Consider the following 55,035-nt stretch of genomic DNA (forward strand, 5'->3'; position numbering starts at 1 on the left):
CAGGCTCCTCACAGTGAGCCTGAATCACAGCGGCCTGCTCAAATCAATGGGTCCTGACCCTAAGAGGTCCGCACAATCGCCTGAGCGGCAAAGATCGGTCGTTAGCGGTCATCGAACCCCGATCGGCGGGGACTTTCCGACGCGGGGGCGTGATCGGGCGGGCTGCGGCACCCGAATGTGCGCGCGTTAACCAGTTTTTATCCATGTTCGGCGCAGAGCGGACCGCAGCAAGTATTTGCCTGTGGGGGACTCTTGATGACCGACGCCCAAGTGCCGAGCAACCGCCCGACGAGTGCCGATGTCGCCATTATCGGCGCCGGGCCCGCGGGGCTGACGGCCGCCTATCTGCTGACCAAGGAAGGTTACAGGGTGACGGTGATCGAAAAGGATCCCGTTTACGTCGGCGGCATCAGCCGCACCGTTGAGCATGAGGGCTTTCGCTTCGACATAGGCGGTCACCGCTTCTTTTCGAAGGCGCAGGAAGTCGTCGACCTGTGGAACGAGATTCTGCCCGACGATTTCATCCAGCGTCCGCGGATGAGCCGCATCTATTATGAGGGCAAATTCTACAGCTATCCGCTGCGCGCGTTCGAGGCGCTGTGGAACCTCGGAATTTTCCGGTCGGCCTTGTGCATGGCGAGCTATGCCAAGGCGAAGCTGCTGCCGAACAAGAAGGTGCGCAGCTTCGAGGACTGGACGGTCAACCAGTTCGGCCACAAGCTCTATTCGATCTTCTTCAAGACCTATACCGAGAAGGTGTGGGGGATGCCGTGCGACGAAATGTCGGCGGACTGGGCGGCGCAGCGGATCAAGGGGCTTTCGCTCGGCGGCGCGGTGATCGACGGGCTGAAGCGCAGCCTCGGGCTCAATAAAAAGCCGAATGACGGCATGGCGACCAAGACCCTGCTCGAGACCTTCCGCTATCCGCGCCTCGGGCCCGGCATGATGTGGGAGGCGGCGGCGGGCAAGGTGCGCGCGGGCGGCAACCATGTGCTGATGGGCCATAGCTTCAAGCAGTTGACGCAGGATCAGGTGTCGGGCCGCTGGCGGCTGACCGCGGCCGGCCCCGACGGCGACGTCGTGATCGACGCGGTGCATGTGATCAGCTCGGCGCCGATGCGCGAGCTTGCGGCGCGCATCCATCCGCTGCCGGCGTGTGCGCTGACCGCGGCGCCGAAGCTCAAATATCGCGACTTCCTGACGGTGGCGCTCAAGATCCGGTCGGAAGACCTGTTCCCCGACAACTGGATCTATATCCACGACAGCAAGGTGAAGGTCGGTCGCGTCCAGAATTTCCGCAGCTGGTCGCCCGAAATGCTGCCAGATCCCGACCTTGCATGCGTCGGTCTCGAATATTTCTGCTTCGAGGGCGACGGGCTGTGGTCGTCGAGCGACGCGGATCTGGTCAGGCTCGCGACCGACGAAATGGCGATCCTCGGCCTGTGCGATCCGAAGGATGTCGTTGGCGGCGCCGTGGTCCGGCAGGAAAAGGCCTATCCGGTCTATGACGACGATTATGCCGCGCATGTCGCGGCGATGCGCGACGAGCTGGAGGCGCGTTATCCGACGCTGCACATGGTCGGCCGCAACGGCATGCACCGCTACAACAACCAGGATCATGCGATGATGACCGCGATGCTGTCGGTGCGCAACATCGTCGCCGGCGCGCGTGTTTACGACATCTGGGGTGTCAACGAGGACGCGGAATATCACGAGAGCGGCAGCGAGGGCGAACAGGCCGCGCTGGCGTCGGTTCGCGAGGTTCCGTCGCGCATCGACAAGGCCGCCTGAGCAGCGCGCGGGGCGTCATGGCGATGATGCGCACCCTCCGGACCCTGATGGCGACGGTTCGCCGCGGCGAGATCCGCTGGCTGAACTATCTGCTCGCGAGCGGTTTCGCGCTCGGCAGCGACGCGGGACTGTTCCTGTTGCTGCTCGACGCCGGGCTGCCGCCGATGGCGGCGTCGGCGATCGGCTATTGCGCGGGTATCCTCGTTCACTGGCTGATTTCGAGCCGCCTCGTCTTCGCCGACGGCGCCGCCGAGCGCGGCACGGGCGAGCGCCACCGTCAGAAGCTGCTCTTCGTCGGGTCGGCGCTGGTCGGGCTGGCGATCACTACCGCGATCGTCGGGGTCGGCACCGCGATGGGGCTCGACCCGCGGCTTGCGAAGCTTGCGGCGATCCTTGTCAGCTTTCAGACGACCTATCTGCTCCGCCGTCATATCGTTTTCCGGGCCGCCGCAGCATGACCGCCGCGGCGCCGCCGCTCGCCGAGGGCGCCGCCGGGACCGGCGCCGTACCCGAACCGGGCTCGAGCGGCTTTTCGCCCTGGTTCACGCCGCTCCGCATCGCGCTGATCGTGTGGACCGCGATGAGCATCGTCGCGGTGATCGCGCAGTGGCATGCGATCCAGATCCTCGAACTCAGCGACACCGACGACGCGATGCGCATGGCGCAGGTGCGCGATCTGCTCGCCGGGCAGGGTTGGTGGGATCTCACCCAATATCGTGTCAATCCGGCGGGCGGCGGGGTGCTGATGCACTGGTCGCGGATCGTCGATGCGCCGATCGCGCTCGGCGTCTGGTTGCTGAAGCCGCTGCTCGGGCAGGCGCTGGCGGAGCAGGTGGTGATGACGGTCTGGCCGCCGCTGCTCGGCGCTGCACTCAGCGTCGCCTGCGCGCTCGGCTACCGGAATTTGCCCGACAAGCGCATCGCCTATGTCGCGCCGCTCTATCTTGTCACCGCGGGTTTCATCGTCGTGCAGCTGCGCCCGCTGCGCGTCGACCATCATGGCTGGCAGATTTTCCTCGCGATGCTGATCCTGTGGCAGGCGCTGCGTCCGGCGAGCCGGCAGGCAGGGCTGATCGCCGGGGCGTGCGGCGCGGCGCTGCTCGCGATCTCGATCGAGGGTCTGCCCGTCGTCGCGCTGTTCGCGGGGCTTTGCGCGCTGCGCTGGGCGCTGCACGCGCGCGCCGACGATCGCGTGCGCCTGACCGGCTATATGGCAGGCCTCGCGGGCGGGGCGCTATTCTTCCAGTTTCTGACGCGCGGGCCGATGGGATTGGCCGGACGCTGGTGCGATTCGCTGTCGGCGCCGTATCTCGGCGCCTTCGCCGTCGCAGCCGTTGCGGTGCTGGCGATTGCGGCGGTCGATCCGGCGCGGCGCTGGGTGCGCTTCGCGGCCCTCGGCGGCGCGGGGGTGCTCGCGGCGGCGGCGCTGGTGGCGATCGAACCGCTGTGCGCGGCCGGACCCTTTGCGACGCTCGACCCGATCGTCGTCCATTACTGGTATCGCAACGTCCTCGAAGGCCAGCCGGTCTGGGCCTCGCCGGCGCATTCGGTCTTTTTCGTCGTCGTGCCGTGGCTCATCGGGCTCATCGGATCGCTGCTTGCCTGGCGCGCCGGCAAGACGGCCGAGGACCGCCGCGCGTGGACGACCGTGATCGTCGCGCTGGCCGGCGCGTCGGCGCTGTCGCTGCTCGTGCTGCGCAGCGCCGGGACCGCGCATCTGTTCGCGATCCCGGGTTCGGCGTGGCTTGGCCTTCGCGGCTGGCTGCGCGCGCGGCAGATCGCGGCCCTGCTGCCGCGCGTGATCGCGTCGGCGCTCGCGGCGCTGACGCTGCCGATGCTCGGCAGCCTTGCGGTCGCCGGGCTTGCGGGGCTTGTTTTCCCGGCGGTCAAGGCCGATCCGCGCGCGGTCGACGCGTCGGTGGCGAAGCGGACGTGCGTCGATCCGCCGACGATCGCGGCGCTCAACCATATGCCGAAGGCGACGCTGCTCACCCCGATCGACCTCGGCGCGCCGCTGATCTTCTGGACGCACCATGCGATGGTCGCGACCCCGCATCACCGCAACAAGGAGGCGATGGCCGACACGCTGCGCGTCTTCACCGGCGATCCCGCGAAGGCCGAGGCGCTGGTCCGCAAGCAGCAGGCGAGCCTGATCGTCTATTGCGCCGGGGCGAATGATTTCACGCGCTACCGGCGCGAGGCGAAGCAGGGGCTGGCGGCGCAGCTTTATGCGGGGAAGGCGCCTGCATGGCTCGAACCCGTCGCGATGCCCGCGGGCAGCAGCCTGGCGGTCTGGCGGGTGAAGCCGGCGTCCTGACGGGTCAGGCGGGGCGGAACCCCAGCGCCGCGCCGTTCATGCAATAGCGCTTGCCGGTCGGCTTCGGCCCGTCGTTGAAGACATGGCCGAGATGGCCGCCGCAGCGGCGGCAATGCACCTCGGTCCGCGGATAGCCGAGCTCATAGTCGGTCGAGGTCGCGATGGCGCCCTTCAGCGGGGCATAGAAGCTCGGCCAGCCGGTGCCGCTGTCATATTTGGTCTGGCTCGCATAGAGCGGCAGCGCGCAGCCCGCGCAGACGAAGGTGCCGCGGCGATGCTCCTTGTTGAGCGCGCTGGTGAAGGGACGCTCGGTCGCCGCCTCGCGCAGGACGCGAAACTGCATCGGGGTCAGCCGTTTCGCCCATTCGGCGTCGGTCAGCCGCCAGCCGGGTTCGGCGAGCGGGCGCTTGCCGGGCTTGGCGAACAGCATCGGCGCGGCGATCAGCGCGCCGCCGAGTGCGAGGCCGGACAGGATATAGCGGCGTTCGATCATATCGGGCTTCCTCATGACCGGGATACGCGGCGAGGCTGCGCCCGGTTACGCCCGGCTGTCAATATTGCTCGAGCTCGACCTGCAGGTGGCGATAGCCGTGGACGAAGCAGGCGTTGACGCGCTCGGGCTCGCCGATGACGTTCACGCGCAGGCGGCGCTTCTGCATTTCGGAGATCAAGGTCGTGAGCTGCAACTCGGCGACGCGGGCGCCGACGCAGCGGTGGATGCCATAGCCGAAGGCGAGGTGGCGGCGCGCATTCTCGCGGTCGACGATGATCCGGTCGCCGTCGGGGAATATCTCTTCGTCGCGGTTCGCCGAAGCGTACCAGAGCGCGAGCTTGTCGCGCTTCTTGATCTGGTGGCCGAACAGCTCGGTATCCTCGGTCGCGGTGCGGCGCATGTGCGCGAGCGGGGTCTGCCAGCGGATGATCTCGTGCATCGCGTTGACCGCGAGGTCGGGGTCGTGATTCGCCTCGAGCTTCGCGCGTTCCTCCGGGAAACAGTGGAGGCCATAGGCATAGGCCGACATCGAATTGCGCGTCGTGTCGTTGCCGCCGACGATGAGCAGGATGAGATTCCCCATGAACTCATTCTCGCTCATATGCTTCATCGCGTCGGACTGCAGCATGATCGAGATGAGGTCGTGCTTCCCGGGGTTCTGCGCTTTGCGGTCCCACAATTGCTTGAATGCGCCGCCCATCTCGAACGCCACGGCGAGGCGCGCGTGGCGTTCCTCGACGGTGCTGAAGCTTTCGATGTCGCCGAGCGCGTCGGACCAGCGCGTGAGGTTGTGGCGATCCTCCCACGGGAAGTCGAACAGGATCGCGAGCATGTCGGTGGTAAGCTCGATCGAGACTTTCTCGACCCAGTCGAAGGGCTTGCCGATCGGAAGCGTGTCGATCAGCGCCGCAGTGCGCGCCTGGGTGTCGGCGCGCATGCGCTCGATCTCCGACGGGCCGAAGGCGGGGGCGACGGTGCGGCGCTGCGCGGTGTGCTGCGGCGGGTCCATCGCGATGAACATCGGCATCGGCACATCGCCTTCCTGCAGATGATCGATGCCGTCGCCGGCGACGGTGATCCCGCCATATTCCCACGACGAGGAGAATATCTTGGGCAGCGCCTCGATATGCTGGATCGGCTTGTAGGTCGTCACCGACCAATAGGGACCGAACTTCGAATCCTCGCAATAATAGATCGGCGATTCGGCGCGCAGCTGGCGCATCGGTTCCTGCCAGACATCGTTGCGCCACAGCTCGGCGCGGCTGAGGTCGAGCGGATTGACGGTTTCGGATGCGGGGCGGATCTGGGTGGCCATGGGGGGTCGCTCCTCTCTGGGCCGTCTCCGCGGCCGATTCAGTTGCAGAATGCCACTATTTACAACTTTGTCAATGGAGCCGAGGGGGTCAGTTTGGGGTGGTTTCCAGACATTCGTCATCCCGGACTTGATCCGGGATCCACGACTTCAACGCCGCGCTGGATCCCGGATCAAGTCCGGGATGACGAAGTGGGAATGGCTAAATTGCGGTGGGGAGCGGTCGCCCCAAGCTCGTCATGATGAACTTGTTTCAGCATCCATGGCCGGGCCTTGCATCCTACGCCGCGCCGAAGGAAACGGCAGACCATGGACCCTGAAACAAGTTCAGGGTGACGATGAAAGATAGGTCGGCCTTCGTTCGAAAGCGGCCAGCCTAGGTCCGCTTCTTCTTCCAGAATTTCCAGCCGCTGCCGCTGCTGAGCACGCCGGCGCGGAACAGGCGGACAGAGAGATAGACGGTGAGCGCGACCCAGATCGCCTGCCAGCCGAGCGCGAGCAGGTGGACGCCGACCGCATCGTCGGTAGCGGCGCGCGCTGCCATCGCGAAGGGCGACGAGAAGGGGAAGATCTGCGCGAAGCGGGCGAGGCCGGTGCCGGGGGCGCTCGCCGCCGCGGCCGAGAGACTGAACATGCCGACCTGGAAGATGGTGATCGGCAGGCTGAGCATCTGGATCTCGCGCACCGTCGCCGCCTGCGCGCCGACGCCGAGAAACGCCGCGCCCAAAAGCAGGAAGGCCATGATGAAATAGGCGAGCGAGATGCCGAGGAAGAAGAGCCAGCCCGTCGCGGGCGCGGCCATCAGCGCGGGCTTGGCGGCGCCCGCGGCCGCGCCGGCCGCCGCGATGGCGGCGGGGTCGGCCTGAAGCGCGTAGAGAAATCCGCCGCCCATCGCGAGCGCGAACCAGAAAGCGATGAAGAGTATCGCGACGCCGAGCATCCCGAGCAGCTTGCCGAGGAAGACGCTTTCGAGCGGCACTGCGGCGGCGAGAATCTCGATGACCTTGTTGCCCTTTTCCTCGGCGAGCGAGCTCACCGTCTGGCCCGCGAGCAGCAAGGTGAGGAGGAAGATGGTGAACACCGCGCCAAATGCGAGGCTTTGCTGTGCCGCAATGCTGTTGCCGCCGTTCGACAGGCTTTCGAAGCGCGGCGCCACGGGTGGCAGCGGCCCGGCGGCGCGCGCGCGTTGCACCTCGGTGGCGAGGAGGACGAGATAGCGTCCCGGGCTGCTGCCCGGTTCGCGCTCGACGATGCGCGGCGCGGCGAGCGGTCCGCTCATCACCGCATAGGTGTCGCTGCCCTTTTCGCGCGCGATGGCGACCGGATCGGCGGCCGGGGACACGACGCGGAGCACAAGAACCGCTGGTTCGCGCGGCATCGCGGCGCGCAGCCGGGCATCGGCAGTGCGCAGCGCTTCGATATCGGCAGCATCGGCGATCGCGACGATCCGCCCCGCCCCGCGCGCGCTGTCGGCGAGCTGCGCGGCGCCGGTGCCGCCGGCGAGCCCCATTGCCAGCATGAACAGCGGCGCGAGCAGGAAGAGCAGAAAGGTCGGGGTGGCGACGATGGCGAGGAAATCGCGGCGCGCGACGACGCGCATATTCCTGAGGAAGGCGTTCATGCCGCGGCCTCCTCGATCGCGTCGTTTTCGGGCGAGGCGTCGAAACCCGCGTCGACCTGCCGCACGATATGGACGAAGGCGTCGTGGAGCCCGGGGCGCGCGATCGACAGGCCCGCGACGCCGTGCCCGCTCGCGGTGATTCGCGCCAACAGCGGTTCGACCTCGCCATCCTCGATGGCGAAATGCCACGCGTCGCCCTTGCGCAACGCCGCCGAGGGAAGCAGCGCCGCGACGGCGTCGCTACCGTCGCGCGGCGTATAGCGCACCTGCATCGGCAGCAGCGCGCGCGCTTCGTCGACGGTCCCCTCGAAGCGGCGCTGCGAGCGCGCGATGATCGCGAGCCGGTCGCAGAGCCGTTCGGCGTGCGCCATGACATGCGTAGAGAAGAGGATCGTCGCGCCGCGGTCGCGTTCGCGCCGGACGAGCATTTCGAGCCGTTCCTGGTTGACCGGGTCGAGCCCCGAGAAGGGCTCGTCGAGGACGATCAGGTCGGGGGCGTGGACGATCGAGCCGATCAGCTGGACCATTTGCGCCATGCCCTTCGACATCTTGCGGATCTTTTCGTCGATCACGCGTTCGAGGCCGAGTTCGGTCATGAAGGTCGCGGCGCGGCGGCGTCCCTCCGACCAGTCGAGCCCGCGCAGCGCGCCCATGAAGGCGATCGCCTCGCGCGCTTTCATGCCCGGATAAAGCCCGCGTTCCTCAGGGAGATAGCCGATACGATGGCGCACCGATTGCGGCTTGTGGCCGCCCAGCAACCGGCTCGTGCCCTCGTCGGGGTCGATGATGCCGAGGGTCATGCGCAGGCTGGTCGTCTTGCCCGCGCCATTGGGTCCGAGCACGCCATAGATGCTGCCCGCCGGAACCTGAAGCGACACATGGTCGACCGCCTTGAAGCTGTCGAAATATTTGGTGAGGCCATCGGCCTCGACGCTGTAGTCGGTCAAACGCTGGTCCCCGATCTTCGGTCACGCCGTCTATGGCACGGACAGGCGGTTGCCGTATAGAGCGCCAATGGTTGCCGAAGCCTTGCCTGCCCGTTCCGAAACGCTCGAACAGCGGCTCGAAGCGGTCGCGCGCGCGCGCGGCTTTGCCGCCTTCGGGATCGCGCGCGCCGACGCGGCGCCCGAAACCGCGGCGCGGCTCGACCGCTGGCTGGCCGAGGGATGCCACGGCGACATGATCTGGATGGAAAGCCGCAGCAGCCAGCGCGGGTCGCCGCAAGGGCTGTGGCCCGAGGTGCGGTCGGTGATCGCGCTCGGCATGAGCTATGCGCCCGAGGTCGATCCGCTGGCGCTGGCGGAGGTTCCGACACGCGGCCGCATCTCGGTTTACGCGCAGGGCGCCGACTATCATGACGTCGTCAAGAAAGCGCTGAAAGCCGTCGCGCGCTGGCTCGTCGCCGAGGCGAAGGAGGCAGAGGTCAAGGTGTTCGTCGACACCGCGCCGGTCATGGAAAAGCCCCTGTCGGCGGCGGCCGGGCTCGGCTGGCAGGGCAAGCATACCAATCTGGTCAGCCGCGAGCATGGCAGCTGGCTGTTCCTTGGGGCGATCTATACGACGCTCGACCTTGCACCCTCGGTTGCGGGGCGCGATCGTTGCGGCAGCTGCGCCGCGTGCCAGCAGGCGTGCCCGACCGATGCCTTTCCCGCGCCCTACCGCCTCGATGCGCGGCGCTGCATCTCCTACCTCACGATCGAGCATGACGGGCCGATCCCGGTCAAGCTGCGGCGCGGCATCGGCAATCGCGTCTATGGCTGCGACGATTGCCTTGCGGTGTGCCCGTGGAACAAGTTCGCCGACACGGCGGCGCGGCACAAGGCCTTCCTGCCGCGCGGCGAACTGGTCGCCCCGGCGATCGCCGACCTTCTCGCGCTCGACGATGCGGGGTTCCGGCAGGTGTTCGCGGGGTCGCCGATCAAGCGTATCGGGCGCGGGCGGATGGTGCGCAACGCCGCGATTGCGGCGGGAAACAGCGGCGATGCGCGATTCCGGGCGCGGCTGGAAGAACTGACGCAGGACGAATCGCCGATGGTGGCCGATGCGGCGGCGTGGGCGCTTGCCGAACTGGCGTCCTGACGTCAGCGTCTGAGCGCGTTCACGCAGCTGTCGACATTGGCATCGCGCCCCTCGGGCGTGCGGGCGTCGACGTGCGTCGCGACCGGCTCGGCACCCTGTTTCGGGGCGTAATAATAGATGTCGAGGATACAGGCGGTGCCCGCGAACTGCAGCTTGCGGCCGGCACCCTCGGCGACGTCGAGGCGCGGCTTGCCGAATTGCGACAGCGCTGCTCCCGCACGCTGGCCGACGAGGCTGTTGTGCTGGACGATACGCGGGGTGACGGGTGGCGGCGCGGCGACCGGCCGCGCCGGGCGCGGTACGGCGGTGGTTCCGCAGCCCGCCAGGCCGGCTGCAAGCAGGATCGTCGGCAGCAGCCGGATCAGTTTCATCGCGGTTTCCCGTCGCTCAGGTGCAAAAGATGGACGGCCATAGCGGCGCTCAGGATCGGGGCCAACAGATTGGCGACGGGCACCAGGAAGCTTGCGGCGGACAGCAGGCCGAGCGACCAGCGTGTCGGCCGGTCGAAGCGCGGCCGGTCGGGGTGGCGCGCAAGCACCATCGCCTCGAGATCGCGGCCGAGCAGCAGTGCATTGACGGCGAGGGCGAGGATCGGGGTGCCGATACCCGTGACGAGCAGGACGATATAGAGCGGCAGCGCGAGGAGGTTTCCCCCGATGAGGCGGCCGAGCGAGGCGAGCGCGAGCGCGATATTCTGTCGCCAGCCGACATCGACCGCACGGCTTGCGGCGGCGGGATAGTGGCGCCCCTCGACATCGGCGACGATCGCGTCGGCGAACAGCCCGACGACGACGATCGCGACAGCGCGGAAGAGCAGCCAGCTTCCCGCGACGAGCGCGAGGGCGATCAGCACGCCCGCCATGTCGAGGCTCGCACCGTCCAGCCAGCGCCAGTGCGCGAGTGCCCAGCGCACGCCGAAGAAGATCGCGGCACCCGCGGCGGCGAAGATCAGCAGGGTGAGCGCAAGACTTTGCGCGAGGATGCGGATCACGCGCGGGCTCGGCAAGTCCCTGAGGGCAAGCAGGAAAGCGTGGACGGTGCGGGTCATCATAGGGGGATGGGGCGCGGCGGGCCGCTTCGTCAAGCGATGCGCTTGCCTAGACGCGCTGTCGCCCCTAAAGCGCGCGGCAGTTTTCCCCGACCAACACAGGATTTTTCATGGCCTCCACCGCCCGTTTCGACGTCGTCGCCATTGGCAACGCCATCGTCGATGTTCTTGCCCGCGCCGACGATGCGCTGATCGAGGCCGAGGGCCTGACCAAGGGGTCGATGCGGCTGATCGACGGCGACGAGGCCGAACGTCTCTATGCGGCGATGGGGCCCGCGGTCGAGGTTTCGGGCGGCTCGGCCGCGAACACGCTCGCGGGCATGGCGGCGCTCGGCGAGCGCTGCGCCTTCATCGGGCAGGTTGCCGACGACCAGCTCGGCCATGTGTTCACGCACGATTTGCGCGCGCTGGGCGTCGCGTATGAGACGCCGGCGCTCAAGGAAGGCGCGCCGACCGCGCGCTGCCTGATCCTCGTCACCCCAGACGGGCAGCGCACGATGAACACCTTCCTCGGTGCGAGCCACCTGCTCGAACAGCGGATGATCGACGAGGCGTGGATCGCCGACGCCGAGATCCTCTATCTCGAAGGCTATCTGTGGGATCCCGAACTGTCGCGCGCGGCGATGCGCCGCGCGATCGACGTGTCGCGCGCGGCGGGGCGCAAGGTCGCCTTCACGCTGTCCGACGCCTTCATCATCGACCGCCACGGCGCCGATTTCCGCAAGCTGATCGGCGCGGGGCTGTTCGACATATTGTTCGCGAACGAGGTCGAGATCTGCGCGCTCGCCGAAACCGACGATTTCGAGGCGGCGGTCGCCAAGATTGCGCCACAGGTGCCGCTGCTGGTCGTCACGCGCGGTGCGCGCGGCGCGATCGCGCTCCGCGATGGGACACGAACCGAAGTCGGCGCCGAGCCGATCGAGGCCGTCGTCGACACGACGGGGGCGGGCGACCTGTTCGCGGCGGGATTCCTCTCCGGCCTCGCCGAAGGGCGGCCGATCAAGGATTGCCTGACGATGGGCGCGGTGTGCGCGCGCGAGATCATCGCGCAAGTCGGCCCGCGCGCGCAGACCGACCTGAAGGCGAAGGTCGCCGCGCGCCTCGGCTAGGGTCAGGATCCCGGGAACTTTTGCGTTCGCCGAAGCGTCCTTAGCGCCATAGTGCAAAAAGGAGGCTTCGATATGGCCGACGAAATCCACACGACGCGCGATCCCGACGGGACGACGCACACCACCACGGTCATCGACCGCGAACCACGCCGCGGCGGTGGGATCGGGGTTGGCCTGATTGTCCTAGTCGCGATCGTGATCGCGGCCTTTTTCGCCTTTCAGTTCCTTGCGAACGACAAGACCGAAACGGGTGCGATCACCGAGGCAGCGCAGAAGGTCGGCGACGCCGCACAGGACGTTGGTGACGCGGCGCAGAAGGCGGTCGATTAGGTCAGGCGGCCGGCGCCGCGGTCTCGGGGTGTTTGCGGAACAGCGCGCGGTCGGCGGGGCCGAAGCCGCGGGTCCAGATCAGCCAGGCGTAGATGCCGAGGATGAAGGGGACGCCGATCAGCAGCTCGGCCCATTCGGGAAGCTTCGTCGCGCCCCAGCCGAGAACCGTCGCGCCCGCCGTCGCCCAGACGAGCGCCCAGCGCAGGCTGTTCACCGGCGCGCCGAGGATGTTCGCGAGCAGCCGCGCCTTGACCAGCGATGCAAAGCCGAGCGCAAGCATCAGCGCGAGTGCGACCGCGGCGGCATAGTAGATCGGGTCGAGCCCCATCGAGCGCGCGACGAGGATCAGCGCGACGCTGAGCACCGCCTGCAGCGCGAGTGTCGCAAGGCTGATCAGCAGGTTGCGGTGGCGCGCGACATAGACGAGCGCGGCCTCGCTGACGACCGCGGTGGCGGCAACGACCTCGGCGGCTAGGAGGAAGGCGAGCGCGCCCGCGCCGCCGACGAACTGCGGTCCGACGAGGCCCATGACCGCCTCGCCCGGGATGCCGAGCGCGAGCGCGATGCCCGCCTGCGCGGCGATGATCCAGAAGCCGACCTGGCTGACCTGTGCCGCCACGGCGGCAAGCCGCTTTTCGGCGAGGTTGCGCGTGATCACGGGGCCGAGGATCGGCTCGAAGCTGGTCTTGAGCTTCTGCGGCAGCGAGGCGACCTGCTGCGCCATATAATAGATGCCGTAGATCGTCGGCGAGGTGAACTGGCCGAGGATGAAGAGGTCGAGGCGGCGCGTGCCCCACTCGATGGCATCGGCGGCCGCGAGCGGGGCGTTGCGCCGCGCAACTTTGAAGAGGTGCGCGGGATGCGGCTGCCAGCCGCTCGGACCGCCATAATGGCGGATCATCGGAACGAGCGCGGTCAGGAAGGCGCCGACCATCGCGCTGCCATAGGAGAGCATCAGCCCGTCGCGCGGCGAGACGAACCAGAAACCGGCGGCGGCGATGCTGATCACCCACGGTTCGACGACGGCGCGCGCGCGCACCGTCGCGCCGACGTCGAAGCGATAGGCGCAGGCGGCGAGCGCGACGTCGGTGCCCGCGATCGCGAAGACCAGCAGCGCCATCCAGCGATCGGTGCCGTCGATCGCCCCGGCGGGGAACATCAGACCCGGAAAGAGGAGCAGGATCGCCGAACCCGCCGCCGACGCGAGGAAGGCGACGAACATCCCGTCCCAGACGACGGTGCGCTGGTCGGCGCCCGGCGCGCTCAACTGTTCGGCGAGGCCCCGCTTGAGGCCGAGCGTCGCGAGCTGCGCGACGAGTTCGATCACGAGGACGGCGAAGGCGAAGCGCCCGACCGCCTCGGGCCCGTACCAGCGCCCGGCGAAATAGAGGAAGGGCAGGCGCGCGACGAGGCGCAGAACGAAGCCGAAGAAATTGGTGCGTCCGCCCTTGGCAAGCGCCGCGGTATCCGCCTCGGCCTGTGGCGCCGTAGCGGACGAATCGGGGGTGCGCGCGGTCGCGCTGTCCGTCTGGCTCAAGCCTGGCGCCCCTTCTGCATGTCCCCGCGCAGTCTAGCGCGGGGGTGCGGGGCAGGCAATCGGTGCAAAAGACTCATCGGCCCTCTGGTCGGAGCGGCCGGCTGAGCAGGGCCTGAATCGCCTCGCCCGCGCGAATCTCGCCCGCGACGAGCCGCGCGACGGCGTCGGTGATCGGCATGTCGATGCCGTCGGCGCGCGCCGCGGCCGCGACGACGGGCGCGCTGAACGCGCCTTCGGCCACCGTGCGGCGGTCGGCCATCAGCCTAGCGGCATCCTCGCCGCGCCCGAGCCCCTGGCCGAGCGCGAAGTTGCGCGAATTGGACGAGGTGCAGGTGAGGACGAGATCGCCGAGCCCCGCGAGCCCGGCGAGCGTTTCCGCCTGCGCGCCGCGCGACAGGCCGAACCGCGTCATTTCGGCAAAACCCCGGCTGATCAGCGCAGCGCGCGCGTTGAGGCCGAGCCCGGCGCCGTCGACAATGCCGCACGCGATCGCGAGGATATTCTTGACCGCCCCGCCGATCTCGGCGCCGATCATGTCGGTCGACACATAGGGACGGAAATGCGGACGCGCGAGCGACCCGGCGATGGCCTCGGCGGTCGCTGTGTCGGCCGCGGCGAGCGTGATTGCGGTTGGCAGGCCGGCGGCGACTTCGTGCGCAAAGGTCGGGCCCGAGAGCACCGCGAGCGGCCTCGCGGGGCAAAGCTGTTTGGCGATGTCGATCGGGAAGGCGAAGCTTCCCGCCTCCATGCCCTTGCTGCAGAAGATCAGCGGCGCAACGCCCGCGGGCAGATCGGTCAGAACCGCGCGCAGAAAGGGCACGGGGACGACGACGAGCAGCGCATCGCAGGCGGCTAGATCGGCGAGCGTGCCCGTCGCGGTCAGCGAGGGAGAGAGCGTGGCGCCCGGCAAGAAGAGCGGGTTGCGATGCTCGGCGTTGATCGCGGCGACAACCTCGTCCTCGCGCGCCCAGAGGCGCACCGGCGCGCCGTCGGCAGCGAGCATCTGCGCGAGCGCGGTGCCCCATGCGCCGCCGCCGATCACGCCGAAGTTCGAATATGATGTCATGCCTTCACGCGTCATGCTTTCACTCCGGCTCCGCGCACGGCTTCGGCTTCCGGGTCGAGCGGCCAGCGCGGGCGCGCGGCGGTATCGAGCGGATCGGTGAGCCCCGCGGCGAAGCGTTCGGCGCCCGCCCAGGCGATCATCGCGCCATTGTCGGCGCAGAGCCAGAGCGGCGGCGCGACGAAAGGCTTGTCGAAGCGGCTTGCGAGATCGGTGAGCGCGGTGCGGATCGCGCCGTTCGCCGCAACGCCGCCCGCTACGACGAAGGCGGTCGCTTCGGGGCAGGCCGCGAGCGCGATGCGGCTGCGGTCGACGAGGCAGTCGACGACCGCCTGCTGGAAGGAGGCGGCGAGGTCGGCGACGGCATGCGTGCCCGACGCCGCGGCGCGCGCGACCGCGCTCTTGAGCCCGGCGAAGGAGAAATGGGGCTCGGCGCTGCCGACGAGCGGGCGCGGCAGCGGCACGGCTTTCGGATCGCCGCGCTGGGCCGCGCGCTCTACCGCGGGGCCGCCGGGATAGCCGAGCCCGAGCAGCTTCGCTGTCTTGTCGAACGCTTCGCCCGCGGCGTCGTCGATCGTGGTGGCAAGGCGGCGATAGGCGCCGACGCCTTCGACGAGCAGCAACTGGCAATGGCCGCCCGATGCGAGCAGCAGCAGATAGGGAAATTCGAGCGCGGCGTCGGTGAGCCGCGGGCTCAGCGCATGGCCTTCGAGATGGTTGACCGCGACGAGCGGCTTGTTCGCGGCGTGCGCGAGCGCCTTGCCGGTGACGAGCCCCACCATCACGCCGCCGATCAGGCCCGGGCCCGCGGTCGCGGCGATCGCGTCGACGTCGGCGAGCGTGACGCCCGCGTCGGCGAGGACGCCCTCGACGAGCGGCGCAAGCCGGTCGACATGCGCGCGCGCGGCGATTTCGGGGACGACCCCGCCATAGGGCTGATGCTCGGCCTCCTGCCCCGCGACGCGGTGCGCGAGGACGCGCCGGTTGCTGTCGACGAGCGCTGCCGCGGTTTCGTCGCAGCTCGATTCGAGGCCGAGGATGAGAGTCATATGATCGCGCGCCCTTTACCCGCCCCTTTGCGGGCAGGGCAAGGGAGAGAGAGATGCGAGCCTTTCCCCGCCGAAAACCGGATTGGAAAAACCGGTTCCCACTTTTTCGGGAAATGCTCTAGCGCGTGAATATGGCTTCGATTCCGCTTCCGACAACTGCCCGCCCGCTGCGTATCGGCACGCGGGCCTCGCCGCTGGCGCTCGCACAGGCGCATATGGCCGCCGCCGCACTGGCCAAGGCCCATGCCTTGGCGCCCGAAGCGCTTGAAATTGTGGCGATGACCGCGACCGGCGACAAGATCCAGGATCGCCCGCTCGCCGAGGTTGGCGGCAAGGCGCTGTGGACGCGCGAACTCGACGCCGCGCTCGATGCGGGCGCGATCGACATTGCCGTCCACTCGCTGAAGGATGTCGAGACGATCCGCGACGCGCGTTTTGCGCTAGGCGCGATGCTCGAGCGTGCCGATCCGCGCGACCGGCTGGTGGTGCGTGGCGGCGTCACGGCGACGACGATTGCGGACCTGCCGCACGGCGCGCGGCTGGGGACGAGCAGCCCGCGGCGCGCGGCGCAGGTCAGGCGGCTGCGTCCCGACCTGGTGACAACGCTGCTGCGCGGGAATGTCCAGACGCGGCTTGCAAGGCTCGAAGGCGGCGAGGTCGATGCGACCTTGCTCGCGGCGGCGGGGCTCGACCGGCTGGGAATGCACGACATCGGGCAGGCGCAGGCGATCGACCTGCTGCTGCCTGCCGCCTCGCAGGGCGCGATCGGTATCGAATGCCGTGCGGATGACGCCGCGACCTTCGCCCTGCTCAAGGCGATCGATCATACGCCGACGCATCGCGCGGTGGCGGCCGAGCGCGCGTTGCTCGCTACGCTCGGCGGCGATTGCCGTTCGCCGGTCGCGGCTTACGCACACTGGCTGGACGATGGCGCGCTTCGCCTCGACGCCGAAATCTTCTCGGACGACGGCGCCGAGCATGTGGCGGGCCATGCGCTGGTCACCGGTCGCGGCGATGCCGAGGCGCTGGCGCATCGCCTACTGGACGAAGCTCCGGGCAGCGTGCGGCGCCTGTTCGCCGTATGAGTGGCGGCCTGCCGCTGCTCGTGACGCGCCCCGAGCCGGGATGCGCCGCGACGGTGGCGCGGGCGCGGGCGCTGGGGCTCGACGCGCGGCCGCTGCCGCTGTTTGCGGCGCGCGCGCTCGAATGGGTAGCGCCCGATACGCGCGACCATGACGCGCTGCTGATGACGAGCGCGAGGGCGGCGCGGCTGGGCGGGCCCGGGCTGGCCACGCTCGCGGCGCTTCCGGTTTATGCGGTGGGCGAGGCGACCGCTGCTGCGGCGCGCGATGCGGGGTTCGGCGTCGCCGCCGTCGGCGAGCGCGACGCCCAGGCGCTGCTCGACGGCATGGCGTCATCGGGAAAGCGGCGAATCCTGTGGCTTTGCGGGCGCGACCGTTCGACGTTCGCGACCGAACTGACGGTGACGGCGCTGCCCGTCTATGCGGTCGATCCGGTCGATCCGGCCGCCGGTTGGCGCGATTCGGTCGCGGCGCCGGCGGTGGTCCTTGCCCACTCGGCGCGGATCGCGGCGCGGGCCGCCGACCTCGCCGGAGCGGCAGTTAAGCATTTGACCTTGCTGGCGATCAGCGCCGCGGCCGCCGATGCGGCGGGTGATGGCTGGGCGGAAAAGGCGGTTTCGCCGCGCCCCGATGATGCCCCGATGTTGGCAGAGGCGGTCCGTTTGTGCCACAAGGGTCGCCAATAGGGTCGTTCGAAAGAGACACATGACAATCGAAAGCATCGACAGGCCGGCGTCCTCGGACGGCGTGGCCCCGGTGAAAAGACTTTCGCTCCGCGCGCTGTTCATCGGCGCGGTGCTTCTCCTGATCCTGGGCGTGGTCGGCGGCGGCTGGGCGATGAGTCGCTGGCTGGCGAGCGAGAAGCCCCCGGTGACCGTCGTCAGCGACGAACCGGCGGTGGGCGGAGCGCTCGCCGCGATCGGCCAGGCCGAGGTGGCGGCTGGCGGGCAGGTGGCCGCGGCGCCCGCAGTCGACGGCGCAGGCGGTCTCGCGGCGCGCGTTGCCGAGCTCGAACAGCGGCTGTCGCGCATCAACCTGCAGGCCGAATCGGCGTCGGGCAACGCCTCGCGCGCCGAGGGGCTGCTCGTCGCTTTCGCGGTGCGGCGCGCGCTCGATCGCGGGTTGTCGCTCGGCTATCTCGAGGCGCAGCTTCGCCTGCGTTTCGGCGACGACCAGCCCAATGCGGTCAAGACGATCATCGAAACCTCGCGCGAGCCGGTGACGCTGGAGCAGCTGCGCGCCGAACTCGACGCGATCGCGCCCGAACTTGTCGGGCGCAGCGGCGACAAGGGCAGCCTGTGGACCGGCCTACGCCGCGAGCTCGGCGAATTGTTCGTCGTGCGCCCGGCGGGCACGCAGTCGCCCCGCGCGACCGAGCGGCTCGAACGCGCGCGCCGCTATCTGGCCGGCGGCATGGTCGACCAGGCGATTACCGAGGTCGAGGCGATGCCCGGCGCGGCGGAGGCGGGCGACTGGCTGATCGACGCGCGCCGCTATCACGAGGCGCGCCGTGCGCTTGACCTGATCGAGACCGCCGCGATATTGGAGCCGCGCGACGGGGCCGCCGTCGCGATGGCCCGCGATCCGGCCCAAACGACCCCCTGAGCGCGCCCGCGGGCACGCCCCAAGAGAAAGCCCGACCCATGGCCCTCGCCGATCCGCAGCGTATCGAAGCGCTCGACCCGTTCGATCCCCTCCAGCTCGCCGACCAGCTGAGCGAAGAGGAGCGGATGATCCAGAGCGCGGCGCGCGCCTATGCCGAGGGCGAACTGCTCCCGCGCGTGACCTCGGCGTTTCTCGAGGAACGCTTCGACCGCGAGATCATGTCGGAAATGGGCCGGCTCGGCCTGCTCGGCGCGACGATCGATCCCGAATATGGCGGGGCGGGGCTCAATTACGTTTCCTACGGGCTGATCGCGCGCGAGGTCGAGCGCATCGATTCGGGCTATCGCTCGGCCTGTTCGGTGCAGAGCAGCCTCGTGATCCATCCGATCAACGCCTATGGCAGCGAGGAGCAGAAGCGGAAGTTTCTGCCCGGGCTGACCGCGGGCGAACTCGTCGGCTGTTTCGGCCTGACCGAGCCCGACGCGGGCAGCGACCCCGGCAGCATGCGCACGCGCGCCGAGAAGATCGCGGGCGGCTATCGCCTGAAGGGCGCGAAGATGTGGATCACCAATTCGCCGATCGCCGACGTCTTCGTCGTCTGGGCGAAATCGGACGCGCACGACGGCGCGATCCGCGGCTTCATCCTCGAAAAGGGGATGAAGGGCCTGTCGGCGCCGAAGATCGAGGGCAAGGTCAGCTTGCGCGCCTCGATCACCGGCGAGATCGTTATGGACGGGGTGGAAGTCGGCGAGGATGCGCTGCTGCCGCACGTCTCGGGCCTGAAAGGCCCGTTCGGCTGCCTCAACCGCGCGCGCTACGGCATCGGCTGGGGCGCGATGGGCGCGGCCGAATTCTGCTACGAAGCGGCGCGCAACTACACGCTCGAACGCAAGCAGTTCGGGCGCCCGCTCGCGGCGAACCAGATCGTGCAGCTGAAGCTCGCCAACATGCTCACGGAAATTTCGATGGGGCTGCAGACCGCGCTCCGCGTCGGCCGGCTGATCGACGAGGGGCGGCTGGTGCCCGACGCGATCAGCCTCCTGAAGCGCAACAATTGCGGCAAGGCGCTCGATATCGCGCGCGTCGCGCGCGATATGCACGGCGGTAACGGGATTTCGGCCGACTATCATGTCATCCGTCACGCGGTGAACCTCGAAACGGTGAACACCTATGAGGGCACGCACGACGTCCATGCGCTGATCCTCGGCCGCGCGATCACCGGCATTCCCGCCTTTTCCTGATGCGGCCGCTCGAGGGCCTGCGCGTCGTCGAGCTGGCGCGCGTGCTTGCGGGGCCGTGGTGCGGGCAGCTGCTCGCGGATCTCGGCGCCGAGGTGGTCAAGGTCGAGCGGCCGGGCGCCGGCGACGACACGCGCGAATGGGGGCCGCCCTTCGTCACCGGCGCGGACGGCGCGAATCTGGGCGCGGCCTATTATCACAGCACCAATCGCGGCAAGCGGAGCGTCGCGATCGACATCGCGAGCGCCGCCGGGCAGGCCGAAGTGCGTGCGTTGCTCGCCGACGCCGATGTCGTGATCGAGAATTACAAGGTGGGCGGGCTCGCCAAATATGGGCTCGATCCGGCGCGATTGCTCGCCGATTTCCCGCGGCTGATCGTCTGCTCGATCACCGGGTTCGGCCAGGCAGGGCCTTATGCGCACCGCGCGGGCTATGATTTCATCGTCCAGGCGATGAGCGGCTTCATGTCGCTGACCGGCGAGCCCGACGGCGCGCCGCAAAAGGCGGGAATCGCCTATGCCGACATTTTCACCGGCATGTATTCGGCGGTCGCGATCCTCGCGGCGCTGCGACGTCGTGACGTCAGCGGTGCGGGCGCGCATATCGACATGGCGCTGCTCGATTCGCAGGTCGCGGTGCTCGCCAACCAGGCCGCGAACTATCTGGCGAGCGGGGTGTCGCCGAAGCGGATGGGCAATGGCCACGCGAATGTCGTGCCCTATCAGGCGTTTGCGACCGCCGACGGCCAGCTCGTCGTCGCGGTCGGCAACGACAGCCAGTATCGCAAGCTTTGCGCGATCCTGGGCGAACCGCAGTGGGCCGACGATGCGCGCTTCGCGAACAATGCCGCGCGGCTCGCGAACCGGGCGGCGCTGATCCCGCTGCTTGCGGCGAAGATCGCCACCTGGGACGCGCAACCGCTGTCGCTGGCGCTCGAGGCCGAAGGCGTGCCGGCGGGGCCGATCAACGACCTCGCCGGGGTGTTCGCCGATCCGCAGGTTATCGCGCGCGGCATGCGCTTCCGGCCCGAGGGCGCGTCGATCGACGGCGTCGCGAGCCCGATCGTGATCGATGGCGAGCGGATGGTTGCCGCGACCGGGGCGCCGCCACTCGCTCCATAGAAAAAGGGGCGCCGCAGCCGACGCCCCTTTCCCCCCTTATTACCTTGCGATCAGAATTTGACCGTGCCGGTGACGAAGACCTGGCGCGGGTTGCCGTAGAAGGCGGTCAGTGTGCCTTCGGTGCCCAGCGCCGAGGTCGGCAAGCCGTTCGCGCCGAGGATCGGCACGCCGGTAACCGGGTTCACGCCGATGAAGGTATAGCCCGAGGTCTTGTAGTGCTTGTCGGTCAGGTTCTTGCCGAACACGCCGAGACTCCAGCGGCCTTCGGGCGCGGTGTAGACGAGGCTGGCGTCCCACAGCGCGAAGCCCTTCTGGTCGATATAGGGGTTCGGAATTTCGAACTGGTTGGTCTTGCTGCGGTACGACAGCGTCGTACCGAAGCTGATGTCGCCGTCGCCGACCGGGGCCGAATAGGCGAGCGTGCCGCTGGCGGTCCATTTGGGCGTGTTCTGGACGCGGCGGAAATCGGCGACGTCGGTCGGCACGCCGGCGATATTGGTGACGAAGCGCTTGTACTGCGCATCGATATAGCCGAGCGCGGTCGACAGCGTCAGCCGGTCGCCCGCCGCCGCCAGATCCTCGCCGAGCCGCGCGCGGCCCTCGAACTCGAGGCCCTTGAAGGTCGCCTTGCCGGCGTTCGACACGATGCCGCAGAAGCTGGGCAGGCCGCCGACGGTGCAAGCGACCGAGCCGGGGATCTGGACGTCGGTATAGTCGGCATAGAAGCCCGCAATCGCGACGTTCAGCCCGCCGTCGAACAGGCTGCCCTTGTAGCCGAGCTCGTAGCTTTCGACCTTTTCGGGGCGGAAGCTCAGGAAGGCGGCGATTTCAGCGTCGCTGCGTGTGCCGTTGCCGTCGAGGTCGGGCGCGTTGGCCCCGACGCCGCGCGGATCGAAGCCGCCACCCTTGAAGCCCTGCGAATAGCTTGCGTAGAGCGTGTGATCGGGCGTGGGCTTGAAGGTCAGCGAGGCGCGCGGGGTGAATTTGTTGAACTTGCGGCTGCCCTCGAAATCGGTGCCCGGTGCGCCGAAGGGAACGCCCGCGCCGCCGAACACCGGCGATCCGCCGCCCAGATAATTCTGGCGCAGGATCGAAGCCTCGCGCTTGTCCCACGTATAGCGGCCGCCGAGCGACAGGCTGAACTGGTCGGTGAAATCATAGGTGAAATCGCCGAACACGGCCGCGGTCTTGGTATCGACATCGGCCTCGGTGAAGGCGGTCAGCCCGGCAAATGTGTTGAAGATGCGGACGTCGAAAAGCGTGTCGGCGGTCGCGTCGAGATAATAGAAGCCAAGCAGGCCTTTCAGCTTGTCGCCTTCGTACAGGAGCTGGAATTCCTGGCTGACCTGTTCGTTGAAATAGAAGCCGGGAACGTCGACATCGACCGCGGGCAAAGCGTCGAAATCGATCGGGGTCGCCGACTTGTCCTTGCGCCAGGCGCTGATCGAGCGGAGCGTGACCGTGTCGCTGAGCTCGGCGGTGACATTCATCGCGAGGCCGTAAGCCTCGATGCTCTGCTTGGGATCGACGAGACCGCCGCGGCTGTCATAGACGTCGTCGAGCACCGGCGCGTTTGTCGCGAGGCTGGGAATCAGGCGGTGGCCGCCGCGCGGATCGCTCTTGTCCTTGCTATAGTCGCCCGAGATGCGGATCAGCACCGGCTCGCCATAGCCGCCGAACTCGACGGTTCCGCGACCCGCCCAGACATCCTTGTTGTAATTTTCGAGGCCGGTGGTGAGATTGTCGCCGAAGCCGCCGCGCGAGAGTCGCGCGACCGAGCCGCCGATGCGAAGCAGATCACCGATCGGGGTGCTGGCGGTAACGATCAGGTCGGCCTGCTTGTAGGTTCCGAGCGTGCCCTTGATCTTGAGCGAGAAATCCTGCGGCAATGGGGCGGTGACATATTTGACCGCGCCGCCGATGGTGTTGCGGCCATAGAGCGTGCCCTGCGGCCCACGCAAAATTTCGATGCGCTCGACGTCATAGATGTCGAGCACTGCCGCCTGCGGGCGGTTCAGATAGACGTCGTCGAGGTAGAGGCCGACGCCCTGTTCGAAACCCGATACGGGGTCCTGCTGGCCGACGCCGCGGATGAAGGCGGTCAGCGTCGAGTTCGAGCCGCGCGAGACTTCGAGCGTCGTGTTCGGCGTGGTCTGCCCGATTTCGGTGATGTCGATCGCGCCGGCCTTTTCGAGCGCTTCGCCCGAATAGGCGGTGATCGCGACCGGAACGTCGATCAGCCGTTCGTCGCGGCGGCGGGCGGTGACGATGATCTCCTCATCGCCGGCATCGGCACTTGCGCCTTCTTCCTGGGCGAAGGCGGCAGGCGTGAAGGCGAGGATCGAAAGCGCGCTCGTTGCATAGATGGCACGGCGCAGCTGGCGGGCGAAAGGACGCATGAAAACTCTCCCATGTGGCGGACGACCCCTCGCCGTCCCTCCTCTTTTCTTGGGCCCGGTCTTGCCAAGCCGCGCGCCACCCAATAATGAAACATGAACCAAGTTTCAACTTGGAATGTGAAACCGCTATGTTTTGCCTGCCGGTGATGCGAAAAGGTCACGCTGGCGGTAACCCGAGGAGGGGCAGGCGGACAGGGGACGGGAAGGCAAGGCAATGGATCAGCCGCGCTCATCGGCGCCGCTACGGGCGGAAGAAACGGGGAATCCCGACAAGACACCGCGCACCGAGCGCGGGCGGCGGACCTTGCGCAAGCTGCTCGACGCCGCGGCGACCGAGTTTGGCGAGCGCGGGTTTCACGATGCGTCGATCAGCGGCATCACGCGCCGCGCCGGCACCGCGCTCGGCAGTTTCTACACCTATTTCGATTCGAAGGACGAAATCTTCCAGGCGCTCGTCCGCTATATGAGCGAGCAGTTGCGCGACCATGTCACCCCGCGCGTGCAGGCGGCCCCCGACGAGATCAGCGCCGAGCGGATCGGCCTTGAATCCTTCCTCGGCTTCGTGCGCGAGCACAAGGAAATCTATCGCATCATCGACGAGGCCGAGTTCGTCGATTACGCAAGCTATCGCCGCCACTATGAAACGACGGTCGAACGTATGCGGCAGCGGTTGGAAGCCGGCGCGGCGCGCGGCGAGATCCGCGCGGATGCGAGCGAGGTCCATGCCTGGGCGATCGCGGGGATGAACGTGTTCCTGGGGATGCGCTACGGATTGTGGGATGCCGACGCCGACATCGCCGATGTGGCGCGGATCGCCAACGACATGCTCGCGAACGGACTGAAAAAGCGGGATTAACCGCGCGCGATCAGGAAGATCGCGTGCTCGGCGCGCCAGCTCGCGGCGGCGTCGCTCGTCGGCTTGTCGCCCGACAGATACCAGGCGCCCTCGACCCGGATGCCTTTTTCGCGCAGCAGCTCGCGAAAGTCGCGGACGGTCACATGGTGGATGTTCGGCGTCTCGTACCAGGCGACGGGCAGCAGCCGCGTCACCGGCATCCGGCCCGTCCATAGCAGCGACAATCGCACGCGCCAGTGCGCGAAATTGGGGAAGCTGACGAACGCGCGCGGCGCGATGCGGAGCAGTTCGCCGACGACGCGGTCGGGGCGTTCGGTCGTCTGCAGCGTCTGCGACAGGATGGCATAGTCGAACGCATCGTCGGGATAATCGGCGAGGTCGCGGTTTGCGTCGCCCTGCACCACCGACAGCCCCTGCGCCATCGCTGCCTCGATCGCCGCAGCGTCGATTTCGAGCCCGCGCGCGTCGATCTGCTTTTCGGCGCGCAGTTCGGCCATCAACGCGCCGTCGCCGCAGCCGATGTCGAGCGCGCGCACCCCCGCCGGAATCGCATCGGCGATGATGCGCAGATCGGGGCGAAGCGCGCTCACCAGCCGGCTCCGAGCGCGCCCGCCATGATCCGGTCGAGCGCAGGGACATCGAGCAGGAAGCTGTCGTGGCCGAAGGGCGCCGACAGCTCGACGAAACTCGCCGCCGCACCCACCGAATGGAGCGCCTGGACGATGCGCCGCGATTCGGCGGTCGGATAGAGCCAGTCGGTGTCGAAGCTCACCAGCGTGAAGCGTACATCCTTGGCGTTCGCGAAGGCGCCTGCAAGGCGCCCGTCATGCGGTTCGGCGAGGTCGAAATAGTCCATCGCGCGGGTGATATAGAGATAGGCGTTGGCGTCGAAGCGGTCGGTGAAGGCCAGCCCCTGGTGCCGCAAATAGGATTCGATCTGGAAATCGGCGTCGAAGCCGAAACTCTTGATGTCGCGCGCCTGCAGGCGGCGGCCGAACTTCTCGGTCAGCCCTTCCTCGGACAGATAGGTGATGTGTGCGGCCATGCGCGCGACCGCGAGGCCTTTTGTGGGCGCCCGTGCGCTGCCGTAATATTGGCCATCCTGCCAGTCGGGATCGGCCATGATCGCCTGCCGTCCGACCTCGTGGAACGCGATATTCTGCGCCGAATGGCGCGCTGCACTGGCGATCACGATCGCCGAGCGCAGCCGTTCGGGATAAGAGGCAGCCCACGCCAGCGTCTGCATACCGCCCATCGATCCGCCGATGACGGCATGAAGCCGCTCGATCCCCAGATGATCGAGCAGCATCGCCTGCGCGCGCACCATGTCGGTGATGGTGATGACGGGGAAGGCCATGCCCAGCGGCGCACCGGTCGCGGCGTCGGGGGTCGCGGGGCCACTCGACCCCATGCAGCTGCCGAGGACGTTGGCGCAGATGACGTGGAAGCGATCGGTGTCGATGGGCTTGCCGGGTCCGACCATCCGCGCCCACCAGCCGGGCTTGCCCGTCGCGGGATGGTCGCTCGCGACATATTGGTCGCCGGTGAGCGCGTGGCAGATCAGCACCGCATTCGACCTGTCGGCGTCGAGCGCGCCATAGCTTTGCCAGGCGATCGTCACCGACGGCAGCGACTGGCCGCTGTCGAGCGGCAGGGCTGCGGGAATCGTCACGCTCTGGTGCTGGATCTGGTGAAGCAGGCTTGCCATCGTGCGCGCGGGGCTAAGCGGGCGCGGACAGGCTGTCAACGTGCTGGACTTGGGGCGCACAGCCGCTAAACGGCGCGGCATGACCGACGCGACCCCGACCCTCACTCCGAAGCCGTGGATCAGCGGCATCGCACCCTATGTGCCCGGCAAGTCGGCCGGTGCCGACGGTCGCCCGCTGATCAAGCTCAGCGCGAACGAAAATCCGCTCGGCACCGGGGACAAGGCGCGCGCGGCGTTCGCGGCGTCGCAGGCGGCGGCCGACGCGCTGTCGCGTTACCCCGACCCGGGCGCGAACGAGCTGCGCGCGACGATTGCGGCGAAGTTCGGGCTCGACCCGGCGCGGGTCATCTGCGGGAACGGCTCCGACGAGCTGCTGCACCTGGCGGCGGGCACTTATGCGGGGCCGGGCGACGAGATTCTCTATGTGCGCTATGGCTTCGCGGTCTATGAAATCGCCGCGCGCCGCGTCGGCGCTACGCCGGTCGAGGCCGACGATCGCGACTATGCGACCGACGTCGATGCGCTGCTTGCGGCGGTGACCGACAAGACCCGCGTCGTCTATCTCGCCAACCCGAACAATCCCACGGGCACGCTCGCGACGCGCGAGGAGGTGCAGCGGCTCTATGCGGGGCTGCCCAAGGACGTGCTGTTCGTGATCGACCAGGCCTATAGCGAATATCTTTCGGCGGCCGAGGACGATGGCGGGCTGGAGCTTGCGAAGACGCAGCCGAATGTCTTCGTCACGCGCACCTTCTCGAAGATCCACGGCCTTGCCGCCGAACGGATCGGCTGGGGCTATGCCGCCGCCGAGGTGATTTCGGCGCTGCACCGTATCCGCCTGCCGTTCAACGTCACGCGCGCGGGGCAGGCGGCGGCGATTGCCGCGCTCGGCGACGAGGATTTCGTCGCAAACAGCCGCGACCATAATGCCAGGTGGCGCGCGTGGCTGGCGCAGGAGCTCGAAAGCCTCGGCAACCATGGCGTCCGCGTCGTGCCGTCGGCGACCAACTTCCTGCTCGTGCTGTTCGAGGGCGAGGTCAGCGCCGAGACGGTCTACAACCGGCTGATGGACGCGGGCTATATCGTCCGCTGGCTGCCGGGGCAGGGGATTCCGCAGGCGCTGCGCATGACGATCGGTACCGAGGCGGAAACGCGCGGGCTGGCGGCGGCGATCCGCGCGGCGCTCGCCGGCTGATGGCGATCGAGCGGGTCACGGTCGTCGGGCTGGGGCTGATCGGCTCGTCGATCGCGCGCGCCGCGAAGGCGCGGCTGCCGCAGGTGACGGTGACCGGCCATGACGCCAGCGCCGATGTGCGCGAAGAGGCGCGGGCGCTCGGGCTGTGCGATACGATCGCCGACGATCCCGCCGCGTCCGTCCTGGGCTCCGACCTCGTCATTCTCGCGGTGCCGGTGGGGCGGATGGCCGATGCGGCCGCCGCGATCGTCTCGGGACTGAAGCCCGATGCGATCATTTCCGACGTCGGATCGTCGAAGGCGGGGGTCGCCGATGCGCTGGCGAAGGCGCTCCCCGACCATGTCGTCATTCCCGCGCATCCGGTCGCGGGGACCGAGAACAGCGGACCCGCCGCTGGCTTCGCGACCCTGTTCGAGGGACGCTGGTGCATCGTGACGCCGGGCGCGAGCGCGCCCGCCGACGCCGTGGCGGCACTGTCGGGCTTCTGGGAAGCGCTCGGCGCCAAGGTCGACACGATGGATGCGGCGCATCACGATATGGTGCTCGCGGTGACCAGCCACCTGCCGCACCTCATCGCCTATACGATCGTCGGCACCGCGAGCGAGCTGGAGGAAGTGACCGAGAGCGAGGTCATCAAATATTCGGCGGGCGGCTTCCGCGATTTCACGCGCATCGCGGCGAGCGACCCGGTGATGTGGCGCGACGTGTTCCTGGCGAACAAGGATGCCGTGCTCGAAACGCTGCAGCGCTTCAACGAGGATCTCACCGCGCTCCAGCAGGCGATCCGTCGCGGCGACGGAGCAAAGCTCGAGGACTGGTTCACGCGCACCCGCGCGATCCGGCGCTCGATCATCGAACAGGGGCAGGATGATGCCGCGCCCGATTTCGGGCGGCGGCATTGATTTTCCGCTGACACGGAAAGCGGCGGCGGGCCAGTGCCGCTATCTGGCCGAAAGCAGCGCCTCGGGCGGGTTCAGCGCATTGATGGCGCGCCAGACCCGCTCCTCGGCCTCTTCGCGCGGCAGGCCGGCGGGGATCGTCTCGCCGATCCGGTAGGTGATCGTGCCCGGCCATTTGACCCAGCGGCGCGGCGGATAGACGAGGCCGCTGTTCACCGCGACCGGGATCACGGGCACGCCGAGCATCCGGTAAACGCCCGCGAAGCCCGAGCGGAGCGGCGGCGCCGACCCGTGCGGCACGCGCGTTCCCTCGGCGAACAGCACCAGCGGACGACCCTTCGCCAGCGCGCCCTTGGCGGCGTTCAGCATCGCGCGCATCGCCTTGCCGCCGCCGTCGCGGTCGACCGGGATCAGGCCATAGAAGCGCGCCGCCTGCCCCCAGACGGGGATCGAGAAGAGCTCTTCCTTCGCGAATACCGCCGGATGCCTGAACAGCATCGGCTGTTCGATCGTCTCGAACGCGCCCTCATGCTTGAAGACGTAGAGGATGGGGATATCGGGCATGTCGCCCTCAACGACGATCCTCTGCCCGAGCACGAAGCGGCAGATCAGCCGGTGGAATTGCGCCCAGATGCGCACGAACCAGATCGTCGCATGGTGCGAGACCGGCAGCGAAATGACGGCGCCGATCGACGAGATGCTGCTCATGATCACGAACAGCAGCCAGAAGAGGATCGAGCGGAGAAGGGCGATGGTGTAGCGCATCGGCGCGGTTTCTAGAGGCCGAGGAGCCCGCCCGCCAGCCCGGCGAGATATTTATGATATTCGCGGAACAGGGTCGCGAAGTTCGGCTGGCTGCGCACCGCGTCGGGGACGATCCGAACCGTGTCGCCGACCGCGCGGCCGATCTCATATTCGGCGCGGCGCATGTGCCAGTCGGTGGTGATCAGGCGGATGCTCTTGTAGTTGCGCCGCTGGACCCAACTCGCGACCTCGGTCGCGTTCGAGCGCGTATCCTCGGCCTCGAACCCCAGCGCAATGCAGCAGTCGAAAAGCTTTTTGGAGCGCTTGTATTCGGCGGCGAGTTCCCCGGGCTTCACCTCGCGCGCGACGCCGCTGATCAGCAATCGCTTGGCATCGCCTGCCTCGAGCCGTTCGAGCGCGCGGTCGATCCGGCCGGGTCCGCCGGTCAGGACGACGATCGCGTCGGTCTTTTCGGCGGGTGCGGGCTGCGGCAACAGCAGCGCAAACCAGGCGAAGCCGAGCACCCAGGCCAGGAAGATGAGCGAAATCAGGCGCTTGATCATAGTATCTTCTGGAGGGCGGCGAGCAGGGTCAGCCGCGCGGTCAAAGCTGCGAGCGCGATAGCCAATAGCGGCAGCGCCAGCAAGAGCGTCCAGCCGGCGGGGCCGAGCGACGCGGTCGCGGCGAGCCCCGAGGTGACCCCCGACCATTGCCAGCCGATCAGCAGCAGGATCAGCGCCGCGACGACCGTGCCGAGCGCGATGCCATAAGCCGTGTCGATCGCGATCCGCCGCTGGAACAGCCGCGTGATCTGCTGGTCGGTCGCGCCGATCATGTGGAGCATCTCGATCGTCGCATAATGGGTGCCGAGCGCGGCGCGCGCCGTCATGATCACGACCGCGGCGCTCGCGAGCGTCATCAGGACGACGAGGCCGCCCGCGACCCAGGCGAGCGAACGGATCAGCCGCGCGACGGGGCCGAGCCATTCGGCGTGCGGGATGATCCGCGCGCCCGGTGCCTCGCGCGCGACCAGCGCGCGAAGCTGGCCCATGTGGCGGGCGCGGTCCTCGCCGACGAAATCGATGTCGATCAGCGCGGGGAGCGGCAGCGACTGCAGCACCGGGTCGTCGCCTTCCGCACCGCCGAACCATTGGCCGAGCGTCGCCTTCAATTCCTCCTGTTCGACCGCGCGCGCCGAGCGGACGAAGGGCTGCGCGGCGGCCGCGCGGCGCAAGGCGACGGCCTGTTCGGCGCGGGTGACGGGGTTGGCGGTAACGATCTGCACGGTCACGCGCCCCGCGATCGCGTCGCCGATCGCGTTCGCCGAGCGCGCGAGACCGACACCCGCTGCCGCTGCGAGCAGGGTGAGCAGCATCAGGATCGCGATGACCCACGGCGTCGGCCCCGACAGGCGGCGGTCGGGGAGCAGGCGGCGGTGCTGGACGGGAACGCGGGGGATGATCATCGGCGCGTCACGATCGGTTCGGCGGATAGCGCAGCGCGCCGGTCGGGTCGGACAGGCGCCCTTTTTCGAGGCGCATCATCTGCGCATTCTCGATGCGACTGATCAGGTGGATATCGTGCGTCGCAACCACGACAGTGGTGCCGAGGCGATTGAGCGCCTCGAACAGCCCCAGAAGGCGCGTCGCCATCTCGGGATCGACGTTGCCCGTCGGTTCGTCGGCGACGAGAAGCTGCGGCCGCGCGATCACCGCGCGGGCGATCGCGACGCGCTGTTGCTCGCCGCCCGAAAGCGTCGGGGGATAGGCTTCGGCGCGCTCGGCGAGACCGATCCAGCTCAGCATCTCGCCGACCGGGCCCGACAGATCCTCCTCGCTCACCCCCGCGATGCGCAGCGGCAAAGCGATGTTGTCGCGCGCACTGAGGTGCGGGATCAGCCGGAAATCCTGGAAGACGACGCCGATGCGGCGGCGGAAGCCCGGCAGGCGATGGCGCGGCATCGACACCAGATCCTCGCCGAACAGCCGGACGATCCCGCGGCTCGGCCGCTGCGCGAGATAGAGCAGTTTGAGCAGCGAGGTCTTGCCCGCGCCCGATGCGCCGGTGAGGAAATAGAAGCTGCCCGGCTGGAGGTTGAAGCTGATGTCGGACAGGATTTCGGCGTCGGGGCCATAGCGGAGCCCGACGCCGCTGAATTCGACCATCGCGCCGCCAGACCGGGGCGTCGACGTCATGACGCCCCCATGGCGCGCGCGGGCGCGACCGACGAACCGTGGATGATTGCAGCCCCGACGCTCATGCGCCCGGCTGTTACATGCCTGCCCACAGAGGTAAAGCGCTCTGTTTCGCAGGAGGCGGCGTCGGCCCACTCCCCCGCCCAACCTCCCGGCACGATATGCTATGGGAGGCTGGGCGGGGGAGTGGGCCGGCGCCGCGACAAGCTGCGCGTAACGCAGAGCTTGCCACGCGCGAATCGGCATGTTTAGAGGGGAGCCATGATCCTCGCCTGCCCGTCCTGCCATACGCGCTATGTCGTCCCCGACACGGCGATCGGACCCACCGGACGGACAGTACGCTGCGCCAATTGCCGGCATAGCTGGTTCCAGGAGGCCGCGGCGCCCGCCGCCGCGGCTCCACCGACCCCGCCGACCCCGCCGCCGGCGGCCGAACCGGCCGCGGCCGGGCCCGCCCCGGTCGTGCGCGAGCCCGATCCGGCGCCTGCCGCGCCGCCGCCCGAAGCGGTGCCCGAACGACCGGTTTTCGTCGAAGAGCCCGTCGCGGCTGCCCCGCCGCCGCCGCCCGAAGCCTTTGCCGCGCCCGAAACGCCGGTGATCCAGCCGCCGGCGGAAGACGCTCCGCTGCCCTTCCGCCGCCCGCGCCGCAACCCGGCGCGGCGCTGGACGCTGATCGCGGCGAGCGCGGCGCTGTTGATGCTCGCCGCGACCGGCGCGCTCTACTGGTTCGGGCTGCCCGGCTGGGCCCAGGGCCTCGGGATTCCCGGGATGACCGACGAGCCCGATCTGGTGATCGAGCTGCCGCCGAACCAGGACCATCGCGAACTGGCCGACGGCACCATCTATTTCGCCGCGTCGGGGGTGATCATCAACCCGACCGATCGCGAACAGCGCGTGCCGCCGATCCTCGCCGAACTGCGCGATGCGCAGGGGACGATCGTCTATAGCTGGACGATCAAGCCGCCGGTGCGGATGCTGCCGCCGAACGAGAAGGTCAATTTCAGCGAGGCCAAGCTCGATATTCCGCGCCGCGCCACGCAGCTGACGGTGAGCTGGGCGCTACCGAAGGGCTGATATCCCGGAGTGTTACGGTGACGTCACGGCGTCACAGGCTGATCGCGGCGGCCAGCGAAAACAGGAAGCTGGTCAGCGTCGCGACGACGATCGGGGCGAAGCTGCGCCACCCCTGATCGAGCAGCAGGTGCAGCCGCGCCTTCATCGCGGTCGCGACGATCGCGAGCAGCAACAGCGCCTGCGCGGCGGTATTCGCGGCGCCCTGCACGGGCTTCGGGATCGCGACCAGCGAATTGACCGCGGCGACGGCAAGAAAGCCGAGGATGAACCACGGCAGGCGCAGCGGAATGCGCGTCTTGGTATTGGCCTCGCCGCTCCGCGCCAGCCACAACCCGACGAGCATCAGCATCGGCGCGAGCAGCGCGACGCGCGCCAGCTTGACGATCGTCGCGACCTCGCCCGCTCGAGCGGAAAAGGAGAAGCCGCCGCCGATCGCCTGCGCGACGTCATGAATCGATGCGCCGATCAAAAAGCCTGCCTGCTGGTCCGAGAGGCCGAGTTCGGTCGCGAGTATCGGGTAAAGCGTCATCGCGAGTGCGCTCGCGACCGTGATGCCGACGAGCGTCAGCGTGAAGCGCGCCTGGTCGACGCGCTTGTCGCCGATCAGCGAGTAAAGCGCGAGCGCCGCCGACGCGCCGCAGATCGCGGTCGCCCCGCCCGCGAGCAGCGCCGAATGCCTGTCCTGCTGGAACAGACGCGCGCTTGCGACGGTTGCGACGATCACCGTGAGCATGATGAGCACGAGCAGCGCAAAGGGCAGCGGCCCCAGCTCGACGAGTTGTGTGGCGGTGATCCGCGCGCCGACGAGGACGATCCCGATCCGCAGCGCGGTCTGCGACATCAGGTCGAGCCCCGCGTGCGTTCGCTTGTCCTGCGACAGGAAGCTCATCGCGAGTCCGATCAACAGCCCCATCAGCACCAGCGGCGCGGCGTAATGGTCGGCGAGCCAGGCGGCGGCGAACGCGGCGATGGCAGTGACGAAGGCGCCGGGCAGATAGTCGCGCAGCCGGTGCTTCGCGGGCGGCACCGCCTCGAGCTGCATTTCGCCATACAGGTCGGCCGCCATCGGCCAGCTCTGCTCGGATGCGCGCATACGCTTTCCCCCAAATCGCCGCCCGCTTCGCACATCTGCGCGCGGCGGTCGATAGGCCATTGCTGGCGACGCCCTTGCTTGCTAGAGGCCGCGCTCTACCGGCACCCGTAGCTCAGCTGGATAGAGCGCTGCCCTCCGAAGGCAGAGGCCAGGGGTTCGAATCCCTTCGGGTGCGCCATTTCTTCTTATATTTCAGTTGCTTGGCTGGGTTCCGGAGGTGGGTTCGGGAGCCGGTATTTTGCCGCGTAAGCACCTCGTTCGTGAAACTATGCTGTTACGCGCTGAAATTGAAGGGCCGTGGCCCGAATCGAAGGAAGCGCTGGTCCATGATTTCAATGCTTTAGAAGCATTCTGAAGGTCTTCGAAGACCGGCCCCTGCCTCCGTTGGAAATGCCTTCAAACGCGCCGACTGTTGCCAAACATGCTTGCGGATTGCTCGGAATTGCTAATGTTCGGGCACGGCAACTTTGCGCCTCATGCCGGCCGTTCCGACCTTCATCGGCGTCCACACAAAAGCGGGCGTTCGATCGACGCGCTGACGATGCCGCTCGCAACGATTGCCTTGGGCTCGGTTTAATGGGGCTGCGCGAAACGGGCGCATCTGTAAGCCTCATGATAATCGAATGGCGTCCTGGGTGGGAAGGTCAGACGGCCTGAAAGTCGAGCGAACGAGGGGCTTGGGGCTTGGCCCCTCGTTCGCGGCGGTGCCGCTCATTGCGTCGGCAGCGCCTTGGTCATGTCGCGCAGCAGCACCGTCAACTTGGCTTCCGACACGTCCTTGCCCGTAACGCGCTTCTTCGACGTGGCGCGCCAGACGAGGCGGCCGGTCTCGCGCTCGATCAGGTCGAGCACCAGCGTGCCCTGCGTATGCTGGCTCGCGTCCAATCGATAATCGCCCGCTGTCGGGCAGAAGGGCAAGCCGCAGTCCGCGCCATCGGCCTTCAGCTTGCCACCGGTTTCGGGCTGCATGATGACCGTGTAGGCGACCAGCAGGTCTGCTTCGGCCGGGTCTTCGGTCAGGCGATAGCCGCGCGTCTCCAGCATGGCTTCGGTCGTCGTGCGCAGCCGATCGACGGCGATCTCGTTCGTGATCGCGGGATCGGGGACGCCGGTTCCGAAGGCACGCATCGGCGCCCAGGCGAAGGTCGCGCCCTTGGCCAGCGCCGGCGACGAAGACTGGATGACCTCGACCTTGGCGGCCGCCTGCATTGTTATAGCGGCGCCTACGAAAGCGAAAGCGATTGCGAGACTTTTGACGATATTCATGAGGATTTCCTGTTCTGTTTCTTGTGTGGGGAGTGGTCGGCATCGGGCACCGACGTCGGTTTGACGATCGGGCACGATGCCGGTTCTTGTCGCCCGGCACCGGGTCTCTTGTCCCCGGGCCGGTATCCGCGGATTGTCGGGCCGCTTCGGATCGGCCGCCTAGTGCGCGCCGCTCGTGTCAATCGGCCCCTTGGGCTTGGGCACCAGCCAGATGAGCGTCGCTGCCGCCCCCAGACAAAGGGCGATCACGCCGAACATGTTGAGCGTCGCCAGCATGACGCTCTGGCCTTCGATAACATATGACAGCAGTGTCCTTGCCGTGTCGGCGGGAACGCCTTGGGCGACCATCGAGCCGACCGCCGCGTCGCCGTGCTGCATCGCATTGACGATCTCGGTGTTGTTGGCCCGCGTCGCGTTCGACCAGCCGCTCTGGATCAGCGAGGTGGCGAAAGCGCCGGCGAGCGTCCGCATGAAGTTCGACAGGCCGGCGGCATCGGCCTGTTCGTGCGGTTCGACGCTCGCCATGGCAAGCCCTGTGACGGGGACGAAGAACATGACCATGAACGTGCCGGTGAGGAGCGTCGGCCAGGCCATTTGCAGGAAGGTGACGTCGTTGCTGAAGGTCAGCATGCGCCAGACCATGATCAGGGCAAGGCCGAGGATGCCGATGCAGACGACCAACCGCGGGTCGAACTTGTCGACGGCCTTGCCCACCAGCGGAGCGCAGAGCACGGCGAGGATGCCCATGATGCCGGTCGCATAGCCCGCCCAGGTGGCGGTGTAGCCCATGTTGGACTGTAGCCAGAGCGGCAGGATCACGATGCTGGCGAAGAAGGCGCCGAAGCCGACCGAGTAGGTCGTCGCGGCCCCGACGAAGCCGCGGTGCCGGAAGACCTTGAGGTTGACGATCGGATTCTTCTCGGTGAGCTCCCAGATCAGGAAGGCGGCAAAGCCGATGGCGGCGATGATGCCGAGGGTCCGGATCTCGTGGCTGGCGAACCAGTCGTGGTTGCGTCCTTCGTCGAGCATGATCTGCAGCGAACCGACCCAGACGACGAGCAGCGCGAGGCCGACCTTGTCGATCGCCGCCTGGAACCTGGGGTCGGCCTGGCCCCGCATCAGCATGAACAGGGCGATCCCTGCCACGGCGGCGACCGGCACCTTGATGAAGAAGATCCATTCCCAGCCATAATTGTCGCAGATGATGCCGCCGAGGATCGGACCGGCGACCGGCCCGATCAGCGTCGTCATCGCCCAGATCACCGTGGCCAGCGTCGCCTTCTCCTTGGGGAAGATGCGCAGCAGCAGCATTTGCGAAAGCGGCATGATCGGCCCGCCGAACTGGCCGAGCAGCACGCGCATGCCGAGCAGCATGCCGAGCGAACCCGCCAGACCGCACAGCAGCGAAATCGCCGCGAACGCGAGATAACAGACGATGAAGGTGCGCTGAGCGCCGTATTTCTTGGCCAGAAAGCCGGTGAGCGGGACGGTGATCGCCTCCGCCACCGCATAGGAGGTGATCACCCAGGTTCCCTGGCTCGCGGAGACGCCGAGCGATCCCGCGATGGTGTTGACCGACACATTGGCGATCGTCGTGTCGAGCACGACGAGGAAATTGCCGAGCCCGATCAGGATCGCGGCGATGTAGAGTTTGATGCCGGTGAGCGGAGGCGCCTCTCGCGCCTCCGCAAAGGCTTTGAATATGGACATGTGCGTGCCCCTCTTTGCCGGGCCTTACTTGGCGAGCTGGACGTCGACGTTCATCGAAAGACCGACGCGCAGCGGGTGCGCTTCGAGTTCCTTCGGTTCGAGCTTGATGCGGACAGGCAAGCGCTGGACGACCTTGATCCAGTTGCCGGTCGCGTTCTGCGCGGGGACGAGCGCGAAGGCCGCGCCAGTACCGCCCGAGAAGCCGACGACCTTGCCGTGATAGACCACGTCCTCGCCATACAAATCCGAAGTCAACTTGACCGGCTGTCCCGGGCGGACCTTCGCCAGCTCGACTTCCTTGAAATTGGCGTCGACATAGGCCGCCTGGACCGGAACGACGAGCATCAGCATCGCGCCGGGCTGGACCCGCTGCCCGACCTGGACCTGGCGCCGCGATACGACGCCGTCGACGGGCGCCTTGATCACGGTGCGTTCGAGGTCGACGCGCGCCTGGTCGAGCGCGGCGCGTGCCGCGAGCACTTCGGGGTTGGTGTCGACGGTCGTATCCGCGATCATCGCGCGGTTGGCGTCGCGATCGCCGACGGCGACATCGCGGGCGGCCGCGGCCTGCGCGCGGGCCGCCTGCGCCGCGCGAAGGTTCGCGGCGGCAGTGTCATAGGCGTTACGGACCGCGGTCAGCTCGTCGGCCGAAACCGCGCCCGAATCCACCAGCGCCTTGCGCCGGTCGAGGTCGATCCGCGCCTTGTCGAAGCTGGCCTTTGCCGAAGCGACGCCGGCGTCGGCACGCATTTCGTCGGCGGCACGCGCGCTGATCTGCGCACCCAGTCCGCCGTCGGTCGCCATCAGGCCGCGCACGCGGCGGATCGCCATGTGCAGATCGGCCTCGGCGCGCGCGACCGCGATCCTCGCGTCGGTGTCGTCAAGGCGCACCAGAACGTCGCCGCGGCGCACGCGCTGCGCATCCTGAACCAGCACGGCGGCGACGGGCGCCGACACCTGCGAGGTGACCTGCGCGACATCGGCGCCGACATAGGCGTTGTCGGTGACCGCGTGCTTCGACGCCGACAGGACGTCATAGGCGGTATAGCCGCCGCCGATCAGCGCGATGCCTGCGGCAAGCGCGCCGAACAGCTGCTTGCGTTTGGTCTTCGTCCTGGCATCGGCCATTTCGTCGGCATGGACTTCTTCGATGGCACGCAAGGTGCCCGGATCTCTATCGGCCATTTTCTGTCTCCTTGGATTTTGGGGTCATGCTGCTGCGAAACCGCCGCCGAGCGCGCGGATCAGCTGAACGTCGAGGGTGAAACTACGGGTTTGAAGCTCGGCAACCTTGAGGCGCGCTGCGACAACCGATTCTTCGGCGGTGAGCACATCGAGATAGGTGGAGAGGCCCTGCTTGTAGCGGAGCTGCGCAAGGCGCAGGGCGTCCTCGTAGCCGGCGAGCGCTTCGCGCGACGACGCGAGCCGTTGAACCAGCATCTTCTGACTCGTCACCGCATCGGCGGTTTCGCGCAGCGCCTGGACGACCTGCCGGTCGTAAAGCGCGACCGCCTCGTCATACTGGCCGCGGCGGCCGCGATACTGGCCCGAGAGCGCGCCGCCGTGGAAGATAGGCAGGCTGATCGCAGGGCCGAAGCTTCCGAAGTGCGAACCGTCGCGGAACAGATTGTCGACGCCGAACGACTGAAGTCCGGTCAGCGCCGACAGGCTGATGTTGGGATAGAAGGCCGCGCGCGCCTCCTTGGTCCGCTGGTCGGCCGCTTCGACCCGCGCCCGCGCGGCGGCGATGTCGGGACGGCGACCGAGAAGGTCGACCGACGCCGCGGCCGGAAGGCGCTGCGCCTGCAGCGCGGCGATCCGGGGACGGCCGATGGTCAGAGCACGATCGGGGCCGGCGCCGACCAGCGCAGCCAGCGCGTTCTTCGTCAGCGCGATCGCTTCGTCGGTGGCGGCCAGATCCGACCGGGTCTGGGGAATGCGCGCCTCCGCGAGCCGCAGCGCGCTGTCGTTGTCGAGGCCCGCGTCGACGCGCTGCTTGACGAGCTCCAGCGTCTGGGTGCGGATGTCGAGCGCCGATTCAAGGCTGTCGCGTTGCGCATGGAGCGCCGCCAGATCGGCATAGGTCGCGGCGATGCCTGTCGTCAGCGCGAGCCGCGCTTCGTCGAGTTCGAGTTCGGCCGCGGTCGCATCGAGGCGCGCGGCGCGCATCGCGGCGCGATTCTTGCCCCACAGGTCGAGGTCGAGAGTCATCCCGATCCCGATGCTGCCATTGTCGTTCCACCCATCGGGGGTCGCGGCCGCGGGCATCGTGCCGTTCTGGCTGAGCTTCGATGCATCGACCGACCCGAAGGCGTCGATGGTCGGCTTCAGCGCGGCGCCAGCGGCCTGGGCATAGCCCTGTGCGGTCCGCATGCGCGCCGCGGCGGCGGCGAGGTCGGGCGATCCCGCCAGCGCTTCGTCGATGAGGCCCGAAAGCTGCGGGTCGCGATAGTTTTGCCACCAGCCGTCGGCAGGCCATTCGGCGCTTTCGCCGGCCAGCACCGTCGCCGACGCATAGTCGCTGACCGCGCGCGGTTCGGGCTTGTCGCCCAGATTGGGGATGGACGCGCAAGCGCCCGTGAAGAGGAGGGGGAGCAGCAATGCGGCGCGGCCAAACCGCGCGGCGCTGTGCTGGACTTTGGGAGAGGCCATGCTGATCTGTCCTGGGCTGTTGAATAGGAAGCGGATGTCGGCAGCCGCGGACCGGGGGGACATCCAGCGGCTGCCGACGAGGGCCAAATGCACATGTCCTGATACTTCATCAACAAGGGTTGAGTTCAATCAGCATGTCCTGTAGGTGCATGATCGATGGATACGCTGCTAAGTCTTCGGGTGTTCTGCACCGTCGTCGAATTGAAGAGCTTCACCGCCGCCGCCGATCGGCACGACATGTCGCCGACGATGGCGAGCAAGCATGTCCGCGCGCTCGAAAACCGCCTCGGGACGCGCTTGCTGAACCGCACCAGCCGCCACGTCAGCCTGACCGAGACCGGCGCGCTCTATTTCAATCAGGCAAAGCAAACGCTCGAATCGCTTGACGAGGTCGAGGCGGCGGTCGGCAACACCACCGTTGTTCCGAAGGGCACGTTAAGGCTGGCGGTGCCGCGATGGTTCGACAACGCCCGCTTTTCAGCGATGCTCGCCGAATTCGATTCGCTCTATCCCGACGTCCGTTTCGACATCGACCTGAGCGGCAGAGTTGTGAATCTGGTGGAGGAAGGGTTCGACCTCTTGCTCCGCGCTACCGTTCCGGGGTTGCTCGATCCGGGCCTCATTGCCCGTCCAATCGTCGACATGCCCTTTCCGCTTGTGGCCTCGCCCGCCTATCTCGACCGGATCGGGCGTGCGGACAAACTGACCGATCTCAACGGCGCACGGCTGCTTCTGTGCAAGGGCATGCATATCGGCGCGACGGTTCCGTTCGAGGGACCGTCTGGCCGCGAGGTCGTCAAGTTCCAGACCGGGCTCGAATGCGGGAGCGAAACGCTTGCCCGTTTGCTCGCCCTCGATGGCATGGGCATGGCGATATTGCCCGACCTTATCGTCGAGGAGGATGTCATCGCAGGCCGTCTGGAAGTCGTGCTTCCGGGGATCGCCCAGATCGCGACCAAGATTTACGCAGTCTATCCAAGCCGCAAATTTCTATCGGCAAAGGTTCGCACCTTCATCGACGTTTTCGTCGCGCGCGTTGCGCAGATCACCCGCGAGCGTGAAGCGCGCTTTCGCGCACTGCCAGGACACAAACCATGAACCGGCGACCCGTTGATCGCCGGTAAGCCGCTATGACATTTGCCACCCTCTTCCGATTTCTCTTTGAGGGTTGCTCGCATGACATACCGGGATTTCCCGTTTCAGGCCGTTCGCGCCGATGAAGACCGCCCGCCGGTCCTGCAGGGCCAGACCGCGATCGTCACTGCGGCGGGCTCGGGGATCGGGCGCGCTGTCGCCATGCTGTTCGCGCAGGAAGGCGCCAATGTCGTTGTCGCCGATCACGATGGCAACGGCGCCGAAGAGACCGTCGCGGCGATCGAAGCGGCGCACGGCCGGGCCTGTTTCTTTCCCGGCGACGCGGCGGACCCCCAATATCATGTCGGCCTGGCCGCGTTTGCCAAGCATCGTTACGGTTGGCTCGACATGGCCGTCAATGGCGTCGCCGTCCGTGCGCCGTCGACACCGCTCGCGGCTATCTCGCTCGCGACGTGGGATGCGATGACCGCGAACAATATCTCAGGCACCTTCTATGCGATGCGCGCGCAGATTCCCGTGATGCTCGAATCGGGCGGCGGGGTGATCGTCAATGTGGCAAGCGTCCCTGCGACCGGTGTCGCAGTGGAATCGGGCATCCGCAGGGCGACGATCGAAGGTCTGGTCGCGCTTACCAAAGCGATCGCGACCGAATATGGTGCGCAGGGCATTCGCGCCAACGCCATCGTCCCGAGCCGCGCCGACGCCCCGCGCGGCAACGCCGGGGTATCGAAGGCGCGAAAGCAGGACGGTCGCGGCGCGCCGATCGATCGGCTCGACGCCGTCCGCGAAGTCGCCGAAACCGCCCTGTTCCTCGCCAGTTCGAAATCGACCTTCATCAATGGAACCTGTGTGCCGCTGAACGATGGAATGGGCGCGCGATAGGACCGCATGATGAGCGCTGCCCGACTTTGCGGCTACGAGACCGCGCGATCATGAACTGTGGCGCCATGATCCCTGAACCCGGCGACGGTTGATCGATCCATCGGGCGATGCGAATGCCGTGACGCATCGCGGTCCGCATCGAAATTGGATCGCCCTTCGGAAAGCAGTCGATGTCCACGATTATAGAGCACACGCCCCGCGCGGCCGGTTTCGCTGCCAGATCGTGCAACCGTAGCTCGGTATGCGCAGCCGGCGGGTCGCTCACCGGCACCGATTGGGAAATCGTCGAAATGGCGGCGTGGGACGGCCCGCGGAGTCTGAAACCCAAGGGTCTTCTGGCGCGCATCGAAAGGGTCCTTTTCGGCGATGTTGCGCTTCCGTTGGCGAATGCGCGGCTTGAATCGCTGCGGCGTTTTTCGGTGAAGGCATGGTCTTGGAACCAGCTCGGCGAACGCGACATTGCCGCCGCGCTGGACGCAGGCCTCTCGCCAAGCGACGTTCGCCAAATCCTCGATCATGTCGCGAGCCGCCGCGGCTTCTTGCCTCGGATAAGGAACTGGCCCCCCTGACCGGCTCGGCGCGTGACATCCCTCATTCGCGCCGGCCACCCCATCCACCATTTCCTCCGGCGGCATTGATCGCCGCGAACCTGACCCCCTGCAGTTCGCCATTCCGGCGCGCGGCAGGGGGTCGGGGTTTGCGCGTACAGGCTGTGCGAAAATCATGCACCATGAAGACATGATGCTTGAACAAGCGCGCGGTTGATGAACTCAAGAGAAACTCTCATCTGCCGCTCACCAGCTCCGCTGTGGAGCGGGATGATCAAGCATCAGGAGTTTATAGAATGCAGATCCTCAAGACCGTGGTCGCGTCCGCCATCATCGCTGCCGGCACCGCCGGCACGGCATCGGCACAGGAATTCGAAGGGCCGTACGTCGGTGCCCAGGCCGGATGGAGCGGCGACGATGTGCGGAATCCCGAAATGCCGCAAGGCGTGATCCCGATTGACGACAAGCAGCAGGCGCTGACCGGCGGCATTTACGCGGGCTATGATCGCCGCCTGGGTGACCGTATCGTCGTCGGCGCCGAGGGCAGCTTCGACCTCACCAACGACGACAAGTTCCGCGGCACGAGCGCCAGCGGCGCCTATCTGATCGACCCGAAATACTCGTTCGACCTGACGGCCCGCGCGGGCTATCTCGTCCAGCCCGAAACGCTTGTCTATGTTCGCGGCGGCTACAGCAATGCGCGCGTCACGACGCGGATCACCGATCTTGCGGGCACGACGAGCGAAGCCGAGAACCGCGACGGCTGGGTGATTGGCGGCGGGGTCGAGCGCCAGCTGGTCGATCATGTCTCGGCGCGCGTCGAATATCGCTATTCGGACCTCCGCGAAGGCGAGGGTAAATATGACCGCCACCGCGTACTCGCGGGGTTGACCTACCGATTCTGATCCCATTTGGTCGTGTTGGGCGGGACGGTCGGTATTCGCCCGCCCTGTCCAACCATCCCCTAGAGGCCTTTGTCCAACCTGGGCGTTGCCGGTTTGGCCATTTTGGCCTCAGGAGAACGATCATGGGAAGGTCAGAATTCGATTATTCGGCGCCTCGACCAGCGTGGAATTCCGGCAGGAAGGTCGGGACCAAGCGCCCACTGAAGCCACGTCAGATTTGGGCCATTCGCTTTCATCTCGATCGCGAGCACCGACTTCGAGACCGGGCGCTGTTCGATCTTGCGATCGACAGCAAACTGCGGGGCTGTGACCTGGTGAAGATCAAGATCGGCGGCTTGGTAACAGGTGGAGAGTTGCGAACGCGGGCAATCGTAATTCAGCAGACGACGGGTCGGCTCGTTCAGTTCGAAATCATGTCGGACGTGCGTGGGAGCCTCCTGGCGTGGCTCGAGCGCCGGGGCGGATCGATCGAGGACTATGCGTTCCCGAGCCGCATCGACCACTCTGCCCATATGAGCACGCGGCAATATGCGCGACTCGTTGACGAGTGGGTCACGGCAGTCGGCCTTCGAAGCGAAGACTATGGAACACATTCGCTTCGGAGAACGAAGGCGTCGATTATCTACAAGGCGACTGGGAATTTGCGCGCCGTACAAATTCTTCTGGGCCACACCAAAATCGAAAACACGGTGCGATACCTCGGCGTTGATGTGGAAGATGCCCTGACGCTGGCGGAAGGCATCGAAGTCTAACTCAAAATTTGAATACCCTGAGAGCGAGCGCTCCGAGGCCTTACGGAACGTCCGCTCTCTTTGTTTGATCGCCAAAAGCTGCCTGTCCGAAATCGGCCAAATCTCCTTTGCGACGGACAGCATGAATCGCTGTCCGTCGCTCGGGAGCAGACTCATTTTGGAGCCGGCGTGACCCGCGTCCACAGATCGTCGAAGGCGTGGGCGTCGAAGAATGCGAAGGCCCGCACGATCCGCCCATCTTTCAGCGTCAGAATCCACGCATAGCTGTTGACGTAGGGCTGTCCGTCGCGCGCGGTTCCGGCAGCGTCGAAATGTGCGACCACCGTGTCACCATCAACATAGAGCGCATGAACGCGGGGGATCAGCCGTTCCTTCATCCGCGCGTTGAACGGCCGGATGACCTCGCTCATAAACGCTTCCTTCGTGGGATAGGTCTTGCTCGCGAGCGAGTTGCCTGAAATCGTCCAGACCGCGTCCTCGGCGAGCAGGTCATAAGGACCGCCGGTCCCTGCCGCCCAGGCATCCATCGAACGGGCTATCGTTGCGCGGATGGCATCGACGTCGTTCGTCTGCGCTGCAGCTTTCGCCGTCATCGCCACGGCTGCAAGCGCGATAGCGAAGCGGCCGACATTCCTGATCCAGTTGGTCATCGTCTCTCTCCTCAATCGAGCGCCGCAACGGCGGCGGTTGCCACTTCAAAATCCTGATCGACCATGCCGCCCGACACGCCGATCGCGCCGATCAGCTTGCCGTTCGTGTCCTTCACCGGCACGCCGCCGGCAAAGACAATCAGCCCGCCGTTGGTGCGATCGAAGCCGGGCGAGGTGCCGCCAGGCTTGACGAAGTCGTAGAGTGCTTCGGTGTTGAAGCCGAAAAGCGCAGCGGTGCGCGCCTTGTTCAGCGCGATGTCGGCTGAACCCAAAAACGCGCCGTCCATGCGAAGGAAGGCTTTGAGGTTCGCGCCGTCGTCATAGACGGCGATGTTCATCGGCACCCCGATCGCGTCAGCCGCCTTGCGGGCGGCGGCGATTGCGGTGTCGGCCTGTTCCTGGGTAACGCTCATGTCAAAATCCTTTCAGGAAAGATTCGGCCGCGGCAGTGGAAGGCCGCGGCCGACAGGTCGGGGTCAGATCCGGTTCTCCCAGGCGTCAAGCTGGTGCTGCTTCAGCATGTCCTCGATCGCCTTCGGCATCACGTTGCGGAACTTGCCTTCGTCGGCGGGAACGACCTCGATCATGCGATCGATCATTTCCTGCGCGTCCATCTTGCCTTCGGGCGTGGCGAAGAAATCGTCGAAGCCCTTGCGCAGATCGGCGCGCTTGGTGAAATTCACGCTGTCGTCGAGCCAGCGGAACGGATTGTCCGCCATCGTTTCGTTATAGCCGGTGTAATAGGCACCGGGGTTGATCGTCTGGACCTTGACGCCGTAGGCGGCGAGTTCCTGCTGGAGCGCTTCGGCGACCGATTCCAGCGCGTGCTTGGTCGACACATAGGTGCCCCAGTTCGCCGGGGTGAACAGTCCGCCCATCGACGAGGTAAACACGACCTTCTTGCCTTCGGCGGTTCCTTCGCGGACCCAGCGCTGGACGATGCCCTGCGTCAGCTCGAGCGGCAGGAAAACATTGACCTCGAAATTCTTGCGGACCAGGTCGAGCGGGATTTCCCAGACGGGGCCGGCTTCACCCATGCCGGCGTTGTTCCACAGGATGTCGATGTCCCACTTCTGGGCCTGACGAATATCGTAGGGATCGGTCAGATCGAGGCGTTCGACGCGGATCTTTTCGCTGAGACCCAGCGCCGCGACTTCTTCGCGCAGCGGGGTGACCTGCGACGAAACCTGCACGGTCGCGATGATGTTGTGGCCGTTGCGCGCCATGCCGATCGCGGCGCCTTTGCCGAAGCCGCCAGCGGTACCGGTGATGAGGATGGTCTTGCTCATGTCTAATCTCCTTTGGCTTTCACCTGTCGGCGCGGGAGTGCGTCCGATGGGTCGGAGATAGATCGTCGGCTGGCGCTGCGCCGTTCGCGGCTTGCGGCGATTGTTCCGAAATTGCGATCACGATGCCTTCGTGGCAGGATTTGGCCGCTTATCGATTCGTCGGGCTGCTTTCGGAGGGGTTCGGGCAGAATGAACGCAACGCTTGCCGAACCTGTGATGAAGGAATCCGAGGGTTCGCTCGCGGGGATGGCACGCATCCTCGACCGGCCGCCGGTGACCATGTCGGACGGACTACGCGGCGATACCTTGCTGACCGGCCGCTGGCAGCATGGGCCGGTCCACGACACGCTCGCCGCCCTCCCGACGCATGTCATCGTCGCGCATCACGGCGGCGACGGCGACATGGCACTGCGCGCTTCAGGGGGAATCAATATCCGCGCCCGGTCGCGCGTCGGTACAATGGTGATCATTCCGCGAGGGCAGGACGGGCGCTGGGACATCGCAGGCAAGTCCGACGTCAGCCATGTCTATCTCACCCATAACCGGCTGGAATCGACGGTTGAGGAGCTCACAAACGGACGCGATTTCGACCTGCTCCACCGCGTCGCTTTCGAGGATCCGACGGTCGTCAATCTCGTCACGATGCTCAGTAACGAGGCGGCATCCGGCGAGAGAAGCTCGCGCCTTTTCGTTGAACAGGCCATCGACCTGCTCTGCACCCAGCTGGTGCGCGGCCATTCGACCTTTGGCGCGCTGGCCGATCCCGCCGCGCGGCGCGGCGGGCTGGCCGACTGGCAGGTCAAGCGCGTCACCACCTATATGCGCAGCAGGATGGAGGAAGAGATCGGCCTCGACGAGCTCGCTGCGCTTGTTCATCTGAGCCGCTTTCACTTTTGCACCGCCTTCAAGAAGGCGACGGGCCGCAATCCGCATGAAACGCTGACGATGATGCGCATTGCGCGCGCCAAGGAGATGCTCGCAGACCCCGATATGCCGGTGACCGAAATCGGACTCTGCGTCGGCTACCAGACACCCTCTTCCTTCGCGGCAAGCTTCCGCAAGATAGTGGGCATGAGCCCCAGCGAGTTCCGGCGGCGGTTGTAGAGAACGCAATTGCGCCGCTCTCGAGGGAGGAGAGCGGCGCAGCGCTGGACCCGGCAAGAATGATTCGATCAGGTCCGTTCGGCCGCCGCGAAATCGGTCGACACCGAAATTGGGCGCCACTTTGCGACGATCTCTGCGTCCGCCACATGTTTGGCCTCGATCGCCGCGACCGTGTCGCTGCCGAGCGGCAGGCGAACCGGCGGGTTCGCGGCGTCGGCGAAATCGACGAGCACCTGCGCCAGCTTGTCGGGATCGCCCGGCTGACCGTGGTTCAGGTCAGCAGCGACCTGCCGGACGCGCCCGGCAGTTTCGGCATAATCCTCGATCTCGCCGCCGCTGACCGTGAGCGAGGTCGCATCGAGGAAATCGGTCCGGAAATAGCCGGGCTCGACCACCGTCACATGTACGCCAAGCGGCGCAAGTTCGGCGTGGAGCGCTTCGGACAAACCCTCGACCGCGAACTTGGTCGACGAGTAGACGCCGAAGCCCGCCGCGCCGCGATAGCCGCCAATCGAGGAAATGTTGAGGATACGCCCCGACCGCTGCGCGCGCATTGTTGGCAGAGCCGCTCGCGTGACGTTGAGCAGGCCGAAAACATTGGTGCGATAGACGCGCTCGACATCCTCCGCGCTGGCTTCCTCGACCGCGCCGAGGAGCCCGAAGCCGGCATTGTTGAGCAACACGTCGATCGACCCAAAGGCTTCGACAGCCGCGATGACCGCCGCATTCGCCTGCGCCTCATCGGTTACGTCGAGCGGAAGCGCAAGCAACCGTTCGCGGTTGCCAAGCGCCTCGATCACGGCGTCGGCGCGGCGCGCGGTCGCGACAACATTGTCGCCCTGCTCGAGAGCGAGTTTGGCGATCCGAAGGCCGAAGCCGCGCGACGCGCCGGTGATGAACCAGGTTTTCATGTTTGTAACTCCTCTGCTGATATTGACAGAGGGTTGCTACGCCGTTGTCACAGCGAGCGCCGTTCGCGCCTTGCGGCGACTGTTCCAAAATTGCGATCCTATTGAGCTCCAAATTATGCTTTTGAAAGCATGTCCGCTTTCTTGGATAGCGGCCCTCAAAGCCGACCGACGGCAATCGGCCATGTGCTGCCTAGATCAATCCCTGCGCCGTCCTACGGCGACTGATGCCAGCAGAGCGGTGGCGAGCGCGCATAGCCAGTCGCACAATGCGGAATGTCTGTTTCATCTCCGAAGCTGCCGAAAACCAACAGTCTGAAATCCGCCATGTTCGGCCTAGGTTGACGCCGCATGTTGCTGAGACTGCATCAGTTCCGCGATCTTCGGCAGCGCATCGGGATTCTCGATCGTCGGCGGGATGCCGACCTCGGCTCCGTTGACGATGCCGCGTATGGCGGCGCGCAGGAATTTTTCCGATCGGGTCTTGGGCACTGCGCACACGATATGCACCTGCTTCAAGGCAGCGACCGACCCCAGTTCCTGTCGGACGAGCGAAACAATTTCGCCGGGTAGGCCGTCGCCAGCGTCGGCCCCGCTCTTGGTAACCGCAAAGGCGATCGGGACCATGCCCTTCAGGCCGTCGGCTGCGCCGATGACGGCGCACTCTGCGACGGCGGGATGCGCAGCTATGATCTGTTCGATCTGTCCGGTCGACAAGCGGTGGTCGGCGACGTTGATGATATCGTCGGTGCGGCCCATGATATGGACGAAACCGTCGGCATCGATTTGGCCGGCGTCGCCGCTTTCAAAATGACCGGGAGCCGATTGGAACGCGGACTCAAAATATGCCGCGTCGAGCCTGTTCTCTCAAAAATCGCTCCAAACCGGATCTTATCATTTATGCGCGACAAGAATCCTTTATAATCAATGCCTGAATCTTCGAAAACGATGCCCGACTATCTAATTCTGTTTACTTGCAATTCTCTTTGAGACACCTTTCCTTGGGAAGGGGCAACCAATATGATTCGGAAATCGTCGGCATTGGCAGCTGCATTTCTGCTTGCCAGCACAAATCTTTCAGTTGCGGCGTCGGCACAAGGGCACGATCCTCGACCAGCGCTCGGCAACATCATTACGGCCTTTCAGCAATGCGGTCCGCCGGCCGCGTTTCAGTTACTCAGTCCGCAGATGTTCGAGTTGGTCGCATCGCAGACCGGGGGTTCGGGTTGCTACGCTCCGATCGCGGCTGCGGGACCGATTACCAACATGCAGGTCTTGCAGCAGGCGCAATTCCCGGTTGGGCCAATGTATCTCGTCCGGGTGACCCATCAGGCAGGCCCGGTCGACTGGTTCATCGGCTTCAACCAGTTCAACGGCAAGATCGAGTATCTTTCGTTTCAGCAGGTTCAAGGGGGAGGCGGAGGCGGAGGCAATCCGAGCATCCAGACGGGACCCAGCCCGAGCGCAGGAGGACCGGGCACGGGAGCGCCCCCGCCGCCACCGAAGACCGACGGCGGAAATCCGGCGGAAGAGTGCCAGATGTTTCCAACGATGTGCCAGTGACGATGCTGCTGGAACGTCGCGTCTTGATCGCAGGCACTGCGGTCATCATGTTCGGCGGTGTCTGTGGCTGCGGCAAGGCGCATGCGCGGGACGCCGAGGACGACAGCGGATGCTGGCTCCCGAAGGGAGCGGGCGACGACATATTGAAGCGAGCTTCGCCGCCAAGGGTCTTCAGTCAGGGCAGCGAACCGATGGAGAGCCGATCGGGCAATCCGATCCTCGACCGCGCCCTCGCTCGCGGCCTCGCAACGATATCCAAGACGTTCGACGTTCTACCCGGCTTTGCCTATTATCGTGAAGCCGGCCGCGGAAATGCCAAAGCGATGAGCGACGTTTTGTTGGACCGAACCGACGGTACAGTCCTCTTCGGATTGAAAATGCTCGAGGACCTCCTGGGTCGCTCCTATCCGGACGCCAGGATCCTGGCAGTTTGCGCTCATGAGTTCGGTCACATTCTGTCGTACAAGAACGGGATGATCAACGAGCTCGCAAAGACCGGCGTATACCGGGCGGAGCAGTTTGCCGATTATATGGCTGGCTACTTCTCCGGTACGCGCCGCCTGATCAACCCGAAATACCCCTCCGTCATTTTCGCGTCGACGCAGAGCGCGTTCGGAGGAGGCGATCATGGAAGCGGGTACAAAAGGGGAGAGGCGGTGCAGGCCGGCTTTCTCGCCGCCTATCAGCAGAAGCTGGGCGCGGTCGATGCGGCCAATGCAGGGTTCGACTTTTCGATGAGCCGGTCTCTTTGACCCTGGCTGGGCGATGTTCGAGAGTTCTCGGTCCTGGCTTCGATCGGCGAGGACGAACGTCCGTCCCTCGCTGGGTCTATTGAACGCCGCCTCCTTAGGCCATAGGCGGATGCGATGCTAGACGAGGCCTATAGGGCGTGGCTCAACACGCTTCCGATCACCGACAAGACGATCGGCAACCAGCTTTCGCGCATCCACCGCCTCGAAAAGGCCTTCGGGGATATCGACGCCGCATTCGATGCCGATGGCATGGCGAGCGTGCTGTTGAGGCTCGAATATAGCGCTGGCGATGCTGCGGCGAAGAAACCGCTCCCGAACGGGATTGTCTCCAAGGGCAAGCCGGTGGGCACGATGTCGACGCTCCGCCATGCCGCCAACAAATACCGGACCTTCCGGCTTCAGCACGGGGCCTCGGTGTCTGCCCCGGCGCTTCCCACGCAATTCGTCCCGATCGCCAAACCAAAGGCTGCTCCCGGGCGAGGCCTCAAGCCGACGGGCTTCTGGATCTTCCAGGCCAACCCTAAAAGATGGAAGGCCGACGACTGGCTCGCATCGGGTGAGACATCGCTTCTTTATTTCGTGTCGAAAGACGACCGCGATCTGATTCAGGTCGGCGACCTCGGGGTCGTTCGCCGGACCGCACGGCGCGGCAAACCCGCGGCGATTCTGGCGCTGGTCGAAGTCGTAGAGGCAACGTCATTCCGGCCCGAGCCCGATCCGAAGTTCTTCGTCGACTCGGCGCTCGGCGCCGAACCAGACTATCGCGTCCGCCTTGAGCGGCTCGCGATATTTGACGAGCCGGTCATTGCGCCGTCGCTCCCCGGCGAACCGGCGTTCGACCTGTTGCAAAAAGGGCTGCAGCGCACGACGACCCCGTTTCCCGGCGAAGCCTTCGCGCATCTCGCAGGGCATGCAGGGTTTGTCCCGCTCGACCTCGCCACCGCGCGAGCATCGCGCTCGCCCCAGGTTCTGAAGGATCTGCAGGCTGCGGCGAAGAGCGCACCCCCGGAGATGCGCGAGGTCGTCAGTCGCCGGATCGAGCGTGGCCCGATCGGCGACAAGGTCAAGGCTGCGCGCGGCCACCGCTGCCAGGTTTGCGAGGCACTCGGCAGGGACCCTATCGCGTTCTATAAATCAGGCGGCGAACCCTATGCCGAAGCGCACCATGTGATTCTGGTCAGCACGATGATCGCCGGCGTCCTGGATGCAACGAACGTCATGGTTCTATGCCCGAACCACCATAGGCAAGCTCATTATGGCGCGTTCGAAATCGTCTCGGCCGATGAAGCAGCGTGGACGATCCGGGTCGACGGGCACGAGCTGATCATACCGCAAACGGCGATCTGGTGACCGAGGCGATCGCGAAGGGCGCTTTCCAAGCACTCGTCCGGAGAGGACGGCGATGCGCCCTATCTTTGGATGGCGTTCATCGGCGCAATCGCGGTCTTAAGGTCCACAGGGTTTTTCAGCGCGAATGCTTCGGTTGTGGCTGTGTAGGCCTCGTCGGAAGCATGTGTTTCGCTGACAGTTGTGACTTCTTCCGCGCACGGCATCGCCGCAACGCCACAAAAGTGTCCGCTTATCCCCAACCGGAGTTGAAAGCCGCCTGTCCGCTACCGGCCAGAATCCACGATGCTAGCATTTCGGCACGAGGCCCATGAGGGCCGAAAAGCCGTTTCAGCGGATTTTTCTGTCCGGGTTCGAAAGCTCGGCTTCTGACGGCCAATGCCCTTGGGGATTTTCACGGACGATTTCCGCGAGCAGCGCCTTCGCGCCGTTTTCATCGCCCGCAAAGCGGCGTTCCATCGCAATCGCGAATTTGATCGTGCTGTCGCGCGTATCCTTGAGACCGGCGGGATCGAGCCGCCCCTGCATGATCTGGACGGCTTGGTAGTAGGTGAAATTCTCGATCAGCTTCAGCCCCGGCTCGATCGCGTCGATCGCCGCGCGTGCCTTTTCATGCTGGCCCATCTTGCGCAGCGCGATATAGGTCCAGTAGGCGGTCGGCACGCGCATGTCGTCGCGGGCGAAGTCAGCCGAAAGTTCCAGCGATTTTGCCATGCCCGCAACCACGGTGGAATAGTCGCCGGTCGCGAAGCTGGTCTGCGCGTGGTAATAGACGATGTTCCCGCGATAGGTGCTGATCGTCAGCCCGATCGGGTTCGGCATGCCGTCGGGCTCGAAATTGTCGGGCAGGTCGCCCATCAATTCGAGCGCCTTGTCATAATCGGCCAGCGCCTCCTTGAACTTGCGTGCGCGCGTGAGGTCGCGGGCGCGGAAGCGGTACAGCTTGTAGCTGTTCGGAAATTGCTTGATTCCGGCGCTGAAGGCATCGACCGCGTCGCAGATTCGTCCGGCGTAGTCGAGCCGGCGGCCGTACCAGATGTGGCTGTCCTCGCGATCGGGCGCGATACGAAGCGCGGCCTCGGCGATCGCAATATCTTCGTCGAGCATCTTCTGCATCGCGGCGGAATATTTGGGGATGGTCAGCGGCGTGCCGATCAGGCTGGTCGTGCAATTCCCCGCGTCGGCTCCAGGGACGGTCGCCGACGCGGGGGCTGCCATCAGCAGCAAGGGCAGGGCGAGGGCGGACAGGCGGGTAGCGTAGCGCGGGCTCATCCGATCACCTCACTATAAATGCGGCGCACATTCGCCCCCATGATCTTCTCGACCGTGCTGGACGGATAACCGAGCTTGCGCACGCCATCCCAAACGACTTCCATGCGGCGCGGGCCGTTGAGTTCGTTGATGAACAGCGGCCAGTCGGGTTCGTGGAAATTGGCCCCCTCTTCGGCCTTCAGTTCGGCGATATAGGCGTCGGTCATCTCGACGACGCGGTGGTCTCGGTCGCTGCCGATCGCGACATGATCGGCGCCCATCACCCTCACCGCATGATCGATATGGCGGAAATATTCGGGCAATGCGTCGTCGCGCTTCGTCGTCAGGAACGGCCGCATCTGGCAGATGCCGGCAACCCCGCCCCGGTCGGCGAGCAGACGGAGGTTCGCGTCGGTCGTATTGCGGATATTGCTGTGCACCGACATGCAGGCGGTGTGGGAGATGATGACTGGCGTCTTCGACGCCGCGATCGTGTCCGCCATTGTCTGCATATTGGCGTGCGACAGGTCGATCAGCATCCCCCGCTGGTTCATGCGCCCGACGAGTTCGCGGCCGAAGTGGGTAAGGCCATTCACGCCGAGTTCCTTACAACCCGCGCCGGCCCAGTTCTGGTCGTTGTAGGTGATCTGCGCAGACCGCACGCCCAGCTTGTGGAACAGGTCGACATTGTCGAGGTCGCGTCCGAACTGGGTGCTGTTCTGGAACAGGTAGAAGAGCGCAAGCTGACCGTTTTTGCGCGCGACATCGATGTCGCTGGTCCTCGTCGCCTTCAGGAACAGGTCGGGGTGCGCCGCGATGTGCGCGTCATAGTCGAGGACGGCCTGTACGGCATCCCCATACGCTTTCCCCTCATAGGCCTTGGGATCGCAGAGCGTGACGGTGATCGCGTCGAGCCCGCTTGCGCGCATCTCGCCGATCAGCGCGGCATCATATTCGAAGCGAACCTCGCCCATCGCGTCGAAAGTGAGGGGGCGTGCTTTCGCTGGCGCTGCTCTCGATGCAGGTGCAAGCGCCAACGTCGCCGACAATGCCGCCCCCGACAGGATGAAATTCCGTCTGTCCATAGCTTCGCCCTCTCCGATTCATTATCGGAAAAAGAATTAGCGTATAGGAAAATTATTGCAAGGCCGCAGATTCAGCTGCTGCGGGCGGGGTCAGCCGGTGTTGATCCACAGGACGACGGCGTCCTCTTCGCTGGTCGAATAGGCGGCGTGCTGCATGCTGCTGTTGATATAGATGCTGTCGCCGACGCCGAGGATCGCGGGTTCGTAATGCTCGGTCTGGAAACAGATCTCGCCCTCGAGCACATAGAGGAATTCCTCTCCACTATGCTGCGACCAGCTCTTGAAATCCTCGAGGCTGCGCGCCTTGATCGTCGTGACGAAAGGCAGGATTTTCTTGTTCTTGAGCTCGGCCGCGATCAGCCGGTGGCGATAGACCGCGGTCTCCATCAGACGCCCGGCGCCGTCCATCGTGACGCTGCGCCGTCCCGCGGCATCCTGTCCCGAATTGCTCGCGAACAGCTCGGTGATGTCGATGTCGAAACCTGCGGCCAGTTTCTGCACGACGTCAAAGGTCGGTGACATCTGGTCGTTTTCGATCTTCGAAAGCGTCGAGGCGGCGAGGGCTGTCAGCTTGCCGGCGTCTTCCAGCGTCATGCCGCGTTCCTTGCGGAGCTGGCGAAGCCGTTCGCCCAGGTGAAAACCTTCCGATCGGGGACGCTTGGCCGTTCTCACCGCACCCAGAACTTCCGGTTCGTCTCCACTTCTGGGCGGCATATGTCTCTATTCCTTGTCTTGTTCGAGATCTTCGGCACCGCGGATCGGAAGGGCGGCTCGACGGGAAGGAGTCCGGCCAATCAGCTGCCCCCTTATAGAGTGCAAATTTCCGATAGGCTACGGAATTGGCATATCCGATATGCCAATTCCGTAGCTACCCACGGGGAAGATTGATTGACCTCGAGCAGAACAAGATCAGAATTTATACTTAGCATTCAAATAATAGAAGCCGCCGGCAACCCCGAATACGCTGTGATTGTCATAGATCAGGCCAGCGCGGGCGCGAGCCGGGCCGCGGCCCGGCGGGAAGATGTTGAAGATGTTGCGTGCACCGACGCTCAGCTCGACATCCTGGATGCCCGAATAGGTCACCTCGGCATCGAACAGCGTCACCGCCTTGCGTGGCAGGAACGTCGCACCATCAAGGCGGCGCCATGCGCCATAGTGGATTGCGCGCGCCATGAAGCCGAAATCGCCGACCTTCGTCGTTGCCGAGAAATTGCCGCGCCAGCGCGGGGTGCCGCGTTCGAACTCGGTAACGATGGCAGGGCTGAAGCCCGGGGGCGGCGCGCCGCGCAGATGCTGCTCGTTATAGTTTACAGCAAGGCTGAAGTCGGTCGACGCATTGTCCGACCAGCTATGGCGATAGGTGCTGACAAGGTCGAAACCGCGCACGCGCGTATCCATTTCGTTTTGGAAATAGCGCACCTGTTCGATGTCCGCACCGTTCGGGAAGTTGATCGCAGCGAGCGCCGCGCGCTCCGCAGCGGTCGTATTCCGCGAAGGCGTCAGAAGCAGACGGTCGTCGACGTCGATCTGGTAGAAATCGAGCGTGGTCAGGAAACCGTCGAGGCCGGTGAAGACGACACCCGCCGACATGTTGAACGAGGTTTCGGGGGTCAGCGCCTTTGATCCGAACACCTGCGCGGCGGGCGAACCCGGAACGAGCACGGCATCGAGGATGAAGCCGCCGACGCCGTCGAGCTGGGACGTCAGGCTGGTGCCGAAGACCTGTCCAGCGGCCGGTGCGCGGAATCCGGTGCTGACCGAACCGCGCAGCGCAAAGGCGTCGCTCAGCTCGAAGCGGGTCGACGCCTTGTAGCTGAAATTGTCGCCGAACTGGTCATAGTCTTCATAGCGGGCGGCCGCCGACAGATTCCACCAGGGCGTGATGTCGGCATCGATTTCACCAAACACCGCATAGCTGTTCGAATCGAAGCTGCCGGCGAATTCGGGCGAGAAGCCCTGGAAGCCGTTCGATCCCGCGGGCAGATCCTGCAGCGGGCCGGTCGTGTAGCTCGCGACATCGCCTTCGCCGATGACATAGGTTTCCTTGCGGTGGCTGGCGCCGGCAAAGATGAGGATGTCCTCGCTCAGTTCATAGGAGACTTCGGCATCGAACTGGATTTCACGCTGGGTGAGCGATCCGGGCTTGAACGAGGTCGGCGACTTCACGCCCATCGAGGCGTTGATCGTGCCGGTGATCGAATAATCGACCGTGTTGGTGCCATAGCGTGCCGACAGGTCCCATGTCAGCGGTCCCTCTTGATCCCGCAGGCCCACCAAGGCGCTGAAATCTTCAAGATGGCCGCGGAATTCGGGCG

The 55,035-nt window shown here is 66.2% G+C and carries 54 protein-coding genes and 1 tRNA gene (1 of these 55 only partly in view); 24 read left to right on the top strand and 31 right to left on the bottom strand.

Annotated elements, in window-relative coordinates; genetic code table 11:
• Positions 1-255 precede the first annotated feature (255 nt).
• Genes QOL68_RS18025 through QOL68_RS18035 form a run of 3 tightly spaced genes read left to right on the top strand, consistent with a single transcriptional unit; the run spans position 256 to position 4,108 of the window.
• Positions 256-1,791 (top strand): NAD(P)/FAD-dependent oxidoreductase, encoded by a 1,536-nt coding sequence (locus tag QOL68_RS18025; RefSeq protein ID WP_282950425.1) that lies wholly within the window; start codon positions 256-258, stop codon positions 1,789-1,791.
• 23 nt (positions 1,792-1,814) lie between these two features.
• Positions 1,815-2,249, top strand: a complete 435-nt coding sequence (locus tag QOL68_RS18030) for a GtrA family protein (RefSeq protein ID WP_349252337.1) — start codon at positions 1,815-1,817, stop codon at positions 2,247-2,249.
• Positions 2,246-4,108, top strand: coding sequence for a hypothetical protein (locus tag QOL68_RS18035; RefSeq protein ID WP_282950424.1), 1,863 nt, complete (start codon positions 2,246-2,248; stop codon positions 4,106-4,108). The genes QOL68_RS18030 and QOL68_RS18035 overlap by 4 nt, the downstream gene beginning before the upstream one ends.
• 4 nt (positions 4,109-4,112) lie before the next feature.
• On the opposite strand, the gene msrB is transcribed toward QOL68_RS18035, so the two are convergent.
• The 4 genes from msrB to QOL68_RS18055 all read right to left on the bottom strand — a co-directional run bounded on the left by msrB (position 4,113) and on the right by QOL68_RS18055 (position 8,481).
• Positions 4,113-4,601: a peptide-methionine (R)-S-oxide reductase MsrB gene (gene msrB / locus QOL68_RS18040; protein WP_282950423.1), complete on the bottom strand. Its 489-nt coding sequence runs from the start codon at positions 4,599-4,601 to the stop codon at positions 4,113-4,115.
• A gap of 58 nt (positions 4,602-4,659) precedes the next feature.
• The gene (locus tag QOL68_RS18045; protein WP_282950422.1) at positions 4,660-5,916 is read right to left on the bottom strand and encodes a cytochrome P450; all 1,257 of its coding nucleotides are present in this window, start codon (positions 5,914-5,916) and stop codon (positions 4,660-4,662) included.
• Between the two features lie 373 nt (positions 5,917-6,289).
• A complete protein-coding gene (locus tag QOL68_RS18050) occupies positions 6,290-7,534 on the bottom strand; it encodes an ABC transporter permease (protein WP_282950421.1) in 1,245 nt (414 codons plus the stop codon).
• Positions 7,531-8,481 carry an ABC transporter ATP-binding protein gene (locus tag QOL68_RS18055; protein WP_282950420.1) on the bottom strand — a complete coding sequence of 317 codons (951 nt, stop codon included), beginning with the start codon at positions 8,479-8,481 and terminating at the stop codon, positions 7,531-7,533. The genes QOL68_RS18050 and QOL68_RS18055 overlap by 4 nt, the downstream gene beginning before the upstream one ends.
• A gap of 67 nt (positions 8,482-8,548) precedes the next feature.
• On the opposite strand from QOL68_RS18055, the gene queG reads away from it, so the two are divergent.
• Positions 8,549-9,613, top strand: coding sequence for a tRNA epoxyqueuosine(34) reductase QueG (gene queG / locus QOL68_RS18060; protein ID WP_282950419.1), 1,065 nt, complete (start codon positions 8,549-8,551; stop codon positions 9,611-9,613).
• A gap of 2 nt (positions 9,614-9,615) precedes the next feature.
• Here queG and QOL68_RS18065 read toward each other — a convergent pair whose 3' ends face one another.
• Positions 9,616-9,984, bottom strand: coding sequence for a hypothetical protein (locus QOL68_RS18065; RefSeq protein WP_204993549.1), 369 nt, complete (start codon positions 9,982-9,984; stop codon positions 9,616-9,618).
• Positions 9,981-10,661: an EI24 domain-containing protein gene (locus tag QOL68_RS18070; RefSeq protein ID WP_282950418.1), complete on the bottom strand. Its 681-nt coding sequence runs from the start codon at positions 10,659-10,661 to the stop codon at positions 9,981-9,983. The genes QOL68_RS18065 and QOL68_RS18070 overlap by 4 nt, the downstream gene beginning before the upstream one ends.
• Before the next feature lie 110 nt (positions 10,662-10,771).
• On the opposite strand from QOL68_RS18070, the gene QOL68_RS18075 reads away from it, so the two are divergent.
• The gene (locus tag QOL68_RS18075) at positions 10,772-11,770 is read left to right on the top strand and encodes an adenosine kinase (RefSeq protein WP_282950417.1); all 999 of its coding nucleotides are present in this window, start codon (positions 10,772-10,774) and stop codon (positions 11,768-11,770) included.
• A gap of 72 nt (positions 11,771-11,842) precedes the next feature.
• A complete protein-coding gene (locus tag QOL68_RS18080; RefSeq protein ID WP_215352164.1) occupies positions 11,843-12,100 on the top strand; it encodes a hypothetical protein in 258 nt (85 codons plus the stop codon).
• 1 nt (position 12,101) lies between these two features.
• On the opposite strand, the gene QOL68_RS18085 is transcribed toward QOL68_RS18080, so the two are convergent.
• From QOL68_RS18085 to tsaD, 3 genes are all read right to left on the bottom strand, one after another.
• A complete protein-coding gene (locus QOL68_RS18085; RefSeq protein ID WP_282950416.1) occupies positions 12,102-13,637 on the bottom strand; it encodes a lipopolysaccharide biosynthesis protein in 1,536 nt (511 codons plus the stop codon).
• A 73-nt stretch (positions 13,638-13,710) separates the two neighbouring features.
• Complete coding sequence (locus QOL68_RS18090) at positions 13,711-14,703, bottom strand: NAD(P)H-dependent glycerol-3-phosphate dehydrogenase (protein WP_283404336.1); 993 nt, start codon at positions 14,701-14,703, stop codon at positions 13,711-13,713.
• Positions 14,704-14,714: 11 nt separating this feature from the next.
• Positions 14,715-15,749, bottom strand: a complete 1,035-nt coding sequence (tsaD, locus tag QOL68_RS18095; RefSeq protein ID WP_282950414.1) for a tRNA (adenosine(37)-N6)-threonylcarbamoyltransferase complex transferase subunit TsaD — start codon at positions 15,747-15,749, stop codon at positions 14,715-14,717.
• A gap of 131 nt (positions 15,750-15,880) precedes the next feature.
• On the opposite strand from tsaD, the gene hemC reads away from it, so the two are divergent.
• The 5 genes from hemC to QOL68_RS18120 all read left to right on the top strand — a co-directional run bounded on the left by hemC (position 15,881) and on the right by QOL68_RS18120 (position 20,795).
• On the top strand, positions 15,881-16,834 hold the full coding sequence (gene hemC, locus QOL68_RS18100; RefSeq protein ID WP_282950413.1) for a hydroxymethylbilane synthase: 954 nt from the start codon (positions 15,881-15,883) through the stop codon (positions 16,832-16,834).
• Positions 16,831-17,517 (top strand): uroporphyrinogen-III synthase, encoded by a 687-nt coding sequence (locus tag QOL68_RS18105; protein WP_282950412.1) that lies wholly within the window; start codon positions 16,831-16,833, stop codon positions 17,515-17,517. Before hemC ends, QOL68_RS18105 begins: the two co-directional genes overlap by 4 nt.
• Before the next feature lie 70 nt (positions 17,518-17,587).
• A complete protein-coding gene (locus tag QOL68_RS18110) occupies positions 17,588-18,436 on the top strand; it encodes a mitofilin family membrane protein (protein ID WP_283404337.1) in 849 nt (282 codons plus the stop codon).
• Between the two features lie 38 nt (positions 18,437-18,474).
• Positions 18,475-19,677 carry an acyl-CoA dehydrogenase gene (locus QOL68_RS18115; protein ID WP_282950410.1) on the top strand — a complete coding sequence of 401 codons (1,203 nt, stop codon included), beginning with the start codon at positions 18,475-18,477 and terminating at the stop codon, positions 19,675-19,677.
• Positions 19,677-20,795, top strand: coding sequence for a CaiB/BaiF CoA transferase family protein (locus tag QOL68_RS18120; RefSeq protein ID WP_282950409.1), 1,119 nt, complete (start codon positions 19,677-19,679; stop codon positions 20,793-20,795). Before QOL68_RS18115 ends, QOL68_RS18120 begins: the two co-directional genes overlap by 1 nt.
• Before the next feature lie 50 nt (positions 20,796-20,845).
• Here QOL68_RS18120 and QOL68_RS18125 read toward each other — a convergent pair whose 3' ends face one another.
• Positions 20,846-23,194, bottom strand: coding sequence for a TonB-dependent receptor (locus QOL68_RS18125; protein WP_282950408.1), 2,349 nt, complete (start codon positions 23,192-23,194; stop codon positions 20,846-20,848).
• Between the two features lie 214 nt (positions 23,195-23,408).
• Here QOL68_RS18125 and QOL68_RS18130 point away from each other — a divergent pair, with 214 nt between their 5' ends.
• Positions 23,409-24,050, top strand: a complete 642-nt coding sequence (locus tag QOL68_RS18130; protein ID WP_058454298.1) for a TetR/AcrR family transcriptional regulator — start codon at positions 23,409-23,411, stop codon at positions 24,048-24,050.
• Here the strand turns inward: QOL68_RS18130 and metW are convergent.
• Both metW and metX read right to left on the bottom strand, forming a co-directional pair.
• Positions 24,047-24,643: a methionine biosynthesis protein MetW gene (metW, locus tag QOL68_RS18135; RefSeq protein WP_204993615.1), complete on the bottom strand. Its 597-nt coding sequence runs from the start codon at positions 24,641-24,643 to the stop codon at positions 24,047-24,049. The genes QOL68_RS18130 and metW overlap by 4 nt on opposite strands.
• The gene (gene metX / locus QOL68_RS18140) at positions 24,637-25,758 is read right to left on the bottom strand and encodes a homoserine O-acetyltransferase MetX (protein WP_282950407.1); all 1,122 of its coding nucleotides are present in this window, start codon (positions 25,756-25,758) and stop codon (positions 24,637-24,639) included. Before metX ends, metW begins: the two co-directional genes overlap by 7 nt.
• A 79-nt stretch (positions 25,759-25,837) precedes the next feature.
• Between metX and hisC the strand changes: the two genes are divergently transcribed.
• A complete protein-coding gene (gene hisC / locus QOL68_RS18145) occupies positions 25,838-26,953 on the top strand; it encodes a histidinol-phosphate transaminase (protein WP_282950406.1) in 1,116 nt (371 codons plus the stop codon).
• Positions 26,950-27,855 (top strand): prephenate/arogenate dehydrogenase family protein, encoded by a 906-nt coding sequence (locus tag QOL68_RS18150; RefSeq protein WP_282950426.1) that lies wholly within the window; start codon positions 26,950-26,952, stop codon positions 27,853-27,855. The genes hisC and QOL68_RS18150 overlap by 4 nt, the downstream gene beginning before the upstream one ends.
• A gap of 39 nt (positions 27,856-27,894) precedes the next feature.
• Here the strand turns inward: QOL68_RS18150 and QOL68_RS18155 are convergent, their stop codons facing one another.
• From QOL68_RS18155 to ftsE, 4 genes are read right to left on the bottom strand one after another with little or no spacing between them, the layout of a single operon-like run.
• On the bottom strand, positions 27,895-28,617 hold the full coding sequence (locus tag QOL68_RS18155) for a lysophospholipid acyltransferase family protein (RefSeq protein ID WP_282950405.1): 723 nt from the start codon (positions 28,615-28,617) through the stop codon (positions 27,895-27,897).
• Between the two features lie 11 nt (positions 28,618-28,628).
• Positions 28,629-29,159 (bottom strand): YdcF family protein, encoded by a 531-nt coding sequence (locus tag QOL68_RS18160; protein WP_282950404.1) that lies wholly within the window; start codon positions 29,157-29,159, stop codon positions 28,629-28,631.
• Positions 29,156-30,061, bottom strand: a complete 906-nt coding sequence (locus tag QOL68_RS18165) for a cell division protein FtsX (RefSeq protein ID WP_204993564.1) — start codon at positions 30,059-30,061, stop codon at positions 29,156-29,158. The genes QOL68_RS18160 and QOL68_RS18165 overlap by 4 nt, the downstream gene beginning before the upstream one ends.
• A 7-nt stretch (positions 30,062-30,068) precedes the next feature.
• On the bottom strand, positions 30,069-30,791 hold the full coding sequence (gene ftsE, locus QOL68_RS18170; RefSeq protein ID WP_282950403.1) for a cell division ATP-binding protein FtsE: 723 nt from the start codon (positions 30,789-30,791) through the stop codon (positions 30,069-30,071).
• Between the two features lie 261 nt (positions 30,792-31,052).
• Between ftsE and QOL68_RS18175 the strand changes: the two genes are divergently transcribed.
• Positions 31,053-31,865, top strand: a complete 813-nt coding sequence (locus QOL68_RS18175) for a zinc-ribbon domain-containing protein (RefSeq protein WP_282950402.1) — start codon at positions 31,053-31,055, stop codon at positions 31,863-31,865.
• Positions 31,866-31,896: 31 nt separating this feature from the next.
• Here QOL68_RS18175 and QOL68_RS18180 read toward each other — a convergent pair whose 3' ends face one another.
• On the bottom strand, positions 31,897-32,958 hold the full coding sequence (locus QOL68_RS18180; RefSeq protein WP_282950401.1) for a YeiH family protein: 1,062 nt from the start codon (positions 32,956-32,958) through the stop codon (positions 31,897-31,899).
• Positions 32,959-33,059: 101 nt separating this feature from the next.
• Between QOL68_RS18180 and QOL68_RS18185 the strand changes: the two genes are divergently transcribed.
• Positions 33,060-33,136, top strand: a tRNA-Arg gene (locus QOL68_RS18185).
• A gap of 533 nt (positions 33,137-33,669) precedes the next feature.
• Here the strand turns inward: QOL68_RS18185 and QOL68_RS18190 are convergent.
• The 4 genes from QOL68_RS18190 to QOL68_RS18205 all read right to left on the bottom strand — a co-directional run bounded on the left by QOL68_RS18190 (position 33,670) and on the right by QOL68_RS18205 (position 38,586).
• Positions 33,670-34,224, bottom strand: coding sequence for a DUF4136 domain-containing protein (locus QOL68_RS18190; RefSeq protein WP_058457366.1), 555 nt, complete (start codon positions 34,222-34,224; stop codon positions 33,670-33,672).
• A gap of 159 nt (positions 34,225-34,383) precedes the next feature.
• Entirely contained in the window at positions 34,384-35,934 is a 1,551-nt protein-coding gene (locus QOL68_RS18195; protein WP_282950400.1) for a DHA2 family efflux MFS transporter permease subunit, read from the bottom strand.
• Positions 35,935-35,958: 24 nt separating this feature from the next.
• Positions 35,959-37,119, bottom strand: coding sequence for an HlyD family secretion protein (locus QOL68_RS18200; RefSeq protein ID WP_282950399.1), 1,161 nt, complete (start codon positions 37,117-37,119; stop codon positions 35,959-35,961).
• 24 nt (positions 37,120-37,143) lie between these two features.
• Positions 37,144-38,586, bottom strand: a complete 1,443-nt coding sequence (locus QOL68_RS18205; protein WP_282950398.1) for an efflux transporter outer membrane subunit — start codon at positions 38,584-38,586, stop codon at positions 37,144-37,146.
• Between the two features lie 156 nt (positions 38,587-38,742).
• Here QOL68_RS18205 and QOL68_RS18210 point away from each other — a divergent pair, with 156 nt between their 5' ends.
• Together QOL68_RS18210 and QOL68_RS18215 are read left to right on the top strand one after the other, a co-directional pair.
• Complete coding sequence (locus QOL68_RS18210) at positions 38,743-39,684, top strand: LysR family transcriptional regulator (protein ID WP_282950397.1); 942 nt, start codon at positions 38,743-38,745, stop codon at positions 39,682-39,684.
• 78 nt (positions 39,685-39,762) lie between these two features.
• Entirely contained in the window at positions 39,763-40,563 is an 801-nt protein-coding gene (locus QOL68_RS18215) for an SDR family NAD(P)-dependent oxidoreductase (protein WP_282950396.1), read from the top strand.
• Positions 40,564-40,595: 32 nt separating this feature from the next.
• Here the strand turns inward: QOL68_RS18215 and QOL68_RS18220 are convergent, their stop codons facing one another.
• Complete coding sequence (locus QOL68_RS18220; RefSeq protein WP_282950395.1) at positions 40,596-41,081, bottom strand: hypothetical protein; 486 nt, start codon at positions 41,079-41,081, stop codon at positions 40,596-40,598.
• 326 nt (positions 41,082-41,407) lie between these two features.
• On the opposite strand from QOL68_RS18220, the gene QOL68_RS18225 reads away from it, so the two are divergent.
• Both QOL68_RS18225 and QOL68_RS18230 read left to right on the top strand, forming a co-directional pair.
• Positions 41,408-42,016 carry an outer membrane protein gene (locus tag QOL68_RS18225; RefSeq protein ID WP_282950394.1) on the top strand — a complete coding sequence of 203 codons (609 nt, stop codon included), beginning with the start codon at positions 41,408-41,410 and terminating at the stop codon, positions 42,014-42,016.
• Positions 42,017-42,138: 122 nt separating this feature from the next.
• The gene (locus QOL68_RS18230) at positions 42,139-42,768 is read left to right on the top strand and encodes a tyrosine-type recombinase/integrase (protein ID WP_282950393.1); all 630 of its coding nucleotides are present in this window, start codon (positions 42,139-42,141) and stop codon (positions 42,766-42,768) included.
• A gap of 152 nt (positions 42,769-42,920) precedes the next feature.
• Here the strand turns inward: QOL68_RS18230 and QOL68_RS18235 are convergent, their stop codons facing one another.
• The 3 genes from QOL68_RS18235 to QOL68_RS18245 form a co-directional block, all read right to left on the bottom strand.
• Positions 42,921-43,418, bottom strand: a complete 498-nt coding sequence (locus tag QOL68_RS18235; RefSeq protein ID WP_282950392.1) for a nuclear transport factor 2 family protein — start codon at positions 43,416-43,418, stop codon at positions 42,921-42,923.
• A gap of 11 nt (positions 43,419-43,429) precedes the next feature.
• The gene (locus QOL68_RS18240) at positions 43,430-43,831 is read right to left on the bottom strand and encodes a GlcG/HbpS family heme-binding protein (RefSeq protein WP_282950391.1); all 402 of its coding nucleotides are present in this window, start codon (positions 43,829-43,831) and stop codon (positions 43,430-43,432) included.
• Between the two features lie 63 nt (positions 43,832-43,894).
• Entirely contained in the window at positions 43,895-44,707 is an 813-nt protein-coding gene (locus QOL68_RS18245) for an SDR family oxidoreductase (protein ID WP_282950390.1), read from the bottom strand.
• A 189-nt stretch (positions 44,708-44,896) separates the two neighbouring features.
• On the opposite strand from QOL68_RS18245, the gene QOL68_RS18250 reads away from it, so the two are divergent.
• On the top strand, positions 44,897-45,811 hold the full coding sequence (locus tag QOL68_RS18250; protein ID WP_282950389.1) for a helix-turn-helix transcriptional regulator: 915 nt from the start codon (positions 44,897-44,899) through the stop codon (positions 45,809-45,811).
• 68 nt (positions 45,812-45,879) lie between these two features.
• On the opposite strand, the gene QOL68_RS18255 is transcribed toward QOL68_RS18250, so the two are convergent.
• Both QOL68_RS18255 and QOL68_RS18260 read right to left on the bottom strand, forming a co-directional pair.
• A complete protein-coding gene (locus QOL68_RS18255; protein ID WP_282950388.1) occupies positions 45,880-46,722 on the bottom strand; it encodes an oxidoreductase in 843 nt (280 codons plus the stop codon).
• Between the two features lie 333 nt (positions 46,723-47,055).
• Positions 47,056-47,478, bottom strand: a complete 423-nt coding sequence (locus tag QOL68_RS18260; protein ID WP_282950387.1) for an AMP-binding enzyme — start codon at positions 47,476-47,478, stop codon at positions 47,056-47,058.
• 261 nt (positions 47,479-47,739) lie between these two features.
• Between QOL68_RS18260 and QOL68_RS18265 the strand changes: the two genes are divergently transcribed.
• The 3 genes from QOL68_RS18265 to QOL68_RS18275 all read left to right on the top strand — a co-directional run bounded on the left by QOL68_RS18265 (position 47,740) and on the right by QOL68_RS18275 (position 50,384).
• Positions 47,740-48,282: a hypothetical protein gene (locus QOL68_RS18265; protein WP_282950386.1), complete on the top strand. Its 543-nt coding sequence runs from the start codon at positions 47,740-47,742 to the stop codon at positions 48,280-48,282.
• Positions 48,279-49,034, top strand: a complete 756-nt coding sequence (locus tag QOL68_RS18270) for an ImmA/IrrE family metallo-endopeptidase (protein WP_282950385.1) — start codon at positions 48,279-48,281, stop codon at positions 49,032-49,034. The genes QOL68_RS18265 and QOL68_RS18270 overlap by 4 nt, the downstream gene beginning before the upstream one ends.
• A gap of 114 nt (positions 49,035-49,148) precedes the next feature.
• Positions 49,149-50,384 carry an EVE domain-containing protein gene (locus QOL68_RS18275; RefSeq protein WP_282950384.1) on the top strand — a complete coding sequence of 412 codons (1,236 nt, stop codon included), beginning with the start codon at positions 49,149-49,151 and terminating at the stop codon, positions 50,382-50,384.
• Positions 50,385-50,711: 327 nt separating this feature from the next.
• Here the strand turns inward: QOL68_RS18275 and QOL68_RS18280 are convergent, their stop codons facing one another.
• The 4 genes from QOL68_RS18280 to QOL68_RS18295 form a co-directional block, all read right to left on the bottom strand.
• The gene (locus QOL68_RS18280) at positions 50,712-51,653 is read right to left on the bottom strand and encodes a tetratricopeptide repeat protein (protein WP_282950383.1); all 942 of its coding nucleotides are present in this window, start codon (positions 51,651-51,653) and stop codon (positions 50,712-50,714) included.
• Positions 51,650-52,717: a dipeptidase gene (locus QOL68_RS18285; RefSeq protein ID WP_282950382.1), complete on the bottom strand. Its 1,068-nt coding sequence runs from the start codon at positions 52,715-52,717 to the stop codon at positions 51,650-51,652. The genes QOL68_RS18280 and QOL68_RS18285 overlap by 4 nt, the downstream gene beginning before the upstream one ends.
• A gap of 90 nt (positions 52,718-52,807) precedes the next feature.
• The gene (locus tag QOL68_RS18290) at positions 52,808-53,431 is read right to left on the bottom strand and encodes a helix-turn-helix domain-containing protein (RefSeq protein WP_282950381.1); all 624 of its coding nucleotides are present in this window, start codon (positions 53,429-53,431) and stop codon (positions 52,808-52,810) included.
• Positions 53,432-53,626: 195 nt separating this feature from the next.
• Positions 53,627-55,035, bottom strand: partial view of a TonB-dependent receptor plug domain-containing protein gene (locus tag QOL68_RS18295; protein ID WP_282950380.1) — the 3' portion only. The gene runs 1,036 nt beyond the window's last position; 1,409 of the gene's 2,445 nt are visible here — the last part of the coding sequence; its start codon lies off the right edge, out of view; its stop codon occupies positions 53,627-53,629.

The organism is Sphingopyxis sp. Geo25, from assembly GCF_949769135.1.
Taxonomy (GTDB): domain Bacteria; phylum Pseudomonadota; class Alphaproteobacteria; order Sphingomonadales; family Sphingomonadaceae; genus Sphingopyxis.

What these genes read in the sequence shown, in the direction of transcription:
- QOL68_RS18025 (WP_282950425.1), top strand. Translation starts at nt 256, where the DNA reads ATGACCGACGCCCAAGTGCCGAGCAACCGCCCGACGAGTGCCGATGTC.
- QOL68_RS18030 (WP_349252337.1), top strand. Translation starts at nt 1,815, where the DNA reads ATGATGCGCACCCTCCGGACCCTGATGGCGACGGTTCGCCGCGGCGAG.
- QOL68_RS18035 (WP_282950424.1), top strand. Translation starts at nt 2,246, where the DNA reads ATGACCGCCGCGGCGCCGCCGCTCGCCGAGGGCGCCGCCGGGACCGGC.
- msrB (WP_282950423.1), bottom strand. Translation starts at nt 4,601, where the DNA reads ATGATCGAACGCCGCTATATCCTGTCCGGCCTCGCACTCGGCGGCGCG.
- QOL68_RS18045 (WP_282950422.1), bottom strand. Translation starts at nt 5,916, where the DNA reads ATGGCCACCCAGATCCGCCCCGCATCCGAAACCGTCAATCCGCTCGAC.
- QOL68_RS18050 (WP_282950421.1), bottom strand. Translation starts at nt 7,534, where the DNA reads ATGAACGCCTTCCTCAGGAATATGCGCGTCGTCGCGCGCCGCGATTTC.
- queG (WP_282950419.1), top strand. Translation starts at nt 8,549, where the DNA reads ATGGTTGCCGAAGCCTTGCCTGCCCGTTCCGAAACGCTCGAACAGCGG.
- QOL68_RS18065 (WP_204993549.1), bottom strand. Translation starts at nt 9,984, where the DNA reads ATGAAACTGATCCGGCTGCTGCCGACGATCCTGCTTGCAGCCGGCCTG.
- QOL68_RS18070 (WP_282950418.1), bottom strand. Translation starts at nt 10,661, where the DNA reads ATGACCCGCACCGTCCACGCTTTCCTGCTTGCCCTCAGGGACTTGCCG.
- QOL68_RS18075 (WP_282950417.1), top strand. Translation starts at nt 10,772, where the DNA reads ATGGCCTCCACCGCCCGTTTCGACGTCGTCGCCATTGGCAACGCCATC.
- QOL68_RS18080 (WP_215352164.1), top strand. Translation starts at nt 11,843, where the DNA reads ATGGCCGACGAAATCCACACGACGCGCGATCCCGACGGGACGACGCAC.
- QOL68_RS18090 (WP_283404336.1), bottom strand. Translation starts at nt 14,703, where the DNA reads ATGACATCATATTCGAACTTCGGCGTGATCGGCGGCGGCGCATGGGGC.
- tsaD (WP_282950414.1), bottom strand. Translation starts at nt 15,749, where the DNA reads ATGACTCTCATCCTCGGCCTCGAATCGAGCTGCGACGAAACCGCGGCA.
- hemC (WP_282950413.1), top strand. Translation starts at nt 15,881, where the DNA reads ATGGCTTCGATTCCGCTTCCGACAACTGCCCGCCCGCTGCGTATCGGC.
- QOL68_RS18105 (WP_282950412.1), top strand. Translation starts at nt 16,831, where the DNA reads ATGAGTGGCGGCCTGCCGCTGCTCGTGACGCGCCCCGAGCCGGGATGC.
- QOL68_RS18115 (WP_282950410.1), top strand. Translation starts at nt 18,475, where the DNA reads ATGGCCCTCGCCGATCCGCAGCGTATCGAAGCGCTCGACCCGTTCGAT.
- QOL68_RS18120 (WP_282950409.1), top strand. Translation starts at nt 19,677, where the DNA reads ATGCGGCCGCTCGAGGGCCTGCGCGTCGTCGAGCTGGCGCGCGTGCTT.
- QOL68_RS18125 (WP_282950408.1), bottom strand. Translation starts at nt 23,194, where the DNA reads ATGCGTCCTTTCGCCCGCCAGCTGCGCCGTGCCATCTATGCAACGAGC.
- QOL68_RS18130 (WP_058454298.1), top strand. Translation starts at nt 23,409, where the DNA reads ATGGATCAGCCGCGCTCATCGGCGCCGCTACGGGCGGAAGAAACGGGG.
- metX (WP_282950407.1), bottom strand. Translation starts at nt 25,758, where the DNA reads ATGGCAAGCCTGCTTCACCAGATCCAGCACCAGAGCGTGACGATTCCC.
- hisC (WP_282950406.1), top strand. Translation starts at nt 25,838, where the DNA reads ATGACCGACGCGACCCCGACCCTCACTCCGAAGCCGTGGATCAGCGGC.
- QOL68_RS18155 (WP_282950405.1), bottom strand. Translation starts at nt 28,617, where the DNA reads ATGCGCTACACCATCGCCCTTCTCCGCTCGATCCTCTTCTGGCTGCTG.
- QOL68_RS18160 (WP_282950404.1), bottom strand. Translation starts at nt 29,159, where the DNA reads ATGATCAAGCGCCTGATTTCGCTCATCTTCCTGGCCTGGGTGCTCGGC.
- QOL68_RS18165 (WP_204993564.1), bottom strand. Translation starts at nt 30,061, where the DNA reads ATGATCATCCCCCGCGTTCCCGTCCAGCACCGCCGCCTGCTCCCCGAC.
- ftsE (WP_282950403.1), bottom strand. Translation starts at nt 30,791, where the DNA reads ATGACGTCGACGCCCCGGTCTGGCGGCGCGATGGTCGAATTCAGCGGC.
- QOL68_RS18175 (WP_282950402.1), top strand. Translation starts at nt 31,053, where the DNA reads ATGATCCTCGCCTGCCCGTCCTGCCATACGCGCTATGTCGTCCCCGAC.
- QOL68_RS18180 (WP_282950401.1), bottom strand. Translation starts at nt 32,958, where the DNA reads ATGCGCGCATCCGAGCAGAGCTGGCCGATGGCGGCCGACCTGTATGGC.
- QOL68_RS18190 (WP_058457366.1), bottom strand. Translation starts at nt 34,224, where the DNA reads ATGAATATCGTCAAAAGTCTCGCAATCGCTTTCGCTTTCGTAGGCGCC.
- QOL68_RS18195 (WP_282950400.1), bottom strand. Translation starts at nt 35,934, where the DNA reads ATGTCCATATTCAAAGCCTTTGCGGAGGCGCGAGAGGCGCCTCCGCTC.
- QOL68_RS18200 (WP_282950399.1), bottom strand. Translation starts at nt 37,119, where the DNA reads ATGGCCGATAGAGATCCGGGCACCTTGCGTGCCATCGAAGAAGTCCAT.
- QOL68_RS18205 (WP_282950398.1), bottom strand. Translation starts at nt 38,586, where the DNA reads ATGGCCTCTCCCAAAGTCCAGCACAGCGCCGCGCGGTTTGGCCGCGCC.
- QOL68_RS18210 (WP_282950397.1), top strand. Translation starts at nt 38,743, where the DNA reads ATGGATACGCTGCTAAGTCTTCGGGTGTTCTGCACCGTCGTCGAATTG.
- QOL68_RS18215 (WP_282950396.1), top strand. Translation starts at nt 39,763, where the DNA reads ATGACATACCGGGATTTCCCGTTTCAGGCCGTTCGCGCCGATGAAGAC.
- QOL68_RS18220 (WP_282950395.1), bottom strand. Translation starts at nt 41,081, where the DNA reads ATGATCGAGGATTTGGCGAACGTCGCTTGGCGAGAGGCCTGCGTCCAG.
- QOL68_RS18225 (WP_282950394.1), top strand. Translation starts at nt 41,408, where the DNA reads ATGCAGATCCTCAAGACCGTGGTCGCGTCCGCCATCATCGCTGCCGGC.
- QOL68_RS18230 (WP_282950393.1), top strand. Translation starts at nt 42,139, where the DNA reads ATGGGAAGGTCAGAATTCGATTATTCGGCGCCTCGACCAGCGTGGAAT.
- QOL68_RS18235 (WP_282950392.1), bottom strand. Translation starts at nt 43,418, where the DNA reads ATGACCAACTGGATCAGGAATGTCGGCCGCTTCGCTATCGCGCTTGCA.
- QOL68_RS18240 (WP_282950391.1), bottom strand. Translation starts at nt 43,831, where the DNA reads ATGAGCGTTACCCAGGAACAGGCCGACACCGCAATCGCCGCCGCCCGC.
- QOL68_RS18245 (WP_282950390.1), bottom strand. Translation starts at nt 44,707, where the DNA reads ATGAGCAAGACCATCCTCATCACCGGTACCGCTGGCGGCTTCGGCAAA.
- QOL68_RS18250 (WP_282950389.1), top strand. Translation starts at nt 44,897, where the DNA reads ATGAACGCAACGCTTGCCGAACCTGTGATGAAGGAATCCGAGGGTTCG.
- QOL68_RS18255 (WP_282950388.1), bottom strand. Translation starts at nt 46,722, where the DNA reads ATGAAAACCTGGTTCATCACCGGCGCGTCGCGCGGCTTCGGCCTTCGG.
- QOL68_RS18260 (WP_282950387.1), bottom strand. Translation starts at nt 47,478, where the DNA reads ATGGGCCGCACCGACGATATCATCAACGTCGCCGACCACCGCTTGTCG.
- QOL68_RS18265 (WP_282950386.1), top strand. Translation starts at nt 47,740, where the DNA reads ATGATTCGGAAATCGTCGGCATTGGCAGCTGCATTTCTGCTTGCCAGC.
- QOL68_RS18275 (WP_282950384.1), top strand. Translation starts at nt 49,149, where the DNA reads ATGCTAGACGAGGCCTATAGGGCGTGGCTCAACACGCTTCCGATCACC.
- QOL68_RS18280 (WP_282950383.1), bottom strand. Translation starts at nt 51,653, where the DNA reads ATGAGCCCGCGCTACGCTACCCGCCTGTCCGCCCTCGCCCTGCCCTTG.
- QOL68_RS18285 (WP_282950382.1), bottom strand. Translation starts at nt 52,717, where the DNA reads ATGGACAGACGGAATTTCATCCTGTCGGGGGCGGCATTGTCGGCGACG.
- QOL68_RS18290 (WP_282950381.1), bottom strand. Translation starts at nt 53,431, where the DNA reads ATGCCGCCCAGAAGTGGAGACGAACCGGAAGTTCTGGGTGCGGTGAGA.